Annotated in this window: 47 protein-coding genes (2 of these 47 cut by a window edge); 25 read left to right on the top strand and 22 right to left on the bottom strand. The window is 49.0% G+C overall.

What is annotated here, in order from left to right:
* The 3 genes from FPG75_RS05515 to FPG75_RS05525 form a co-directional block, all read left to right on the top strand.
* Positions 1-2,724: the 3' portion of an efflux RND transporter permease subunit gene (locus FPG75_RS05515; RefSeq protein ID WP_143305706.1), read on the top strand. Its footprint begins 552 nt before the window's first position; only the last 2,724 of its 3,276 coding nucleotides appear in the window; its start codon lies off the left edge, out of view; it ends in the stop codon at positions 2,722-2,724.
* Between the two features lie 43 nt (positions 2,725-2,767).
* A complete protein-coding gene (locus tag FPG75_RS05520) occupies positions 2,768-3,925 on the top strand; it encodes an efflux RND transporter periplasmic adaptor subunit (RefSeq protein WP_143305708.1) in 1,158 nt (385 codons plus the stop codon).
* Between the two features lie 87 nt (positions 3,926-4,012).
* Positions 4,013-4,537 (top strand): GNAT family N-acetyltransferase, encoded by a 525-nt coding sequence (locus FPG75_RS05525; RefSeq protein ID WP_143305709.1) that lies wholly within the window; start codon positions 4,013-4,015, stop codon positions 4,535-4,537.
* On the opposite strand, the gene FPG75_RS05530 is transcribed toward FPG75_RS05525, so the two are convergent.
* Positions 4,519-4,875, bottom strand: a complete 357-nt coding sequence (locus tag FPG75_RS05530) for a winged helix-turn-helix transcriptional regulator (RefSeq protein WP_143305711.1) — start codon at positions 4,873-4,875, stop codon at positions 4,519-4,521. The genes FPG75_RS05525 and FPG75_RS05530 overlap by 19 nt on opposite strands.
* A 111-nt stretch (positions 4,876-4,986) precedes the next feature.
* Between FPG75_RS05530 and FPG75_RS05535 the strand changes: the two genes are divergently transcribed.
* Positions 4,987-6,117: an MFS transporter gene (locus FPG75_RS05535; protein ID WP_201747887.1), complete on the top strand. Its 1,131-nt coding sequence runs from the start codon at positions 4,987-4,989 to the stop codon at positions 6,115-6,117.
* Positions 6,118-6,333: 216 nt separating this feature from the next.
* Here the strand turns inward: FPG75_RS05535 and FPG75_RS05540 are convergent, their stop codons facing one another.
* Both FPG75_RS05540 and FPG75_RS05545 read right to left on the bottom strand, forming a co-directional pair.
* Positions 6,334-7,992, bottom strand: coding sequence for a RagB/SusD family nutrient uptake outer membrane protein (locus tag FPG75_RS05540; protein ID WP_143305713.1), 1,659 nt, complete (start codon positions 7,990-7,992; stop codon positions 6,334-6,336).
* A gap of 11 nt (positions 7,993-8,003) precedes the next feature.
* Entirely contained in the window at positions 8,004-11,171 is a 3,168-nt protein-coding gene (locus FPG75_RS05545) for a SusC/RagA family TonB-linked outer membrane protein (RefSeq protein ID WP_143305715.1), read from the bottom strand.
* A gap of 274 nt (positions 11,172-11,445) precedes the next feature.
* Here FPG75_RS05545 and FPG75_RS05550 point away from each other — a divergent pair, with 274 nt between their 5' ends.
* From FPG75_RS05550 to FPG75_RS05565, 4 genes are all read left to right on the top strand, one after another.
* Positions 11,446-12,195 carry a DeoR/GlpR family DNA-binding transcription regulator gene (locus tag FPG75_RS05550; protein ID WP_143305716.1) on the top strand — a complete coding sequence of 250 codons (750 nt, stop codon included), beginning with the start codon at positions 11,446-11,448 and terminating at the stop codon, positions 12,193-12,195.
* Positions 12,196-12,228: 33 nt separating this feature from the next.
* Entirely contained in the window at positions 12,229-12,663 is a 435-nt protein-coding gene (locus tag FPG75_RS05555; RefSeq protein ID WP_143305718.1) for a nuclear transport factor 2 family protein, read from the top strand.
* A 210-nt stretch (positions 12,664-12,873) separates the two neighbouring features.
* Entirely contained in the window at positions 12,874-13,542 is a 669-nt protein-coding gene (locus tag FPG75_RS05560) for a flavin reductase family protein (RefSeq protein ID WP_143305720.1), read from the top strand.
* Between the two features lie 91 nt (positions 13,543-13,633).
* Complete coding sequence (locus tag FPG75_RS05565) at positions 13,634-14,419, top strand: GNAT family N-acetyltransferase (RefSeq protein ID WP_143305722.1); 786 nt, start codon at positions 13,634-13,636, stop codon at positions 14,417-14,419.
* Here FPG75_RS05565 and FPG75_RS05570 read toward each other — a convergent pair.
* Together FPG75_RS05570 and FPG75_RS05575 are read right to left on the bottom strand one after the other, a co-directional pair.
* Positions 14,408-15,640, bottom strand: a complete 1,233-nt coding sequence (locus FPG75_RS05570) for an RNA polymerase sigma factor (RefSeq protein ID WP_143305724.1) — start codon at positions 15,638-15,640, stop codon at positions 14,408-14,410. The genes FPG75_RS05565 and FPG75_RS05570 overlap by 12 nt on opposite strands.
* 51 nt (positions 15,641-15,691) lie before the next feature.
* Complete coding sequence (locus tag FPG75_RS05575; protein WP_143305725.1) at positions 15,692-16,045, bottom strand: YciI family protein; 354 nt, start codon at positions 16,043-16,045, stop codon at positions 15,692-15,694.
* A 244-nt stretch (positions 16,046-16,289) separates the two neighbouring features.
* Here FPG75_RS05575 and FPG75_RS05580 point away from each other — a divergent pair, with 244 nt between their 5' ends.
* The 3 genes from FPG75_RS05580 to FPG75_RS05590 are packed head-to-tail and all read left to right on the top strand — an operon-like array spanning position 16,290 to position 24,678.
* On the top strand, positions 16,290-19,778 hold the full coding sequence (locus FPG75_RS05580) for a DUF5977 domain-containing protein (protein ID WP_143305727.1): 3,489 nt from the start codon (positions 16,290-16,292) through the stop codon (positions 19,776-19,778).
* A 17-nt stretch (positions 19,779-19,795) separates the two neighbouring features.
* Positions 19,796-24,262 carry a DUF6443 domain-containing protein gene (locus tag FPG75_RS05585; protein ID WP_201747888.1) on the top strand — a complete coding sequence of 1,489 codons (4,467 nt, stop codon included), beginning with the start codon at positions 19,796-19,798 and terminating at the stop codon, positions 24,260-24,262.
* Positions 24,244-24,678 carry a hypothetical protein gene (locus tag FPG75_RS05590; RefSeq protein WP_143305729.1) on the top strand — a complete coding sequence of 145 codons (435 nt, stop codon included), beginning with the start codon at positions 24,244-24,246 and terminating at the stop codon, positions 24,676-24,678. The genes FPG75_RS05585 and FPG75_RS05590 overlap by 19 nt, the downstream gene beginning before the upstream one ends.
* Positions 24,679-24,966: 288 nt before the next feature.
* Here FPG75_RS05590 and FPG75_RS05595 read toward each other — a convergent pair whose 3' ends face one another.
* Together FPG75_RS05595 and FPG75_RS05600 are read right to left on the bottom strand one after the other, a co-directional pair.
* Complete coding sequence (locus tag FPG75_RS05595; RefSeq protein WP_143305730.1) at positions 24,967-26,019, bottom strand: IS481 family transposase; 1,053 nt, start codon at positions 26,017-26,019, stop codon at positions 24,967-24,969.
* A gap of 259 nt (positions 26,020-26,278) precedes the next feature.
* The gene (locus FPG75_RS05600; protein WP_143305732.1) at positions 26,279-27,223 is read right to left on the bottom strand and encodes a DUF6268 family outer membrane beta-barrel protein; all 945 of its coding nucleotides are present in this window, start codon (positions 27,221-27,223) and stop codon (positions 26,279-26,281) included.
* 86 nt (positions 27,224-27,309) lie between these two features.
* Between FPG75_RS05600 and FPG75_RS05605 the strand changes: the two genes are divergently transcribed.
* On the top strand, positions 27,310-27,684 hold the full coding sequence (locus FPG75_RS05605) for a VOC family protein (RefSeq protein WP_143305733.1): 375 nt from the start codon (positions 27,310-27,312) through the stop codon (positions 27,682-27,684).
* 1 nt (position 27,685) lies between these two features.
* Positions 27,686-28,060: a winged helix-turn-helix transcriptional regulator gene (locus tag FPG75_RS05610; protein ID WP_143305735.1), complete on the top strand. Its 375-nt coding sequence runs from the start codon at positions 27,686-27,688 to the stop codon at positions 28,058-28,060.
* On the opposite strand, the gene FPG75_RS05615 is transcribed toward FPG75_RS05610, so the two are convergent.
* From FPG75_RS05615 to FPG75_RS05625, 3 genes are read right to left on the bottom strand one after another with little or no spacing between them, the layout of a single operon-like run.
* Positions 28,055-28,777, bottom strand: coding sequence for a DUF92 domain-containing protein (locus FPG75_RS05615; RefSeq protein ID WP_143305737.1), 723 nt, complete (start codon positions 28,775-28,777; stop codon positions 28,055-28,057). The two genes, FPG75_RS05610 and FPG75_RS05615, sit on opposite strands and share 6 nt — an antisense overlap.
* A gap of 34 nt (positions 28,778-28,811) precedes the next feature.
* On the bottom strand, positions 28,812-29,288 hold the full coding sequence (locus FPG75_RS05620) for an SRPBCC family protein (RefSeq protein ID WP_143305739.1): 477 nt from the start codon (positions 29,286-29,288) through the stop codon (positions 28,812-28,814).
* Positions 29,263-29,610: an ArsR/SmtB family transcription factor gene (locus FPG75_RS05625; RefSeq protein WP_143305741.1), complete on the bottom strand. Its 348-nt coding sequence runs from the start codon at positions 29,608-29,610 to the stop codon at positions 29,263-29,265. Before FPG75_RS05625 ends, FPG75_RS05620 begins: the two co-directional genes overlap by 26 nt.
* Positions 29,611-29,748: 138 nt before the next feature.
* Between FPG75_RS05625 and FPG75_RS05630 the strand changes: the two genes are divergently transcribed.
* Entirely contained in the window at positions 29,749-30,579 is an 831-nt protein-coding gene (locus tag FPG75_RS05630) for an AraC family transcriptional regulator (RefSeq protein WP_143305743.1), read from the top strand.
* 147 nt (positions 30,580-30,726) lie between these two features.
* On the opposite strand, the gene FPG75_RS05635 is transcribed toward FPG75_RS05630, so the two are convergent.
* Entirely contained in the window at positions 30,727-31,086 is a 360-nt protein-coding gene (locus FPG75_RS05635) for a DoxX family protein (protein ID WP_143305745.1), read from the bottom strand.
* 85 nt (positions 31,087-31,171) lie between these two features.
* A complete protein-coding gene (locus FPG75_RS05640) occupies positions 31,172-31,630 on the bottom strand; it encodes a nuclear transport factor 2 family protein (RefSeq protein WP_143305746.1) in 459 nt (152 codons plus the stop codon).
* 147 nt (positions 31,631-31,777) lie between these two features.
* On the opposite strand from FPG75_RS05640, the gene FPG75_RS05645 reads away from it, so the two are divergent.
* From FPG75_RS05645 to FPG75_RS05680, 8 genes are all read left to right on the top strand, one after another.
* Positions 31,778-32,449 carry a hypothetical protein gene (locus tag FPG75_RS05645; protein ID WP_143305748.1) on the top strand — a complete coding sequence of 224 codons (672 nt, stop codon included), beginning with the start codon at positions 31,778-31,780 and terminating at the stop codon, positions 32,447-32,449.
* Positions 32,450-32,655: 206 nt separating this feature from the next.
* Positions 32,656-33,162 (top strand): hypothetical protein, encoded by a 507-nt coding sequence (locus FPG75_RS05650; protein WP_144695835.1) that lies wholly within the window; start codon positions 32,656-32,658, stop codon positions 33,160-33,162.
* A gap of 41 nt (positions 33,163-33,203) precedes the next feature.
* Positions 33,204-37,475: a discoidin domain-containing protein gene (locus tag FPG75_RS05655; protein ID WP_143305752.1), complete on the top strand. Its 4,272-nt coding sequence runs from the start codon at positions 33,204-33,206 to the stop codon at positions 37,473-37,475.
* A gap of 72 nt (positions 37,476-37,547) precedes the next feature.
* The gene (locus FPG75_RS05660) at positions 37,548-38,351 is read left to right on the top strand and encodes an alpha/beta hydrolase (protein ID WP_143305754.1); all 804 of its coding nucleotides are present in this window, start codon (positions 37,548-37,550) and stop codon (positions 38,349-38,351) included.
* 911 nt (positions 38,352-39,262) lie between these two features.
* Complete coding sequence (locus tag FPG75_RS05665; protein ID WP_143305756.1) at positions 39,263-40,540, top strand: hypothetical protein; 1,278 nt, start codon at positions 39,263-39,265, stop codon at positions 40,538-40,540.
* Positions 40,541-40,570: 30 nt separating this feature from the next.
* Entirely contained in the window at positions 40,571-41,224 is a 654-nt protein-coding gene (locus tag FPG75_RS05670; protein WP_143305758.1) for a hypothetical protein, read from the top strand.
* Between the two features lie 20 nt (positions 41,225-41,244).
* Positions 41,245-42,504 carry a 6-bladed beta-propeller gene (locus FPG75_RS05675; RefSeq protein WP_161596679.1) on the top strand — a complete coding sequence of 420 codons (1,260 nt, stop codon included), beginning with the start codon at positions 41,245-41,247 and terminating at the stop codon, positions 42,502-42,504.
* A 3-nt stretch (positions 42,505-42,507) separates the two neighbouring features.
* The gene (locus FPG75_RS05680) at positions 42,508-45,366 is read left to right on the top strand and encodes a TonB-dependent receptor (RefSeq protein ID WP_143305762.1); all 2,859 of its coding nucleotides are present in this window, start codon (positions 42,508-42,510) and stop codon (positions 45,364-45,366) included.
* A gap of 92 nt (positions 45,367-45,458) precedes the next feature.
* Here the strand turns inward: FPG75_RS05680 and FPG75_RS05685 are convergent, their stop codons facing one another.
* From FPG75_RS05685 to FPG75_RS05715, 7 genes are all read right to left on the bottom strand, one after another.
* Positions 45,459-47,672 carry a multicopper oxidase domain-containing protein gene (locus FPG75_RS05685; RefSeq protein ID WP_143305764.1) on the bottom strand — a complete coding sequence of 738 codons (2,214 nt, stop codon included), beginning with the start codon at positions 47,670-47,672 and terminating at the stop codon, positions 45,459-45,461.
* A 3-nt stretch (positions 47,673-47,675) separates the two neighbouring features.
* A complete protein-coding gene (locus FPG75_RS05690) occupies positions 47,676-48,170 on the bottom strand; it encodes a DUF3347 domain-containing protein (RefSeq protein WP_143305766.1) in 495 nt (164 codons plus the stop codon).
* Positions 48,171-48,188: 18 nt separating this feature from the next.
* A complete protein-coding gene (locus FPG75_RS05695) occupies positions 48,189-48,398 on the bottom strand; it encodes a heavy-metal-associated domain-containing protein (RefSeq protein ID WP_143305768.1) in 210 nt (69 codons plus the stop codon).
* 82 nt (positions 48,399-48,480) lie between these two features.
* On the bottom strand, positions 48,481-49,482 hold the full coding sequence (locus FPG75_RS05700) for a 2Fe-2S iron-sulfur cluster-binding protein (RefSeq protein ID WP_143305770.1): 1,002 nt from the start codon (positions 49,480-49,482) through the stop codon (positions 48,481-48,483).
* Between the two features lie 5 nt (positions 49,483-49,487).
* Positions 49,488-51,707: a heavy metal translocating P-type ATPase gene (locus tag FPG75_RS05705; RefSeq protein WP_143305772.1), complete on the bottom strand. Its 2,220-nt coding sequence runs from the start codon at positions 51,705-51,707 to the stop codon at positions 49,488-49,490.
* Between the two features lie 76 nt (positions 51,708-51,783).
* Positions 51,784-52,359, bottom strand: a complete 576-nt coding sequence (locus FPG75_RS05710) for a helix-turn-helix domain-containing protein (RefSeq protein ID WP_143305774.1) — start codon at positions 52,357-52,359, stop codon at positions 51,784-51,786.
* A gap of 91 nt (positions 52,360-52,450) precedes the next feature.
* Entirely contained in the window at positions 52,451-52,912 is a 462-nt protein-coding gene (locus FPG75_RS05715) for a GNAT family N-acetyltransferase (RefSeq protein WP_143305776.1), read from the bottom strand.
* A 100-nt stretch (positions 52,913-53,012) separates the two neighbouring features.
* On the opposite strand from FPG75_RS05715, the gene FPG75_RS05720 reads away from it, so the two are divergent.
* Complete coding sequence (locus FPG75_RS05720; protein WP_143305778.1) at positions 53,013-53,513, top strand: DinB family protein; 501 nt, start codon at positions 53,013-53,015, stop codon at positions 53,511-53,513.
* Between the two features lie 68 nt (positions 53,514-53,581).
* Here the strand turns inward: FPG75_RS05720 and FPG75_RS26125 are convergent, their stop codons facing one another.
* From FPG75_RS26125 to FPG75_RS05735, 3 genes are all read right to left on the bottom strand, one after another.
* On the bottom strand, positions 53,582-54,145 hold the full coding sequence (locus tag FPG75_RS26125) for a hypothetical protein (RefSeq protein ID WP_201747889.1): 564 nt from the start codon (positions 54,143-54,145) through the stop codon (positions 53,582-53,584).
* A gap of 6 nt (positions 54,146-54,151) precedes the next feature.
* Positions 54,152-54,622: a hypothetical protein gene (locus tag FPG75_RS05730; protein ID WP_143305779.1), complete on the bottom strand. Its 471-nt coding sequence runs from the start codon at positions 54,620-54,622 to the stop codon at positions 54,152-54,154.
* Positions 54,623-54,778: 156 nt separating this feature from the next.
* Entirely contained in the window at positions 54,779-55,783 is a 1,005-nt protein-coding gene (locus tag FPG75_RS05735; protein ID WP_143305781.1) for a LacI family DNA-binding transcriptional regulator, read from the bottom strand.
* Positions 55,784-55,913: 130 nt separating this feature from the next.
* Between FPG75_RS05735 and FPG75_RS05740 the strand changes: the two genes are divergently transcribed.
* A complete protein-coding gene (locus FPG75_RS05740) occupies positions 55,914-56,795 on the top strand; it encodes an inositol oxygenase family protein (protein ID WP_143305783.1) in 882 nt (293 codons plus the stop codon).
* Positions 56,796-56,856: 61 nt separating this feature from the next.
* Positions 56,857-57,671, top strand: partial view of a sodium:solute symporter family transporter gene (locus FPG75_RS05745; protein ID WP_143305785.1) — the 5' end (the start) only. It continues 877 nt past the right edge of the window; 815 of the gene's 1,692 nt are visible here — the first part of the coding sequence; its start codon is at positions 56,857-56,859; its stop codon lies off the right edge, out of view.

The raw sequence follows: 57,671 nt of genomic DNA on the forward strand, positions 1-57,671 counted from the left end.
GTGATCAAAGCCGACCCCGAACTATTACGCTCGCACAACATGACGCCCGATCAGCTGGTAGAAGCGCTGCGCCTCAACAACCAGACAGCGCCCTCCGGTAACGTGCGTATCGGCGACAAAAACTACATCACGCCGGCCAATACAACGATCAAGACTATACGCGATTTTGAAAATATACCGCTGTTTAAAAACGGCGTGCAAAACCTCTACCTGCGCGATGTTGCCAGTGTGGAAGATGGCGCCGACGTGAGCACCAGCTATGCCCTCATCAACGGCCGCCGCTCCGTATACATCGATATCGCGAAAGCTGCCGACGCCTCCACCTGGGAAGTAGTGCAGAACCTGAAAAAAGCAATGCCCAAAATACAGGCGCAATTGCCGGAAGATGTGAAGCTGAGCTACGAATTTGACCAATCTACTTATGTGATCAATTCCGTGAAAAGCCTGCTGAGTGAAGGCGCCATCGGCGCCTTGCTGACGGGCCTCATGGTGGTATTGTTCCTGGGCGACCTCCGCGGCGCGCTCATCGTTATCCTCACCATCCCCACGTCGATCATCTCCGGGGTACTCTTCCTCAGTCTCTTCGGACAAACGATCAATATCATGACGCTCAGCGGCCTGGCCCTGGCCATCGGTATCCTCGTGGATGAGAGTACGGTAACGATAGAAAATATACACCAGCACCTGGATCTCGGGAAACCCAAGACCCTGGCCATCTGGGACGCCTGTAAGGAAATCGCTTTCCCGAAATTGCTGATCCTCTTCTGTATCCTCGCGGTATTTGCGCCGGCCTTCACCATGGGCGGCATCCCGGGATCTTTGTTCCTGCCGCTCGCATTGGCCATCGGTTTCAGCATGATCGTTTCCTATTTCCTTGCACAAACTTTTGTGCCGGTAATGGCTAACTGGATCATGAAAGCCAAACATCACAAGAAAGCCGACGGCAGCAACATGAGCGATGCGGAAGAATTTGCCGCCGCCGGCCTGAATACAGGCGGAGAGGGCGATACCTGGGAACAGAAGAAAGCGCTGGTAGAAAGAAAAGACAGCAACCGCGATGGAAAAGTGAGCCGCTTTGAACGTATGCGCGCCCGCTACCTCCGCTTCATCAACCGTATGATGCCTTACCGCAAAGTGATCGTGAGCGCCTATCTCGTGCTCGTATGCATATTTGTATACTTTATGATCAACGGTATTGGCCGCGACGTACTGCCGAAAGTGAATAGCGGCCAGTTCCAGCTCAGGATGCGCGCACCCGATGGTACGCGTATCGAAGAAACAGAAAAGAAAACGATACAATTGATCGATGCGGTGAATGATATCGTGGGGAAAGACAATGTATCCATCACCTCCGCATTCGTAGGTCTTCACCCGCAACTGTTTTCTACTGCGCCCATCTTCCTCTGGATGGCAGGTCCGCACGAATCCGTGTTGCAGGTGGCCCTGAAAGAAGATTATAAAACCAACCTCGATGAGCTGAAAGACAAGATCAGGGACCGTGCGAGGAAAATCGATACGTCGCTGCAATTGTCTTTCGAGCCCATCGAACTCACCGATAAGATCCTCAGCCAGGGCTCGCCCACGCCAATAGAGATCCGTTTCTCCGGCAGGAATAAAAAGGTGAATGAACAATATGCGCAACGCATCATCGATAAACTGAAACAGATACCTTACCTCCGCGATGTGCAGTTAGGTCAATCTATCAAATATCCTGCGCTCAACATCAATATCGACCGTGTGCGCGCCGCCCAGCTGGGCGTGGATGTAGGCGATATCTCCCGCTCTCTCATCGCCAGTACTTCTTCTTCCCGTTTAACAGAGAAGAATATATGGGTAGATGAAAAAGCAGGATTGAGCTATAACGTACAGGTGCAGGTGCCGGAGAATATGATCCGTACGCAGAATGATATTGGCGAGATACCTTTGCTGAAGAATGCAGCGCGGCCTATCCTCAACGATGTGGCTACCATCACACCGGATGTGACCTATGGCGAAAATGACAACGTAGGTTCGCTGCCGATGCTAACGGTAACGGCTAACCTGAATAAGAAAGACCTGGGCGCTGCTTCCAAAGATGTGCAGGCAGCCATCTCCTCTCTGGGCGAGCTGCCCCGCGGTCTCAACGTAGAGTTGATTGGCCTCAGCAGCACGCTGATCGATACGCTGAGCAGTTTGCAAAGCGGATTGTTGGTGGCGGTAGTGGTGATCTTCCTCATGCTGGCGGCCAATTTCCAGTCGTTCCGCGTATCCGCGATCGTGCTGGCTACTGTGCCGGCAGTATTGTTAGGCTCACTGGCCCTGCTGCTGATGTGCGGTTCTACGCTTAACTTGCAGTCGTACATGGGTATGATCATGTCGGTGGGCGTGTCCATCTCCAATGCGGTGCTGCTGATCACGAATGCGGAGCAGTTGCGCAAGCATAACGGCAATGCGCTGATGGCTGCGCAAGAGGCGGCAGCGCTGCGTTTGCGCCCGATCGTGATGACTGCACTCGCGATGGTGGTAGGTATGATACCAATGGCCAGCGGGCTGGGAGAGGCCGGCGACCAGTCGTCGCCACTGGGCCGCGCCGTAATCGGCGGACTGGTCGCCTCTACGATCGCTGCCCTGTTCATCCTGCCGCTGGCATTTGCCTGGGGCCAGGGTAAGGCCAGCACTCAGAGCGTATCACTGGATCCGGAAGATGAAGAAAGCATACACTATATTCCTATCAAGAAGCATTAAATCAGCGATATTGACAGTATTATCAGATAATAAAAAACATTTTATGAAACCAGCATCAAACTTTATCGCTATACTTTTGCCGATAATGGCATCGGCGGTGATCTTGCAGGGCTGCGGCGCTACAGAGGCCAAAGATGAAAAGAAGAAAGAAGAGACCACTGCCGCACCTGCCGGCATAGACGCCTTCACCCTCAAGAAGAACGACCTTACCTCCGCGATCACCATTCCCGGCGAACTGGTGGCTTTCCAACGGGTAGACCTATACGCTAAAGTGAGCAGCTTTGTAAGAAAGCTGTATGTAGATGTAGGCAGCGAGGTAACGCAGGGCCAGCTGCTCGTGACCATGGAAGCGCCCGAGCTCAGCTCGCAGCTGGCTGGCGCCGAGTCCAGGCTGAAATCGCAGGAGGCGTTATATCTTTCCAGCAAGGCTACCTACGACCGCCTGCTGCAAACGAGCAAAACGCCAGGTACCGTTTCACAGAACGATCTCGATATCGCCTTCGCCAAACAAAAGTCTGACCTCGCACAGCTCGATGCCGCCAAAGCATCTTACCGCGAGATCGGCGACACCCGCAACTACCTCGAGATCCGCGCGCCCTTCAGCGGTGTGATCAGCAGGAGGAACGTGAGCCCCGGCGCCTATGTAGGCCCTGCAGGCAAAGGTTCCGACCTGCCCATCTTCACCTTGCAGGAACAGAAGAAACTACGTTTAGTCGTGAGCGTGCCCGAAGCATACACCAGCTACCTCAGTAATGGCAGCGAAGTGAACTTTACCGTTAAGTCATCTCCCGATCAAACCTTCAAAGCCAAAGTGACCCGCCTGTCGGGCGCACTGGATGAGCGTTTGCGCTCACAGAGCATCGAGATGGATGTAACCAATACCGACAAGCGCCTCTTGCCCGGCATGGTAGCGGAAGTATCTATCCCGCTGAGCGGCAGCAATACCAATGCTTTTGTGGTGCCTGCCAAAGCGGTGCTCAACTCTACCCGCGGCGTATATGTGATCCGCGTGGTGAACAACAAAGCCAACTGGACACCTGTAAAAACCGGTCGCAGGGTAGATGATAAAACAGAAGTATTTGGTCCGCTCAAGCCGGATGATGTGATCATCAAAGTAGCGAATGAAGAGATCAGGGATAGTTCAGAGATCAAACAAATACATATTACAGAGAATAAACCGGCAGGATCAGCACAACAGTAGAATTTTCAATGGTTAGATACAATAGAGAGTGATGCAGCCGCAGGTATATACCTGCGGCTTTTATTTTTAATTGGGTATTTTTACATCATGATCCATACTACGCGGCTTTTGCTCAGGCCTCCCGCAGCAACCGATCTGCCATGGCTATACGAAATATACAGCGATCCTGCCACCAATGTGTATAATCCCGCTGGCCCTTATACCAGCATGGAGAAAGTGGAATTCCTTTTACAGACCTGGCTGCAACATTGGAAACATCATGGTTTTGGAATGTGGGCAATCGAAGAAAAAGACCATCCTGGTGTGGTGATCGGCTTCGGCGGCCTCACCTGGAAAATGTATGGCGATACCGAACGCCTCAACATCGGTTACCGTTTTGCGCCCGGCGCCTGGGGGAAGGGTTACGCTACGGAGCTTTGCCACAGCGGCCTCGCCTACGCCTTTCACGAATTACAGCAGCCCGTGGTATACGGCCTGGTACGGCCACAGAACAAAGCATCTGTGCGGGTATTGGAAAAATCAGGCATGCTGCGCTACAGCACTCTTAACGATGTGCCAGGGCAGGAGGAGAGCTTCGTATACCGCTTGCTGGCTCAGGATTTCGGCGGGTAATCGATACCACTTTCTATCACCAGCTCATAACCATATTTGATGATGGTTTCTATCACGGGGATGGCTTTCAGGCCTTTCTCCGTGATGGTGTATTCCACTCTGGGTGGCACTTCTGCATAGGTTTTCCGGGATATCATACCTTTCTCTTCCAGCTCGCGCAGCTGGGAGGTAAGCATCTTGTGCGTGATGTGCGGGATATCTTTTTTCAGTTCTCCATACCGCATGGTATTTTTCTGTAAACGCCACAGGATGGGCATCTTCCAGGTGCCTCCAATATGCTCCAGCGCAAATTCGATGGGGGTATAATATAGTTTGCGGTCATGAAAAAACTCGGGCATCGTTCAAAATGTTTATGGTGGCATTACTCACGTAAAAGTAAGTATCGCACATAAAAGTGCCTGTCTTCTTTTCGTTATTGCCACACTGCAAATTTGCCGAAAATTATAGTAATGAAAAAAGTGCTTTACGTTTTGGCATTAGGAATTTTCGGCATTACCACAACAGAATTTGGCGTGATCGGTATATTGCCGCAGATAGCGGCGAGCTTCGGGATTAGCATCGACAGGGCTGGCTGGTTGCTGGGCGCTTTCGCTTTGATCATCGCATTGTTTGCACCGCTCATGTCTTTGCTCTTTGCCCGCATGAACCGCAAATGGGCTATGGTGCTGGTATTGGCGGTATTTGCCTTGTCCAACATCATCTCGGCGGAAGCGAGCACTTTTCCTATGTTGCTCATCGCGCGGATGTTGCCGGCCTTTCTGCATCCGGTGTATTGGTCGATAGCGCTGGGAACGGCCACCAGCACTGCTGCACCGGGCAAGGCGCCACAAGCCGCGGGATTGGTATTTGGCGGCTTTACGATCGCCAGCGTGCTGGGCGTGCCACTCGCCACCTGGATGGCGGCCCTTTTCAACTGGCAGGCATCCTTTGTGATGTGTGCTGTCTTCAATGGTATAGCGGGCATCTGTCTCTTATGCATGTTACCTTCGATGCCGGCAGATAAAACCATTTCCAGCCGCGATCATCTCAGCATCTTCCGCAGCCCGCTCCTGTGGCTGCACCTGGCGTTGGCCTGTTTGATGATCGCCGCCATGTATTCCACCTACGGTTATCTGGCGGCCTACCTGGGGCAGGTAACGAAAATGAATGGCGGCGCTGTTAGCCTGATGTTGCTGTTATTCGGTATTGCCGGCATCGGCGGCAACTGGCTTGCCGGAAAGTTATTGAGCCGCAACATACGGCAAACCACTATCGCCTTCATCGCGTTGCTGGCGGCGGCGCATGTACTGATATTCCTGGCCGGTCATTATTTCATCCCGATGATCATTGTAATCATGATCTGGGGATTCATCCACACCGGCGGCTTCCTGATCAGCAATGTGAACGTTACTACAGCGGCTTCGGGTTCTCCTGAATTCATCAACAGCGTCTTCACCTCCTGCGGCAACCTGGCCGTAACACTCGGCTCCCTCATTGGCGGCTTCGCCATCGCGCACATCGGCATCCACCAGGTGGTATGGACAAGCGTTGTATTGTTGATAGGCGCGGCGATTGTCTTGCTCAGGATTATAAAGATTTAAAGGATTAGCAGGATTTTTTTACAGGATTTATAAAGATTAAAAAAGATTGATGGGAAGATATTAGCGATGGTAGCCCTTGAAGCGCTTTGAGCGCTTCAAGGGCTGGAACCTCGTTGATCTTCTCGTCAATCTTTTTTTAATCTTTATAAATCCTGTAAAAAAATCCTGCTAATCCTTTAAATCTTTATAATCCTGAGCAAGACAACCTTCGCGGCATTACCAGCCGGGGTTTTGCGACAAGTTACCGCCGGGGTACAGCGCGATCTGGCCACTGGGGATGGGTTGCAGGTAGTTCTTGGGATCGATGAAGGTGCGTTGCGCGGTGGCGGCGGTGTAAGGAGTGATATAGCCCTGGGCATCACGCAATACTTTGCCATTGTCCGGCACTTTGGCGCCGCGCCAGATGTCTTTGTTGCTGGTGTTCATGTAGCTGCCTTTGGCCCAGCGCATCAGGTCATAGAAGCGGAAGCCGTCGAGCATCAGCTCTGTTCTGCGCTCTCTTCTGATTTCCCAGATGAGGGAAGGAACATCGGCATCTTTAGCGGGATCCGTATAGGCGACACCGTTAGCCGCTACCTGTTGGCCGCCCTGGTATTGCAGGGGAGGCAGCGCGGCGCGTACGCGCAGCAGGTTGATGGACTTGTCGAGGTCGGCCTGGGAGAAAGCGTACTGTCCGAGATCATCCAGTTCTGCGGCGGCTTCGGCATAGTTAACGAGTACTTCGGCGAGCCAGAAGATAGGTGCATCGGTATCGTTATATGGCGCCAGGATATTGGCCACGGCGGGTTGCAGGAATTTGGCCGGACGGTAGCCGGTGCTGCTGCTGCGGCCAGCTACCAGGTTACCATTGTAGCACAGTACCGTATCGATGGACTGCTGCAGGCGTTTGTCGCGGTTGCTGCGGGTGTTCTGGATATTGTCATCTCCTTTATATAGCGGCGATAATTTGATCGGCAGTCCGTCGGAGCAGAGGAACGCATCGATCGCCGATTTCGTAAGGCCCGCCATGGGCGTGCTGCTCGTGAGATAGCCGATCAACGAATGGGTCAGGTATCCCGGCAGGTATTTTTTATAGAGCAATACTTCTTTGTTGCCGCCGAGGTCGATGGAATTATAGGTGGTGGTATAATCGGCATTCAGTACGTAGCCGGCGCCCATCACTTTTTCTGCGGCGTCTTTGGCGGCGGCGAGGAATTTGGCCGCATCCGGTAATGCGGGCACTTTGTGGTATTTGCGCCAGGTGCCTTCAAAGAGGCATACCCTGGCTTTCAGCGCCAATGCGATGTTGCGGTTGATGGTATTGTCCTGGTCTTTCACGCGGATATTATCTACGGCGAAGTTGAGATCGGCCAATACGCTATCCATCACCAGGGTGCGCGGATCGCGGGATTTATAAATATAAGCGGTATCGCTGATATCCATGGAGTGACCGAGCCAGGGCACATCGCCATAATCTTTTACTCGGTTGAAATAGGTGAGGGCGCGGAAGAAGCGGGCCACGCCTTTCCAGTGGTTCTTCGCCTCGGCGGACATTGGCACACGGTCAACGCGCTCCAGCATGATATTGGCTTTGCGCACGTAGCTGAAATCCCAGCTGCCAGCGCTGGCAGGTACGTTCTGCGTGAATTTGGCAAAAGAAGTACCTGCCTGGTCATCGCTGAAGGAGGTGAAATAGAAATCGCCGAAGCTATTGCCATTGCCATATCCGGCAAACATCTCGTAGAATGGCCAGGCGTAGAGGCGCACATTGTCTTCCGAGCGCCAGAAGCTGTTGTCGTCAAACTGATCGGGCAGGCCTTTCTCCACATATTTTTTACAGCCGGTGGCTGCGATCAGGCAGGTTAATATAACGGGTAAGAATATACGCTTTTTCATCTGTTAATAATTTAAAGGGTGACCTGTAATCCGAATGACCATGTTTTCTGGAAAGGCCATGTTCTGCCGAAGATGTTGCCTTCGCCGGTGGTGATCTCCGGGTCCACGGGTACGCCTACATTAGAGATGGTGGCGATGTTCTGGGCGCTGCCGTATATGCGTAACCGTTGTAAGTGGATCTGTTTGGTCAGGCTTTGTGGCAGTGTGTATCCCAGCGTAATATTTTTCAGGCGGAGATAGGCGAGGTTGAGCAGATATTTTGACTGTGGGTAGAAGTTGTTACCGCCGCTCAGCAGGCCGGCGATCTTGCCATTGGCATTGCCGGGATAAGGCCGCGGATAGCGGGCGTTGGTATTGGTTTCTGTCCAGTAGTCGAGCTGGTGCTGGTACATGATATCACCTGCGCGGTAGAGCGGCAGGGTGAGATCGCCGAGGCCCCAGTAGTTCATCTTGCCTACGCCCTGGAAGAGCACATCGATATCGAAGTTGTTCCAGCTGCTGCCCAGGCGGAAACTGTATTGGTAGCGGGGCATGGAGTTGCCGATCACTTTCAGGTCGCCGTGGTCATTGAGCGTAACCTTGCCGGCATCGATCACGCCGTCGCCATTCAGGTCTTTGTATTTCACGTCGCCAGGACCATAAGTGAAGTTGCCATCTGCGAGTTTGGACTGACTGGGCAGCTTGCTCATATCATCGTCTTTGGTGAAATAGCGGTCTGTTTCAAAGCCCCATATTTCTCCCAGCACTTTCCCTTTGTAGTTCTGTGAAAGCAGCATGGACGGGTTGTTCCAGGAGGTGATCACAGTTTTGTTGTCCCAGAAAGCCACGGAGCCGTAGAAGTTCCAGTCTTTCGTGATGTTGTAGTTCACATCCACGCCGATCTCGTAGCCGCGTGTGCGCAGGGCGCCATTATTCACGCGGGGAGCGTCGGTGCCGAAGGAGGCGGGCACGGCCTGGTTGGTGAGCATGTTATCGGTATTGCGTTCATACCAGTCAACGGTAACGCCTATATGATTATTCAGCAGGCTGATATCGGTACCGATATCGAGGGTGCGCACCCGTTCCCAGGTGAGGGATTGCGCTACGGCGCGGGGCGCCGACACGCCGGAAGCATAGTTGCCGCCCACCATCCAGTTAAGTTGTGTAGAGGTAGGCATGGCAGGCACGTACCATTTGCCGCCCATATCCTGGTTGCCGAGCGTGCCATAGGAGGCGCGCAGCTTCATATCAGAGAGCCATTTGCGGATAGGGTCCATGAATTTTTCTTCCGTGATGCGATAGCCCACAGAGGCAGAGGGGAAGAAGGCCCAGCGATCTGCTGGCGGGAAGGCGGAGGCGCCATCGTAACGGCCATTCAGTTCCAGCAGCCATTTGTTTTTGTAGCCATAGTTGATCCTGCCGAAGAAGCCGGCATAGGCATTGGCGAGGTGACTGCCATCTACCAGCTGGTCGCCGCTGGCGAGCGATAATTCAGCTTTGGAAGGATCGAGCGGTGTGCGGCGGTAAGCGCCGAAGTTGATGGTATCTTCATCTTCCGCATTCACACCGGCGATCACTTTCAGCTGATGATCGCGTCCCAGCTTTTTATCATAGGTCGCATACAGGTTGAAGGTATTTACTTTGTAACTGCCGTTGCGATAGCCTACTACATCCTGTGATGCGGTGGCGATATTGTTGAAAGGCAATCCTGCCGCCCAGAAGTCCCATGCCATTACCTTTCCGCCGATCTCATGCCGAACGAGGTTGTCGCGGCCGATGGTATAATCGCCACGGATGCTCAGCTCTTTGGTGAGCTTGAGGGTAGCGCCGAGGTTCACGCGGGAGTAGTTGTCGGTGAGGGTGTTGGTATTGGCATTGGCGAGATAGCCGGGCGTGTGATGGAAATATTTACCCTGGTAAGTACCGAAGGGGAAGTAAGCGCCCCAGCGCCACATGTATTGAAAGTAGTTCTGATATTGATAAGGGTAATCGTATTCAAAGTTGCGGTACATCATGCGAAGGTCGAGGTCGAGCCATTTGGTAACGCTGGCGGCCACGCTTCCAGTGATGTTATATTTCTTTACGTTGTCGGGGTTCATCTTCATGATACCGCCGGTGTTGCTGTATCCGCCGGACATATAATAAGAGACCTTCTCGCTGCCGCCTTGCACGCTGATGTTCTGTATCTGTTGTGGCGTCCATTTTTTGAGCATCATATCTTTCACGTCCCATACGCGGTAGAAGTAGGTAGGTCCGCCGTTAGGGTCTATCTCGAAATCCTCGCCAGGCACCATTTCTATGCCTTTGCGGTTATTTGCGTATTTCTGTTGCCAGTTCTTGATGCCGTCGCGGAGTTTCAGCAATTGCATGCCGAAGAGTTCGGGCGAGGTGGTGCCGGCGCGCACGTTGGCGTCATAGAGGCCGGTGAGTTCTTTTACAGGGTCGGCGAAATCGGGCAGGGAAGTGGGCGTGCTCCATGCGAAGTTGTTGGAATAGGTAACGCGGGTGGGCATGTTGCGCACGCCGGATTTTGTTTTGATAAGCACTACGCCGAAAGCCGCGCGGGCGCCATAGATGGAGGTGGAGGCGGCGTCTTTCAATACGGAGATGCTTTCAATATCATCCGGGTTGATCATGGTGAGGTCGGGTGTTTCCACATTGTCGACCAGTATCAGCGGACGGCTGCTGCCGTTGGTGGAGCCGATGCCGCGGATATTGATGGCAGGGCCTTGTGTGAGGCCGCCGTTGGAATAGGAGATGTTGAGGCCCGGAACGATGCCCTGCAAGGCTTTGGACGGATCGGTGACGGGGCGGCTCTGCATGGTTTTGGCTACGTCTACGGTGGTGACGGCGCCGGTGAGATTGGCTTTTTTCTGCGTGCCGTAACCTACTACCACCAGTTGTTCCAGCGAGTGTTCATCAGGACTGAGCAAGATGCTGTAGCTGGTACCATTCACCGGTACGGTTTCCGTTTTATAACCGATGAAGGTGACCTGGAAGGAGGCTGCGCCTGGCGGCAGCTGCAGGGCGAACTTTCCGCTGCCATCGGTAACGGTGCCATGTTTGCCCACGATAATGGTGGCGCCTATCACTGGTTCCTGGGTGTTCTTGTCCTTGACAGTGCCGGATATGCGGGTCTGCGCCCAGGTACCGGTGTAAAGCAACAATAAGAGGAAAGTGATGAGTAACTTTTCTTTCATGTCGGGAGATTTAGAGTTGGTTGTATTAATTCAGGTATTTATCTGGCTTTCACTAACGATTCATGCGGTATACAGGTTGATATCAGTTTTACATGCTTCCACAGTACCTTTGCAGGTTTGTGCGTTTTCGTGCATGAATATAGGGTGTAATTTTCGTAAATCATATTATTTATGCGTGAATTAGCGTTTTTATAAAATAGTAAACCAGCTAAAACACGCATAATCAATTTGGATTAGTTTTTTTTAAATTTGTGCAGCTATAAATTTTCCGGGAATGTTGAAAGAAGAACGCCAGGCTTTTATTATGAAGCAGATCAACCTGCACAACAAGGTGTTATCAACAGACATCAGCAACATGCTGAATATCTCGGAAGATACCGTACGGCGCGACCTCAAAGAGATGGCCGAAGACGGGAAAGTGGTGAAGGTACATGGCGGCGCGATCGGCAAATCATTTCACTATCCCTTCAATGCCAGCAATACGGTATATGCGCAATCGGCCAAGCAACAGATCGCACAGAAAACATTACGCCTGTTGAAAAATGATATGGTGGTGCTCACTGGTGGCGGCACTACGATGATTGAACTGGCCAAGAGCATCCCCGACAGCCTGCGCGCTACTTTTTTTACTATCAGTCCGCTGGTGGCGCTCGAATTGGTGGAACACCGTAATCTTACAGTGATCAGCATTGGCGGCCAGTTATCCCGCAGTTCGCATGTTCATATAGGCGCCAGCGTTATAAACCAGCTGGCGGATATTAAAGTGGATATTTGCCTGATGGGCGCCAATGGCTGCTCGATCCAGGATGGCATGACGGATTCCGACTGGGAGGTGGTGCAGGTGAAAAGGGCCATGATACGGGCTTCGCAGAAACTGGCTATCCTCAGCATCGCGGAAAAACTTAATTCTTCCCAACGCATGAAAGTGTGCGACCTGAACCTCATCAGTTACCTCATCACAGAGCTGGAACCGGATAATCATTTCCTCCGGCCCTACCAGCAACTGGATCTTGAGTTGTTCTAGTTATCTTTATATCATTCACCTCAAAACTGCAATATGAAAAACCTCCTGATCGTATTACTGCTCTCCGGCTATGCGACTGTGGCCAGCGCCCAGTCTGATGATGTGGCCGCACTCAAAAAGCTGAATGAAGAATGGATACATGCCTATCCGAAAAAAGATACGGCCACCCTTAACCGGATACTGGCCGATGATCTCACCATGATCACTTCCAGCGGTAACCGTTTGAGCAAGGGTGATATTATCCGCAATGCCGCTAACCCGGCTACACCGCTCACTTCATCGCGGGTGGATTCGGTAGATGTGCGGGTGCTCGGCCAGGTAGCGATCGTGATGGCGAAGGCCAGTTTTGTATCAAAGATGGGCAAGCAACAGGCGAGCGGGCAAACCAGTTACATGGATATTTATGAGAAACGGAATGGCAAATGGGTGGCAGTAGCAGCGCATGTGACCTCCTTGCCCCGTAAGTGATGTAAAGGTTTTGTTAAGTGAATACAATCTATTGATTGCCAATTTATTGATAAAAAAATATAATTTCTTCGGCCTATATATTATTAATCTCCCTATTGTAGATTGATTATCAGTCTATTGTGAGTAAAATATTAAACCTGTACTTTCGCAAGTATCGGGTTGTCACCTTCGGCAGCGCATCGCAACTTTGTGGGTAGAAAAACATTTTTTATGCATCAAGTGAGCGAACCTGCGATCCTTTATTTTGGTACCCCGGTAGTATTGATCAGCACTTTGAATGAAGATGGTGATCCTAACCTTGCACCGATTTCATCGGCGTTCTGGTTGGGCTGGCGTTGCAGCATAGGCATTGGCGCCAGTTCCAAAACAGCTGCGAACCTGTTGCGCACCCGGCAATGCGTGCTCAATCTTCCCTCCGTAAATGAAGTGAGCGCCGTAGACCGTCTGGCCCTCACCACCGGCGCCAACCCGGTGCCGGAAATCAAGCAGCGTCGCGGTTACCGCTATGAGCCGCGCAAATTTGAAACGGCCGGCTTCACGCCGCAAGCCTCCCAGATGGTAGCGCCACCCCGCGTGCTCGAATGCCCCGTACAGCTGGAAGCCAAAGTGGTGGCTGTTCATCCGCTGGCGGAGGACGATCCCGCACAACAAGGCCGGCTGCTCACCATGGAGCTGACCATATTACGTGTATACGTAGACGATAGTATCCGGATGGATGGGCACCCTGACCGTATCGATCCGGATAAATGGCGGCCGCTGATCATGAGTTTCCAGCAGTTCTATGGCCTGGGCGCGCAGGTGCATCCCTCGGCTTTGTCGCAGATACCTGAGCAGCTGTACGCTACCCCCGACCGTGAAAGGGCCAGGCTCGTATCCTGAACATGCTGGCCTATCGGCTTTCTGTTATCTGGACTATAAAGCATCTTTCCCGCACAAATAATTTTGTGGTATCAACAAAAGATGAAAAGATATGGAAACATTAGCCAGTAACAAGATGATGAGCAGTGAAGAGTTACACATGATCGCGAACCTCTACGATTTCTGGACCTTTGTAGGGAAGCATTCCCGTAAGATATTGACCACGCCTGACTTTCACGCCATTCAGCCCGGTGATTCCGATTGGCCGAAGCGGGTTTTCGATCCCGCCCATCAGATAGATCCCGGCAGCGCCGTATTCAAAAGGATCGCTGATGCGATGGCGGAACAGGAGCTGCCCAAGATGCTGGCGCTTTCGGAATCGGTGGCCACTCGTTACAAGAATAGCATACAGGAGGCGGGTTTTGTTCCGCAGCTGCGCCAGCTGGGTATGATCATCCATCTGCCCGCAGCTGCGCTGCCAGCGGCTCCGGAGGCCATCAGCTTCCGGCTCGCACAAAGTGAAGCAGATGCCATAACCTATGCCGCTATTGCTTCCGAAGCTTTCGATTACCGCGTGGACCCCGCCATGCTGGCCTGTTTGCTGCCGCACACGGAGCATATCCGTTTATTTATTGCTTATTATCATGGCGAAGCCGCAGCCTGTGGCCTCGTATATTTTGACCAGCACGGCTATGCCGGTTTACATATGATCGGCACGCTGCCAGCCTTCCGGGGCAAGGGCCTCGCGGCGGCCGTCACCATCCACCTGATGCAGGCGGCTATTGATGCCGGTAAAACCTGGTGTGTGCTGCATGCTTCCGCTGCCGGCGAGAAAGTATATACGAAGCTGGGCTTTACGCCGGTGAAAGAAGTGAATACCTTCCTGTTATCCTTGTAAGCGTTCCAGTTTTTTTTGAAGGACCTGTTTGTCGGCATTCGTTTTGGCCAGGGCCAGCGCCCGTTCCAGGTGTTGCGTTGCCAGCTGATTATTGATGCCGGCATACAATTCTCCCAGCAAGGCAAAATAGAAATGATTGTTGGTGAGCTGTAGCTTCTCTGCTTCCGCGATGGCCGCGCTTTTGCCATTGGCGCGCGACAGGGCATAGGTCCTGTTCAGCGCTGCCACCGGCGTGTAGGCGATCTGCAGCAGCTGATTATAGAGTTGGAGGATGTGTTCCCATTTATCCTGCGTATCTTCTTTGCGGGTGTACCACCAGGCGATGGCGGCTTCGAGGTGATAGGTAGATAATTGCCGGCCGGTGCTGGCGCAATGAAGGAAGTAGCTGCCCTGGCTGATCAGGTCTGCATTCCAGCGGCTGGTATCTTGCTCGTGATAGAGTATCAGTTCGCCGTTTTCGCCGATACGGGCGTCGAAGCGGGAAGCGTGGAAGCACATCAGCGACAGCAGCGCATTCACTGGCGGTCGGTTGGTGGCCGGACTTTCAACCAGCATATTACAGAGGCGCATGGCTTCGAAGCATAGCTCACGGCGCAGGGTGGTATCCTGGCTGACAGAATAATAGCCTTCGTTGAACAGCAGGTAGATGGTGGTGAGCACGGCGGCCAGGCGTTTGTCGATCTCCGTTTGCCCGGGTAGCGCGATGGGCAATTGCAGCTCGCGGAGTTTTTCTTTGGCGCGGAACAGGCGTTTGTTGATCGTGTCTTTGCTGGTGAGGAAAGCATCTGATATCTCTTCAATGCCGAAGCCACAGAGGATACGCAGGGAGAGGCCGACCTGTGCTTCGGGTGGAATCGCGGGATGGCAGATGGCAAACATCATTTGCAGCTGGCTGTCGTGGATGTTTTGTGGCGAGAGGTCGATATCGGCTTCCGTGGCCTCCTGGCTATCGTGTTGCAATGCCGGCGCGATCTGCTGATTGAAATGTTGCGTTCTCCGCAGGTAATTGACGGCTTTATTTTTAGCTACGCTGTGCAGCCATGCGGCGGGGTTGGGTGGAATGCTGCCCAGCGCCCAGGATTGCGCCGCCGTCAGGAAAGTATCGCTGGCGATATCTTCCGCTGTTTCGATTGCTGCTATCCCGAAACGTTTACACAACACCGCTACTATCTTCCGGTATTCTGTACGGAAAAGATGTGGTATTAATTCCTGCTGTTGCATAAAAATAAAGGCCCCGGTAAAGATAGGCAAAGAACCGGGGCTTTACCTGTGTTAACGTATGTCTTCACCTTTGATGATCTTCCGCACCTCTACGCTGTTGCCGTCGCCTTGTAAGATGGGGCAGTCTTTGGCAAAGGCCACGGCTTCATCTACCGATGCTGCTTTGACGGTGATATAGCCGCCGATGGTTTCTTTGATATCGCCGAAAGGCCCGTCGGTGACCACTTTGTTATGCCATACTACTTTGGCGCCGTCGAATGGGAGGCCGGTGCCGCCCACATATTTATTTTGCGCTGCAATGCCGCCGATCCAGTCCATGGTTTGTTTCATCCATATTTCGATCTGCTCGGGGGAGGCGATCTTGTTACCGTCTTCGTGTCTGAAGATAAGCATGAACTCGTCCATGATAAATGGTTTTAAGTGTGAATTTATGCTTTATATCAAACGGGGAAGGAGAAATTGGACAGGAGAGAGAAAACTTTGTATCACATGGAAGTGGTATTTCATGAGCTTGTATTTATTGACATCTTTGTACGGATAACTACCTGTACCTGTTGTTTTAACCACCAGTATCAATAGTGATCAATAAAGAAGACCAAATCTGAATGTTAACTGTATAACTGTCGGCCGTCACCAAGATTTTAATTACATGAAAGTAACTCGATTAATTGCCAGCGCCATCGTGTGCCTGCTGGCTGTGGATGTGAATGCGCAAGTGCATACCATGTCTGCTCCTAACCCCACCGCCATGGTCGGTTTGCCCCAATTGATACCGGCTTCTCCCGAGCCGTCGGCATTTGTGAAATCGGGGGTAGCGAATGTGAATATGTCTACAGGAGCGCTATCAGCGTCTATTCCTTTATATGATATCAAGATAAAGGATTTTACATTTCCGATTGCGCTCTCTTATTCTACACAGGGTTTAAAGGTAGATGAAGCCAGTTCTAGAACAGGATATGGGTGGATATTGAATGCCACCGGTATGATTACCCGTACCGTAAAGGGCCAGCCGGATGAGTTGACGACGAGGATGACTATTCCGGCAGATTTCAATACAGGAACTGATGCGGTTTACAACTACTGTGTAAATGCGAGCGCTCCGGATAACCCGAGTTGGGATTCCCAGGCAGACGAATTTATGTTCAACGTGAACGGCTATACGGGAAAATTTGTATTGGATTCCAATAAAATCGCGAGGGTTACGGCCCAGCATAATATCAAAGTAGATGTATCTGTTGGCAGTGGAGCTATTGGTTCGATTGTCATGACCACGCCAGATGGTATAAAATATAAATTTGGAACCGCTTTCGAAGTAACCACCACACACAATGTGCAGCAATCTACGGTTTTCAAAAACCGGACGGTGACGGCCTTCTTCCTTGATCGTGTGGATTTGCCAACGGGAGAGTATATCCTGTTCAGCTATAGTCCTATTCATACCTATCACTCAGCCGGTATTTCGCAGACCTTGCAACAGAGCACTGGTGGCACTTCTACTGGTCCTTGTCCGACCTGTGCTTCCATGGGAACGCAATATGTAACCCAAACGAACACTATTGAATACAATACACAATATCTGAGCGGTATCACTACCTCCACAGGACTTAACATCAGCCTGGGTTATGAGCCACGTAAGGATTCAAGTCATGATAACCGGTTAAACAGCCTGGTGGTTGGCGGATTGAAAAACTATTCTTTTTCTTATTATGATCTTCCTTCTGGTTATAGCGCTACGGGAAGATTCTTTCTTACCAAGGTAAAGGAACTCGGAACAGACGGCACCGCTGATTCCGCGCATAACTACGTTTTTACTTATGATCATATGGAAGAAACGCCGGTGCCAATGAGCTTTTCACAGGACTATCTCGGATTTTTCAACGGAAAGCAGAACAGTGCATTGATCCCCGCCGCATTCAACGGCCCCAATAATACTATGGATTTCAGTTATCGTAATCCTGACTGGACCTATGCCAGAAAAGGAACGCTGATAGCCATACAATACCCCACCGGTGGAAGAGAGGAATATACTTATGAGGCCAATACCGTTGGCGCATCTCAAACAATTGTACCAGGTGTAAGGATCAAACAAATCAGATACACTGACCCTATTACTTTCTCCACACATAGCAAGTATTATACTTATGCTGCGCTGAGTAATCTGAATGTATCTACAGGCAGCTGTCTCCAACCGGTGTTCAAGTCTGCATCGCAAACAAAAACTTATTGTAATCTCCCTTCGGCGGATGCCTCTTTTTGCGATCAGAATATCTATTCTTCCAATACCACGCAGGATGTATATAATTATGCCGGTAGCGGCAGCTGGATGTATTATGATGCTGTTATTGAAAGTGATGATCCCAATTTTAAAAATGGCGGCATTGAATACGCCTATTTCAGCAATGATGGCGGCAGCAACTACCTGCTCTTGTGGGGCAGTGATGTACCTTACCTTTCTGCGGGACAGTTTCCTACCCTGTCGGGGGTAGTGAGCAGCATTCGCCACTTCGATAGCAATAAACAGGTAGTGAGAGAAGAAGGTGATGTTTATGAAATGCTCATTGATATGGCCAACACGGTGCCTTCGGTATATGTACGCAGGAAATATGCCTCCGTGGTTAGCGATCCAGACCGCATGAGCGCATTTGATGTATTAAAGAGTTTTTATAACAGCACATGGATAAGGTTGAAGACCAAAACGGTAAAGACCTATGACGGCACGAATGCGCTAACGGAGCAAACCAACTATACCTATGGATCATCTGCCAATATTTTACCGGCAACGGTTATTACGACAGATAGTAAGAACAACACGCTTAAAACAGACAAAAAATATCCGACGGATTTTCCCACTGATCCCAATTATAGCAAGTTGGTAGCTAAAAACATGATCACAGATGTGGTGCAGGAATCCTATTATGTCAATGATTCACTCTTCCAGCAACGTAAAACCTCGTATAGGGACTGGTTTGGGGATAGCCGGATCGTGAAGCCGGAGATCGTGCAGGTAAAGGAATCGCCCTCCGACGTATTGCACGACAGGCTGGTGTTCAGTCAGTATGATAATACAGGTAACCCTCTGCAGTTGAAAAAGGCAGATGATATGTCCATCTCATATGTATGGGACTCCGTACATGCGTTGCCGGTAGCCGAGGTCAAGAATGCTACCGTTGATCAGATCGCATTCACTAACTTCAAATCACCGGTAAATTATGGCAGCTGGCAGCTTGGCGCTGGCGGTGTGAGCGACACCACAGGATTGTTCACCGGCACGCTTACCAAAAATATAAGCACGGCGGGCGTTTACAGCGTGAATGCCTGGGCAACGGGCGGCGTAACAGTGAATGGAGCAGGAGGTACGCTGGTAAAGACTTCCATGGGAACGAACTACTATGAATGGACGCTTACCAACCCCTCCACTGTTACTGTTCAGGGAACCAATTTATCTGAGCTGCGTCTTTGTCCGCAGAACGCGATGATGAGTACCTATACCTATCAACCATTCGTGGGCGTAACCAGTGTTAGTGACGAGAAAGGGAAAACTGCCTATTATTTCTACGATGGATATAGCAGGTTATACCTGGTAAAGGATCAGGATTACAATGTGCTCAAAAGCATCAGTTACCTATATGCAGGGTCTATTCCGCCAGTATACTTCAACGCGGCAGCATCACGTCTTTTTACCAGGAATTGCAGCGGTGGAATGATGGGCAGCAGCGTACTGTATACCGTTCCGGCTAACAAATATGGTTCTGTTATCAGTCAGGCAGATGCCGACCAGCAGGCGCAAAATGATATTGCAGCCAACGGTCAGAACTATGCTGATGCCAATGGTATTTGCGCCGCTCCGGTAAGCATCACTTGTAGTAACATGACGGGACAAAATGATTTTTATGTACAATATACCAATACGGCGACGAATGCGCAGGCCTTATTTTCCATTTCGTCTGCCACAGGTACGCAGGCCTTGGGCACCTTACCGGCAGGAACCTATAATGTGGTGGTAAGCAAACAGAATACTGCAATAGCCTACTCCATCAGCGTATGCGCTACCGGTGCGGTAGTGGCGCCTACCGCCACATTTACCGGTGTGACGGTGAGCCCGACTGCTTGTAATAATATTACTCTTGATCTGCCTTAATCTTACCTATGAAGCAAATGATAAGAATATATATATGCCTGGCAGTAATGTGCTTTACACTTGCAGCAAGCGCCCAGAATGTACCTGTGAGCAATGCGCCGCAGCCTGCAACCGCTGTTGCACCTCCGGCGGCTTATGCCAATGCGGGTGTAGTGAATTACATCCGTACACTGGAACCGAGCATGCCCTCCACAGATCCGGCAGTGATCAATGATCCTGCCCGTTCTCTCAAAGAAGTAAAACAGACCACGCAGTATTTTGATGGATTGGGAAGACATATACAAACCGTCGCCAAAAATATGAGCGACAGTGGAAAGGATATTGTGACGCCCGCCGTTTATGATATATACAACAGGGAAATATATCAATATCTGCCTTACGTGCCGAAGGCCGGCAATACAAGAGATGGTAATCTCAAAACCAATCCCTTTGCGGATCAGCAAGCCTTTTACCAGGATGCTGTGCTCAATCCCGGTGTAACAGCTGAAAATATCTACTATAAGCAAACAGATTATGAAAGTTCGTCCCTTGGCAGGGTACTGGGTACTTACGCAGCCGGTAACAGCTGGGCCAAAGGGAACGGGCATGGCGTGATGGCACAATATCAATTGAATACTGCCAGCGATTCCGTGCGACTTTGGAATATGCCTTTGAGTGGCGGCTTACCCGCTACCACGGGTATTTATGCTGCCGGTCAGCTGTATAAACAAGTCACAACAGATGAGAACAGGGGGCTGGTGGTTGAATATAAGGACAAGGAAGAGCGGGTTGTGCTGAAGAAAGTGCAACTGTCGGGAACCAATGGCGCCGGCCATATCGGATGGCTTTGCACCTACTACATCTACGATGATGCGGGTAATCTTCGATTTGTGATCCCGCCGCTGGCGGTTGAGAAGATCACCGCCAACTGGGATGTAACGCCGGTGGCAGCCGAATTGTGCTTCCAATATCGCTATGATATGCGGAACAGGATGATTGTAAAGAAAGTGCCCGGCGCAGATTCTGTAGAGATGGTATATGATGTGCGCGACAGACAGGTTTTTATGAGAGATGGAAACCTGAGCAGGAATGGCCAGTGGCTTGTTACTTTCTATGATGCGCTCAATCGCCCCCTGGAAACGGCTTTGTACAATTCCACCTCTTCGCGCGATGCCTTGCAAACCGCTATGAATGCCGTATCCGGTACTACTGCTACAAGCACCTACAGCGTACCCCGTGTTACGGACCTGGTAGTTGCTACCAATGACCGGAGTCTGTATGAAGCAAGTATCAGTGTTTCGCTGGAGAATGGTTTTGACACCGGCAGTGGCGCCGAGCTGGAAGCACGTATCAATACCTCTCCCAGCACAGATATCATAAGCGTCACTGCTAACAATCCGCTGCCTGGTATTCCCGACGCTTCTCTGACGCCGCTGACGTATACATTTTATGACAACTATGCTTTTCCAGGTAGTAAGGCTGCATTGACAGCCGATCTGAGCCTGCCCGCCGCTACCGGTGATTATTACGAAGCAGTAACTACCAGTAATGCCGTTAAAGGAATGGTAACGGGAACGCGCATACGTATTTTAGGTACTGATACCTGGCTTACAACCACCAACTATTACAATGACAAAGGTCGCTTGTCGCAAACGATCAGCGATAATATTGCTGGCGGACAGGATGCTGTTACCACGCGTTATGACTTCAGCGGAAAAGTACTGAGCACCTGCCTGCGGCACAGGAACCCACGTAGCGGTAACACGCCGCAGGTGACGGTACTGACTACGATGACGTACAATGACGCAGGCCGCCTTGTTAGTGTCAGGAAAAAGTTGAACGACCAGGACAGCCTTGATAGAACCATCGCCCTTAATAGCTACGATGAGCTCGGCCGCCTGAAAAAGAAACAGTTGGGTATTAAAGGTACCGGCGCTCCCATCGAGCAATTGTCATATGAATACAACATCCGTGGATGGCTCAGGAGCATCAGTAAAGATTATCTCAATGCTGGCGCCGCTACCTCTCACTTCGGACAGGAGTTAAGCTATGACTACGGTTTCAGGGATACTACTTTCAATGGCAATATCTCCGGGATCAGGTGGAAAGGCTGGAATGACCAGCTGCCCAGGGCCTACGGCTATAACTATGATAGCGCCGGCCGTCTGATACGCGCAGCCTTCAGTCAACAGAATACCACAGGAGCCGCCTGGACAAAAGACAAGATGGACTTTTCTGTAGACAGATTAGCATATGACGCCAACGGTAATATAGGGAAGATGATGCAATTCGGCATGGACGGCGTTACACCCACCCGGATAGATAGTCTGAATTATACATATCGCGCTAACAGCAACAAACTCGCTGCCGTTTACGACAGCAGCGCATTTGTGACACCGCTGGGCGATTTCAAAAACGGTACCAACGCAGGCGACGACTATGACTACGATCCGATGGGAAACCTCACCAAAGATCTGAATAAGGGCATTACCGCCATCACTTATAATCATCTGAATCTTCCCGTTGATATTACCATTCCTGGCAAAGGCGTGATCAGCTATCAATATGATGCCAGCGGCAATAAACTAAAAAAGACGGTAACAGATAATACAAGCGGCGCCTCGAGAGTTATTACTATCACGTATATCGGCGGGTTTGTGTACCAGAATGATACTTTGCAATTCGCATCGCATGATGAAGGACGTGTAAGGTTGGTATATCGCAGCGGTCAGGCTCCTGCTTATGTATACGATTACTTTGTAAAAGATCATCTGGGTAACACGCGCCTGGTACTTACTGAACAAACAGATCTTACGGTATATGCCGCCACCATGGAAACGGCTGCTGCGCCTATGGAAACGGCCTTGTTCAGTAATATAGATAATACCAGAACAGCCAAGCCGGTGGGGTATCCTGCTGATGAAAGCGCCGGGAAGAATGAGTCTGTATCCATGCTTAATGCTACAGGTAATGGTAAGAAGATCGGGCCTTCCATCGTATTACGTGTCATGGCCGGAGATACTATCCAGATTGGCGCAAAAGCATTTTACAAATCTGCCGGCCCGAACAAGAAAGCCGACAGCAATCCCGAAAACATGCTGGCCGATCTGATAAGCGCCTTCGGCGGCAATGCCGCCAAGGATGCCGGTCATGGCGCTGCAGCCGGGCAGTCTACGCCCTTTAATTCCAACTTCTATAACAATGACTACCGCCGTCTGAAAGAAAAAGACCCGGACCAAAACAGGAACGACAAACCGAAGGCATATCTGAATTTTGTTTTGTTTGATGATCAGTTTAACTTGGTGGAGGAGAACAGCGGTGTGAAACAGGTGCAGGGTGCGCCAGACCAGCTGCAAACGCTGGCCCGGGACAAGATGCCGATCAAGAAGAGCGGCTTTCTGTATGTTTATACCAGCAACGAAAGTCCGCAGCCTGTGTACTTTGATAACCTGGTGGTAACGCAGGCCAGTGGTCCTGTGTTGGAAGAAACGCATTATTATCCATTTGGGTTGACGATGGCGGGGATTAGTTCGAATGCGTTGAAGGGGACAAGTTATGTGGAGAACAGAGTGAAGTATAACGGAAAGGAGTTGCAGAATAAAGAGTTTGGAGATGGGAGTGGACTAGAGTGGTATGACTATGGAGCAAGAATGTACGATCAGCAGATCGGAAGGTGGCATGTGGTGGATCCTCAGAATGAAAGTGGCCGGAGGTGGAGCCCTTATGGGTATGCTTTTGACAACCCTGTTAGATTTATTGACCCCGATGGCATGTGGCCCGACTGGCCCACTTGGAATGATGTAAAGAAAGCAGGTAAGGCTGTTGTTGGGGCCGTTGGAGGGGCGGTAGTAGGTGCATTAGATAATATAGGCGGACAATCATTTCGAAGTGCGGTGGCGCCTACTATTTCTGATCCATCCATTGCGACAGGATGGAATGCAGGGCTCGACGTGGCCGATGTTGGTAGTATGTTGGGGGGCGCTTCCGAATCAAATACCGGTGCAGGTATTGCGATGGGGGCTGTTGCGATTACAGCTGGATCAGGTGGTGTTGCCGTTGAGGTGTCGGGACCAGCCTTGTTAGGGGGGACTGCGTTGGCGTTACATGGGGCCGCAGTGGTGAAAAATGGTGCGGTTAATTTGATGTCTCAGAATGGTAGGGTTAATATAGGAGAGTACAGTCATGAGCAATCCCAACGTGAATTACCGCGAGACTCTCGGACTGGAGAGCCTGTTCCTGATCCACAAGCAACCGGTCCACACACGCAATTAGGGTCGAAGGAGGGAAGAAAGGGTACCTACAATCAGGCTCGCGAATTTGATCAGAATGGCAAGCCGGTTAAGGACATTGACTTTACGGATCATGGACGACCTGGCAATCATGTTAATCCTCACGAGCATCCATATGTTCAGAATCCAACTGGCGGAACTCCAATGCGTAGTAAACAGACGCAACCTTTAAATACAGATTATCAAAAATATTTACCATGGCTAAAACAAAAGTAATTATACAAGGTTCATCCTCTGAAATCTTAGATGTACAACTATCAGATATATTGAATTGCATTGAAAATGGAGATCGCTTTTTGTGGTCATTACAGTGGATTACAGCCGTAGGTAAGCCTGAGGATGAAGATGTTTTATCCTTTGAAAAATCAGTAAATAAATCTTCCAATGGGCTTTTGTATAGTTGGAGTGAATTACTTGATTTATCAAATCGCTTTTATCAAATGATAGAGCTACTTGTTTGTGGCGATCAGAATGAAGCATCTCTGAGGAGATATGAAATAGATGAGGAAATGGTCTTAAGCTGTAGTTATGTGTTTGAGTTGGTAGACTCTTCTTATTGGCTTGTTAGTAGTGGTGATAAGGATGCTATATTGCGTATGCAGCGTGAACTACCAGGAGTAACAGTATGTTAAAAAATAATAAATTAGATAGAGCCGTATGCTAATGCTTAGATATAAGATAGTGTCCACTGATCTAACTCAGCGCCAATAGTATCTTAACTAAATAGATAAAGCCGGTTTCAAGCCGGTTTCAAGCCAGGATAAAGTATGGTTTGTCATGTCGTAAAAAGCGGTAAAATAATATCAGCAGCAGCTGCCGTGGCAGAGAGATACCTGAAGATACATAAATTATAGAAAAGAATACCGAACTCATTTGTAATAACCACTACTTGATCTGACAGTACAGGGATTTTTGTAGGATCAAGTAGTGGTTAAATATAGCTCATTTATTTGTTTGTCCTTAGCAATATGCTTACTAGCAAGAAAAGTTTCCATCGGCGTCTTACCAAAACAGTATTTGCCGCTATGTGGTCTTTGATTATTGTAGTATTCGATCCACTTGTCCAGATCTTGCTGTAGCTGCTCCATGGAGGTATAAAGTTTTTTACGGAATGCAACGGTGTAAAACTCTTCCTTGATGGTCCTGTTCAGCCTTTCGCAAATGCCATTTGATTGAGGGCTCCGTACTTGGGTTTTGGTGTGTTCTATTTCCTCAATGGTCAAGTACAGCTCATAATCATGATGCTCATATTTACCTTTGAACTCAGAACCGCGGTCTGTTAAAATACGTAACATAGGCACCTGGTGCTCTTCAAAGAATGGCAGTACCCGGTCATTGAGTATGTCAGCTGCAGTAATCGCATTTTTCCGATCATAGACTTTGGCAAAAGCAACACGGGAATAAGTGTCAATAAAGGTTTGCTGATAAATCCGTCCAACGCCTTTGATATTACCTACATAATAGGTATCCTGCGCTCCCAGATAACCAGGATGTTCTGTTTCTATCTCCCCCAGGGCTTCCCTTTTTTCTCTTTTTGATTCCAGCGCTATCAGCTGGGCATCTGTAAGAATGATAGCCTCTTGGGCTACTTTGGCTTCCAGGGCCTTTAAGCGCTTCTCAAATATCTCCAAATCATGTCTTTGCCAAACACTACGCACACCGCCTGAAGAGATAGAAATTCCCTGTTTCCTCAACTCATTGCTCACCCTCATCTGACCAAAAGCTGGATAATCAAATGCAAATTGAACCACTGCTGCTTCAACCTGAGCCTCAACGCGGTTTTTGATAAGAGGCTTGCTTCGGCTGATCTCTTGCAAGCCAGCTTCTCCGCCAACATCATAAAGTTCTTTAATCCGATAGAAGCTATCACGACTGTATCCCATTACCTTACAGGCTTCAGATACATTGCCTAATTTTTCTGCCAATTTGAGCAGACCTAACTTGGTTTTGATTAACTTGTCGTTACTTTTCATTTCTGACAGTTTAAAGGGGATTAATTAATAAGTGTGGTTACTTAAAGTTAATCCCTTACTGTCAGATTAAGTCGTGACTATTACAACTCATTTTCGTACCCCCATCCCCGTTACTCATATCTCTTTCATAAAGATCCGCGAAGATCATTTCGAATTGATCTCCGCAAATCTTGTTTTAATCCTGACAAAAAAATCCTGCTAAATCCTTTTAATCCTTCAATCCTGAGCCAAATTTCACGCGAGCGAAGCGAGCACCCTACTAGAACTTCCAGCGGAAACCTGTGCTCACAAAGAGATTGGTGGCCAGGCGATGCCTGGGTTTCTCTGCAAACATCTCCGAGAGCTTCCTTTCTTTGAAGGTGATATCGTTGAAGAGGATACTACCGCCGGCTACTACAAAATCGAAGTGTTTGTTGAGGTGCCAGGTATTTTCGAGGCCGGCGCTCAATTCTGCATAGCCCATCAGGCGCTGGTTGCCCGGATGTTTCTCTACATCGTAAGAGGCGCCGCGCATGCGCAGGGCCAGTCCCAGGTCGGTGTAGGAACTGAGGGCGGTAGTGATGCTTAGCTTCTCCGGGAAATTAATATCTATCCTGAATTTATTGTCTGTCTGCCATCTTACCATGAATGCCGGTAAGATCATGGGTGTGCCGAAAGTATTGCTGAGCACAGCGCCCAGGCCATAGGAGAAGCGACGGCTATGTTGTTTGATGAATAATAAGCCGCCGGTAACAAAAATATCCTGCTGATCTACCTGCTTCATATCTGTGAAAAGCCCTACGGATACGATGCCTGCGAGGCCCCACTTCGGATTGCGCAGACTGCGGTAATGCAGTAGGGTCACCTGTGCATCCAGCAGTTCATCCGGAAATACCTGGTGTGCGGCATCATAATCTTTGTTGGTGAGTTTGGTGTAACTGCCGCCTGCGTTGAGGGTCCAGGTCCTTACTTTTTTGGTGGCGGTATCGATGTGCTGGCCCAGCAGGAAGGAGGCGCCAAAATTATACCGTTGTTGTGCCGTAGTAGATGTTGTTTTAACGCTGTCTTCCGGCCTGATATAACGCGAGGCGGGAAGATAATCCACGCTCAGGCCGAGGCCGGGGCCATTGAGAGATGCGGCGCCGAGCTGCGCCCATAGCTGTTTTGCGGGCATGAGGGTGATGAGCAGGCATATCGCCGCCTGCCACTTTTTTGTTCCTGGCATAAATAATTGTTGATTCGCATTACCGACACGATGCGCAGCATATACCCCTATGCGGCGATAAAAATTATATCTTTAACTTTAATATTATGATCAGAACAGAACCTATCATCGGTGTGAAAAATGTGGCCCTGAGTGCGGCCTGGTATGTCGCTTTGCTCGACTGTGTACCACAGCATGGCGGTAACGTTTTTGAAATACTGGCGGATAAAGACGGTACGGTGATCCTGTGCCTGCATCATTGGGGAGATCATGATCATCCTACTTTGTCGGACCCACGCATCACAGCGGGCAATGGCCTGATCCTGTACATCCGGGTGGACGACCTGGGCGCCTGCTGGAAAAATGCCCTTCGGCTGAAAGCCAATGTGGAAGCGGCGCCGCATCTGAACGAAAATTCGGGTTTGCAGGAGTTTGCTCTTCGTGATCCCGATGGATATTATTTGATCATCACAACTTTTTAATATGAGTATAAGCCTTGACCAACCTGAAAACAGTGTTACCTGCAAGCAAGCCTTGCATTGGGTAGATGATGCCATGTATGTGATCAGCGGCAAGTGGAAACTGCGCATCATTGTGGCTATGCTGGATGGTCACAAACGTTTTAATGAACTGCAACGCAAGGTGGAAGGCATTTCCGCGCGCGTGCTGTCGAACGAGTTGAAGGAACTGGAGATGAATGATATTGTGAGAAAGATCGTTTATGCGGAGTCTTCGCCGGTGATGGTATCTTACGAGCTGACGGAATATGCAGATACCCTGCAGCCGTTGCTGCGTACATTGGCAGACTGGGGAGCGGCGCACCGCAACAAGATTATCAAAGGACAGGCGGTTTTATAAGAGATATAGCGCGCCGGCCACCAGTGCGGCAAACAGCGTATTGAGCAAATTGACGGTATTGTTGCCGATCACCTGTTTACGCTCAAGAGATGCGCCCAGTATAGAATCTGCGAGATTACCCAATATGCCTGCTGCTGCGATATATAATATGCAGATGTTTGCGCCAAAACAGGCAGCATATAACAGCGCGATGATCAGCGCGCCTGCGGCGCCCAGCAGGGTGCCTTCCATGCTCACCACCCCGTCGGGGCCGGGTTGCTCCTTTTTAAAACTGAGGATATTGTAATGGCGGCGGCCATATATGACGCCTAGTTCCGACGATAAAGTATCGGCGGTGGCGGATGCCAGGCTGGCGGCCATCATCAGCGTGTAGGCGTTGGCGTGAGAAGTGTCGAGCCAGGCGAGCAAGCTCGCGATGGCCGCTACGCCGCCATTGGCCAGTACCTGTCCGGGTGTTCTGCGTTCAGGATGCGTGGAGGCGCCTGCCAGCTGTGCCTTTCGCGCTTTCTGGTGGGAGGTGGCGGCAACGCCCATGATAAAAAAGGCGCCCAGCAACAGCAGCCCGCCATAGCCTGCACCCAGGTATACGAGCAAGCCCACCGCCCCGGCCGTGAGTGAGGCCGCAGCCGTGAGCTTACGGGTGAGGGTACAAAGGATCATCACGATGATCAGTACCAGTAATACAATACAAAATGATACGAGAGATATTGAATGCATATGATCGGCAAAACTATGCAAATATAGCGTCCGTTCATGATGCTTGTGTGGCCAGTGCGATCAGTTTGTCGAGGCCCTGGCTCCAGCCTTCGCGCATACCGATTTCGAAAGAAGCGCCGGCTTCGCTGGTGATTAGCGCTACTGCATGCAAAGTGAGCACGGTTTTGTTATGGACGCTGGCGAGGGTAACGGTATTACGCATTTCCATGCCGGTATCGCCCTGGCTGTCTTTCATGATGGTGGTGAATACAATGCGTTCCGGCGGCACTACTTCATGTACCTTGCCGCTGCAATTGACGATGGCGCCATCGGGCCGTAACATCTGAATGCGTATATCGCCGTCGGGCCTGGGATCAATGAAACATTCCGGCGCGCTGAAGCCATGAGGCCCCCACCATTGCGCGAGCAGTGCGGGCTCGGTCCATAAACGGAATACCAGCTCGCGCGGTGCGTCAAATTCGCGCACGATGGTTACTTCGTGCTGATTAGTTTTTGCGTTTGTTGCTGCCATGTTTTTTATCTTTTGATTGTAATTGTTTCAAAACGGCTTCCATGGCATCGAAGCGCTGATGCCAGTACTGGCGGTATTGTTCCAGCCATTCGTATACTTCTCCCAGTTTCTCCATCCGGGCTTCGCAATAGCGTTCGCGTCCCTGTTGTTTGATCACTACCAGCCCGCATTCCACCAGTATTTTCATGTGCTGTGATACAGCGGAGCGGGTGATATCGAATTGCTCCGCCACAGCGTTGAGGTGCAGCGGCTGCCGGGCTACCAGCCCCAGTATGGCCCGCCTGTTCGGATCGGCGATGGCCTGGAATACGTCTCGTCTCATCTGAATAAATATGTAAGTAATCGCTTACAAATATATGCGTAAGTGATTGCTTACGCAAATTTTTTTTCAGATGACATCCGGAAACATTAAATTGGAGGAGTACTGTCAATTTATCAAAGAGGAAAAATAGCGGAACCTATGCGAATGAAGTCCTATATTCCGCATCCATTGTTGAGAGATTTTATCAGCGCGATCACATTGTATGCGGAAGATTTCACAAAGCCCGATGCAGGCATCTCCAACATCTACCGGTTTGTACCCACCTACCAGCGGTATATTATGTTCTATATAGAAGACCCGATCAAAGTATTGCGGGTATACAACAACGACTTCCAGTTGAAGTCGGCCTCCCTGACCGTAGGCCCGCTGGAGCAGGCCGTTACACTCGATCTCGGCAGCCATCACCTGGCGCTGGGCGTGGCTTTCAGACCGGGAGGCCTGTTTCGCCTGCTCAATATACACATGACGGAAATGCGCGAACAGGACTTCGACACACAGCTGCTGATGGGCGGTGACATCCGGGAGATCAACGAGCGTTTGAAAGAACATACGCATGACTGGGACGAGATGGTGCGCATCGTAGAAAGTTATTTACTGAAAAGGGTGGCCCGCCTGAAACCCTCGCTGCCAGTGGATATTGTGATGGATCAGCTGGTACATTACCATGGCAACCTGTCTATCGAACAGATGGCGGCCGATGCCTGTATGAGCCTGCGGCAGTTTGAACGCAAGTGCGTGGAACGTACGGGCATGTCGCCCAAACGCTATGCCCGCCTGATCCGCTTCTGCAAAGCTTATCATCTCAAAGAACTGAATCCCGCTGCTACCTGGACCAGCATCGCACACGCGAGTGGCTATTATGATCAGATGCATTTTATCCGCGACTTCAAAGAGTTCGCGGGCATTACGCCTTCCTTCCTCAGTGAAGAGGAACTGCGCGCCACCATCCGTTTGCATAGCATCATGTAAAAGATGTCGCATTTGTACTATGCGCCAGTTTACAAACAAGATAATTTTGTAGCTGGCAGTATACATGTGCTGCTGCATTTCCTTCCGCCATACTGGAAATTTATGACATGAAGGCCCTCTCGCCAACTGGCAGGAGGGCCGTCCTATTTAGCGCGCCATCCGCGCCCTTGTAAAGTAGGATACCGCCAGCACCCCTAAAAATATCAATGGCATCAGGCGGTTGGCAATAGGGTCGCCCGCGCTGCTATGCGCCACAAATGCGGCGATGAAGGTGAACGTAAACCCGGCATAGGCCCACTCCCTGAGCTTGGCCGGCGCCGGCGCCAACAGCAATACCACGCCAACGATCTTGGCAATCGCCAGCTCTATCCTGAAATGATCCGGATAACCCAGATGCTGAAATCCTTGCTTTACCATATCGCTGGTAAGATAAACAGATGCCGAATACAGCATCATCAATGCTATCAGTGTGGTGGCAATCCAATACGTGATCTTTGTTGCTTTCATGTGTGATTTTTTTGAGGCAACAAAACTATCTACATCTTACAGTGCCAGCGTCAAGCTATACTTGTGGTTAGCGCTAACCTTTTAGTTAGCGCGCCACGCAGCCATCTTTCCGACGCGTATCGATCACATACTGGATCTTCCATCCTGTATTGGTTCGCAGGAGCTGGAATGAATTGGCGCCGCAATGATGCAGCCGCCCCTGGTAGTAGAATTGATAAGGTGTCCAGGCGCTGGCCAAGGGGCCATCGATCCTGATCATATCAAAGGTGATCCGCTCATCAGCAGCGCCTTTCGGCAAGGAGCCGATCCGCGCGGCGAAATCGCTCACCGGCGAGGATTTCACAGCGGTGTTACCATCTTTGTCTGTCACAATGGTTTGCATCACGGCATCGGGTGTGAAGCTGGCGTACAGGGCTACGGTATCGCCTGTACGCATAGCCGTGAAAAGTTTGTCCACCGCCAGTTTCACGGAGTCGGTGGCTGTTTGCGCCTGCGCTGCTGCGCAGCAGCATAATAAAAACAGGGTGTAGCAAAAGGATCGCATTTTTTTATACTAAAGTAAAAGCATTTTATTTGATTTGATGGAAGATTTAAGTGGCGGCAATAACCATCTTCCAGATAATCTCCGCTAATCTTTTTAATCCCGATCAAAATCCCCTTATCCTGTGCTATCTTCGCGGAAATTTTAACCATGCCCAAACTATCTATCTACGCGCTTTTGATTACATGCCTGTTCACTGCCTGTAGCAAACACGAAACAACGAGTGATGCCGACGGTCCACCAAACGTGTTCACAGCAACGATTTCGGGAGATGTGAATACAAGGATCACCAGAACAGGGAAGGATGTGAGCATCGGGTATGTTACTTTCAACAAAACAGCGATTGCCAACTTTGCACTGGGCGCCGACCTGGATTCTGCCGGCAAGAAATATTCCGTTACCGCGGGCTCTTTATCGATCAAACTGGTGACAGGAGAGCAGGTGCTGGATGGAACGCTCAACACCGGCGGACTTACCAGCATAGAAACCAATGGCAACAGGCGGGATTACAGTGGCAGCATGTATTTCCTGTATTACGACACCGATATCAACCGCGCCAACAGCAAGGTACATTTCACTTTAACGGATATCACCGACACCGGCAAGTACCTGCGCCTTACCGGTAATTTTCATTACAATGCCGCTTATGCCAGTGCAGATCTGAGCCAGCCCTGTATCCAGGAAATGCTGAACCACCCGGGCCGCCAGCCGGCTTATAACCCGCAGGTATGCGGCGCCGCCGCAATCAAAGTGAATGCCTCTTTTACCGTTTATATCAATAAGACCGACAAATATTTAGATTTCTCTGATTTAATGATTTAAATATTTAAGGCCCCCGCAGTACTGCGGGGGCCTTAAATATTTAAATCATTAAATCAGGAAATTCCTAAATATTTATTATATTTATCTAGCAGTAAGCCCTATTTTTTGTCGAGCACAGTTTTGTGACTGCCCACTTCGAAGCGCAACCAATATCTAGTATCCACTTATAATTCACAACCAGTACAATGAAAAAGCTACCCTTTTACATGTTCTTATGGTGTGGCGTGTTGTTGACAGGCCTGTTGTTTTCAGGCGTCCGTTCATCAGCACAGGAGCACGCACGCCAAAGTAATAAAGACCCTGAATGGATCAAAATGATGGATGATCCTAATGTCAATTTTTTTGTGATCGAAAAATCTTTCAACGACTTCTGGAAAGGCAAGGAACTGCCGGTAGAAGAAGACGAGATGCTGGACACAAAGAATAATTCCGAGCGCAAACGCACGTTCCTGGGGCTTTTCCGCCGCAAAGACAAAGAAGCCGAAGAAAAACGGGAGACACAACAATACGCCTTCGCCTACAAAAAATACCAATGGTGGCGCAGGCAGGTATTGCCCTATGTACAACCCGACGGTACGATCCTCAACCAAAATCAACAGATACAGATCTGGCAACAACAGAAACAGTTGAAGCACAACATCCACGAAAAACAGGAACAGGACCGTCAGAACAAAGAGAAGAAAGATAGCGGCCAGTCGCAGCAATCCTATTGATTGATCCATCATTTTATCCTCACCCTTTACTACTCACTGAAATGTATATACGTAAATACCTTTCCCTGATACTCGCATGCCTGCTGCTGCCTGCCGCTGTGCTTGCGCAGAATTATGGCAATTGGCGGAATATTGGCCCGGTGCTGTTTCCCGTCAATTCCTCCGGCCAGATCAACGGTATCGGCCGCGTTACCCAAATGAAATTTCACCCGAGCAGCGCTTCCACCATTTATGCCACCAGCGTTTGGGGCCTCTGGAAAAGCACCGATACTTCCAATACCTGGCAGCTCATGGGCACAGACGATCTGCCCAAAGCCACCTGCGCTTCGGTATGTATCGATTATACCAACGATAACATTCTTTATCTCGGCACCGGTGATCCTAACTATTACGGCACCTCGCTCGGTGTATACAAATCCACCGACGGCGGCCAAACCTGGCTGCCTGCCAACAATTCCATCGGCACCCGCATGGCTGTGGAACTGTTGATGTCGCCCACCGACCATAACACCCTTATCGCCGCTACGAATGATGGTATCTGGAAGACAAAAAATGGCGGCACCTCCTGGAGCCAGCAACTCGTGGGCGGCCAGTTCACCGATATGGTGTTCAAGGCGCGCACCAATACCACTACGATCTTTGCCGTTACCATGGCAGGCGCCTATTATTATTCCAATGATATGGGAGATACCTGGACGGCCGTTACCTTACCTTCCATGCCCGCCAGCGCCAACGGTACGCGCCTGGCCGTAAGCCCGGCGGATTCCAACCGGGTGTACATCGGCATGGTAGGCTCCAACAGCGGCGCCAATGGCGGCGTGATCTATCAATCCACCGATGGCGGCCTTAGCTTCACGCAAATGAAAGGAGATGTGTCGCCTAACCTCAACGGCTATACGAGCACTTCCTCCGGCCAGGGTAACTACAACTGGGCACTCGGCGCCGATCCCACCAATGCCAATACCGTATACGCAGTAGGGCACCTGGTATGGAAAAGCACCAACAGCGGCAGCTCCTGGACACAGATGGAATCCAGCTGGGCCGTGATGATCCATACTGACATGCATGGCATCAAAGTAGACCCTTACAATACTTCCAAACTCTTCGACTATAACGATGGCGGCGTATGGCTCAGCACCGACGGCGGCACCACCTGGGTGCCGAAAAGCAACGGGCTGGCCGGCACAGAAGTATATCATGCTTCGAATAGCCCCATCCGGCGCGATATGATCAGCATCGGTACACAAGACAATGGCGAGCTGTATTATAAGTATGCTGTCAACCCCTGGTTTACCAACAGGGGCGGCGACTGGGGCTCAAAATCCAATTTCGATTACAACACCAATAACCAGGTGTATTATTATAATGGCAAACGCAGAACGGTAACCGGTTCCGATGCCTCTTACAACCTGCCTTTCACCGGTTCCAATAATGCCGTGTTAGAGTTCACTCCTAATAATGTGAACATCTGCTTCGCCGGAGATACAGGCCTGTGGCGCAGTTCCAACATCACCGCCGCTTCGCCCTCCTGGACGAAAGTGGTGAACAATACCGAAAAGATCAACGCCTTGCAGATCAGCAATGCCAATGCGAATGTGCTATTCTATGTTACCACCAACCAGAAGGTATATAGCACGCGCAATGCTACTGCCGCCACGCCCACCTTCACCAGCGTAGCCGCTCCAGCCGCTACCAGCGTGGCTGCCAGCGTTACCACCATCTCCAGCGATTCCAATATTGTGTATCTCGCCTGTGGCAGCCGGGTGTACCGCTCGGCCGACAAAGGCGCTACCTATACGGATATCAGCGGTTCATTGCCGCTGGTAAACGTGATCAGGTTGCTGGAAGACCGCTACGCCACCAATGAATCAGTGTACCTGGCCACCGCACGCGGCGTGTACTATCGTAACAAGAATATGAGCGATTGGTCGCTATACTCGATAGGACTCCCCACTGTGGCGGATATCACCGACCTCTTTGCTTATAACAATGGCGTGGCCGATAGCAGCGAACTACGTGTAAGCTTCTACGGTAGAGGCGTGTTCGGTACCAAATTCAATAACCCGGTCACGCCGCTGGTAGCCTTCGATGCCACCTCCATGAATACCACAGCGGCGGGCGCCAATATATCCGGCTGCCGACCTTATACCGATTATACGTTGAATGTGACGGTAAGTCCGGCCCCCACTGGCAATGCCAATGTGCAGCTCACCGTAGGGGCAACGTCGTCGGCTATACGTGGAGTGGACTACGACCTCACCACCAATGGCAACTTTGCCGCGCCGCAAGACACGCTGGTACTGGCTTCCGGCTCATCGGCCCCGAGGCCGGTCACCATCCGGGTATACGGCAGCAGAACAGATCCTGCGAGCAAGTCGATCCTGCTCACTTTCACGGTGAGCGGCGCTACCAATGCGATGGCCAACCCGTCTGCACAAACAGCCCGCATCAATATTACTTATCCGGATGCTTCACCAGTAGGAGATACCGCGCTGGTAAACCTGCCTTTCGGCAATGGTACTACCGGCGGCAGCGCTTCCAGTCCGTTCAATGGAACGCAGTCCGACAAGAAAGCACAAACCATCTATCCTGCTGACGAGCTGCGGGCGGCAGGCTTCCAGAAAGGGTATATCTATTCACTGTCCTATCACGTGATATCCAGGACAGTGACCACTGCCAGCACTTTCTCCAATTTCAATATGGCGCTCGGCGGTACTACGCAAACGTCTTTCACCAATACCGCGTTTGATAATAGTCCGCTCACCACTGTGTACAGCGGCACTTACACCGTGCCGGATACCGGATGGGTGACCATACCGTTCTCTACGCCGTACTATTGGGATGGATATTCCAACCTGCTCGTACAAAGTTGTTATGATAACGCAGATGGAACGAACCAGGGAGATAATCTCGTAGCGTCGATCTCTGTGAGTGGCGCTAACCCCACCGCATTCCAGCGCCAGACGAGCGGCTCCGGCTGTACGTTCAATGCGCCGGGATACGGTTCTACCAAACCTAACCTGATCATCAATACACGGCCATCGGTGACACCGGTAGGCAGTACGCTGAACCTCAGCACCACGCAGTATTTCGGGCCGAATGCCACTATTTATTTTGCAGATACCAGCGGGCAGATCATCGCGAAGATCAAGAATCTCTCCGGCTTTGATTATGGTTGTACGACGGTGAAGATAGACCGTGCCGGCTCCAGCGCCTCACCCTTCTGGGACAGCACCGCCGCACATTATGTGGCATCGAAAACGGTGAAGGTGATACCAACAAATAACAATGCCGGCCAGATCAGCGTAACGCTTTATTACACCGCCGCCGAAAAAGCCGGATGGGAAGCCGCTACCGGCCTGATATGGGACACCGTGAAAATGGTGCGCGTGCTGAGCAACATCAGCAACGTAACGCCAGCCAATCCTTATCCTGACGGTGCAGGCACCATCGATATTGCGCGCGACAGCAGCGGTAAAAAAGGCAGCACGATCTATTATGTATCCGCTACCTTCAGCACCGGCCCTGGCGACTTTGGCGTAGGCATACCAGGCACGCCACCTGCAGCTCCTGCCTGCAATACCCCGATACCACGTACGCAGCTGCGCGTATCCAGCTTCGACAGCCAGGAAACCGTGGGCGAAAACGCACCGGCCACCAACGCCATCGACGGTAATACCGCTACCTACTGGCATACGCAATGGTACAATACTACCGCACCCATGCCGCATTATATCTCCATCTACCTGGGTGGTGCATATAATCTCAGCAAGCTGACTTACACACCGCGGCAGAGCGGCGTGAATGGCCGCATCAACGCCTACCAGGTGCAGGTGAGCGCCGACAGCATCAACTGGACACAGGTAGCTACCGGCAATTTCGTGAACAGCACCACGCCACAGGATGTAGTGTTCAGCCCCACCGTGAAAGCGAAATATGTGAAACTGATCGCTACTTCCGAAGTGAATGGTAACCCGTGGACCTCCGTAGCGGAACTGTCGTTCACCGGCTGTCCCGACAGTACAGCGCCTTCAGCGCCTGCGAAACCATTATTGAGCAGCACGATCAGCGTATATCCGACAGCGTTACATCCCGGCGCCGCCATCAATGTGAGGAGCAACAAGCCAGTTACCATGCTGTTACGCCTCTATGATGCCAAAGGCAAGCAGGTGAAAGCAGAACAGATCAACAGTATTGGCAGTGTGAATACCAGTGGCCTCCCGGCAGGTATCTACTTCTATCATCTCTTTAACACTAAATCTGTTAACGGCAAACCGTTGCAAACCGGTAAGATTGTGCTCATCGGAGAATAAGATTCCATGTATATTAGCAAAGCAAGGGCCCACCTCATGCAGGTGGGCCCTCGTTTTTATTAAATAATATTTATGAGATCACTATTTGTTTGTATGATGATGCTGGGCTGCCTGGCCGCATCTGCACAGCGTTCCAGCGATTTTGTACTGGGTAAGACCGATCGTATATCTTCTGTTCAGTTGAAAGAAGACCGGGTATTGAATATCTATCTTCCTGAAAATTATCACCAGGATTCCGCTACTGTTTTTCCGGTGATCTACCTGCTGGATGGCGCTGCCAATGAAGATTTTATTCATATAACGGGCGTGGTGCAATTTCTCACCATGATTCAGGCCATGCCGCCTTCTATCGTGGTGGGCATTGCCAATGTAGATCGCAAACGTGATTTCACTTTTCCTACCCGTAATAAGACCGATCGCGAGAAATACCCCAGCACCGGGCATTCTGCGGCTTTCATTGATTTTTTAGAGAGAGAATTACAGCCCTATGTGCAATCGCATTACCGGGTGGGGCGCCGTACGATCATCGGGCAATCGCTGGGTGGTTTGCTGGCAACAGAAGTATTGTTGAAGCGGCCCGCTTTGTTTGATGATTATGTGATCGTGAGCCCGAGCCTGTGGTGGGATGATGAATCGCTGCTGGCAGCGGCGCCGGAGCTGCTGAAAAAGGCTGCCACCTTGCCTTTGAAGATCTATCTGGCCATCGGTGAAGAGGGCGCGCAGATGAAAGATGATGCCGCGAAACTGGCGCAACTGATCGGCGCTGCGCCGGATAAGCAATACACATTACATTATGTACCTTACCCGGCGGAGAACCATCTTACTATTTTGCATCATGCGGTTTATGGGGCATTGACAGTCTTGTATAAGAAGTGATATGCATTATCCGTGGTCAGCATTTGTTACTGTGTTAAAGGAAAAATTACATAAATGAGGTATTGTTTTAGTTAACTTTAAAAGTTATATTAGCATTAGGTTTCAAAATCTGTAGAGATAAAAAGACACGAATCAACCAATTTACAACCAGAGTATAAAGAGATATGCGTTCGTAAGCATGAGGTTTTCCCAAATTAGACAAGTCTCTAGATTAGTTGATAATTCATTTAATCAAAAAAAATAACAATGAAAAAAAAGTTATTCAATTTTTTGCTCGTCGGCGCTATGGCAGTAATTTCTGCTTGCATGTTTTCGGGATTTGCAACAGGATCTGTTGATTTGGCAACTAACCCGACAGATACCAGCAAAGTGCCTAAGGTGCCACCTCAATGTTACAATGCGACATACATCCCTTGCTATGAGGGTGGCCTTGCTTGTACCTGTTCATTTACCGGTCTTTATGGCTCACCCTATTCTTGTACTTCGACTTATTGTGATGTTCCCACCTATTCAACTAGGACTTGTGTTCTTAAAAATTAGGCTGTGAGTTTTTTTAAGTTGATCTACCAGCACAATATGAATATATTGTGCTGGCATGTTTGTTATGCAAATTAATGAATGTGGAGTTTGCAGGCAGCTGGCCGCATTGCACCTGCTTTGCTGAAAACTATTTGTAGGAAATCTTTTCCGATTGTTAACTAAATATTGAATGAAATCCCTGGTTCTTTCAGATAGCGAAATCAGCTATTCATGCCTTGAATAAATTATTTATGCCCTGTATGAGCCTGCATTATATACACTGCATCAATATATAAGGTGTAGGGTATAAGAATAATTTTAACGGCAGTTTTATAAACTTTGTATTGCAAATCTTCCAATTCCCAAATCACTAACCAATACCTACACAATTCATGAAGCAAGAAATGATAGCATTTACCTTTAACAGATATGCAGAAAAAATGTATTCCTTTTTTGGATTATGGTTTATGATAGTTTTTTTATTTTCTTGTTCAAGCAATCAAAATCAGGAAATTACTGACAATTCTAAAGAGATACATATAAATAATAGCTCAATGCCCGATACGTTGGATATTTCACCACTTGTTGACACTGTTGAATTGCTGAAATTGGCCGACGCCCCCCATAAACAGATAGGATACATTGGTCAATTGTATGCTTTGGGAGATATCTATATCGTTAATGATCCTATAACTACCCAAAGGATAAATGCCTATTCGGCTGACGGCAATTACATAAAGACCATCATGGAAAATGGCGTGGCTGATTCCAATGCGCTAAATGTAACAGATTGCTATGTTAACGAGAAAAAAGAAGTTGTGGTTTATGACTATGCACAGATGAAACTAACCATTTTTGATTCAAGTTTAAATCGGAAAAAAGACATAAAAGGAGGAAAGTTATACCACTATAATCATATTGCATCAATACCTGGAAGTGATAATTTTGTAGGTTATGCGAGTTATAATAGCAATAATACCTATCTGCAAGATGGAGATCCATCTAATTTAGATTTATTAAGCGACACGTTGGGTATATTTAAACAATACCTGCGCTATTCGAAGAAATATGAAGATATTGCAACAGTTACATTGAATAAAGTTTTTGCCACGTTTAAAGATAGTTTACTTTTTTTTCGCGCTCATGATCCTTATGTCTATAGCATCAGTAAAAATGGTGTTCAACGACAATATAAGATAGTCTATTCTAAAGGAAACTTCCCAGCAGATTTTTTAGAGTCAATAATAAAACCACATTTAAGTGAAGCTAAGATAAGTGGGCATAGTACATCCTCTCTTAAGTCAATATACCAATATTGCAATGGTTATACAAGTCAAAAGAACTGGTTAGAGTCAGATAGCTTCATCTATTTGTCATCTATCAGTTTTAAGGAGCAAAGTACGGTTGGATTTGGATCGATAGTACCAAAAAAAGTTGAGACATCAGGAGTTTTAAGCGCCAAATATTTCGCAGAGACGAAAAGATTCAGGTTAATCTTTCCGGAATTTAATGAATATGACAGGAAGCGTAATCAGTTTATTGCCTTTTGTACTGGAAATGGTTTAAAAAAGCGGTTATACAAAGATAGCCCTTTAATAAAATTGATTGATATCATCGATGATTCTTTTTACCTGGTTAAAGTTAGATTTAACTCTAAGGGCAAGTTGTAAATTATGCACTGTAATATATCTGCAAGAAACATGAAGATCGATAAAGTAATTATGTATTTGTCTTTTTTTGGGGCTGTATTTTTTCTTTCACAGACATTAATCAATACTAAAAAGTTTGAAGCTGAGAAAAAAGCCAATGCCATCCTGAATGATAGCATACGATATGTGAATGGTGCAAACCGTTATTATTCAGATTTATTGGAATTTAAAATAAAGTACTCGAATTCCTTGATCAATAAAGTCGGAATAAAGGCGTATGATATTTCAGCAGATACTGCTAAACTACTACAGACAAACATTCATTCTCTGATAGTGCGAAGCAAGTGCAGCTTGTTTTTAAGGTACACTGAAATTGGCTGCAATGAATGTTCAAACTTAACAATTGAAAAATTGAAGGTGCTAAATCACGCTCACCCTGAACTTCCAATATACATATTGGTAGATTTTACCAATTATGATGCTTATCTTCAATGGAGAAAAGTTGCAGATGTAAACTTCCCTGTTTTTTTTGTTAAAAAAGGAGAAATTGCTTTTGATGAGGGTTGCAATAATTATTCTTATCTATTTTTGGCAGATAATAGAGAAACTGCTTATAATTTTTTCATTCCCAATAGCCGAATGCCTGATTTACTGGACTACTATTTGAAAAATGCATACAAACTAACTACTGAAAATTCTCTTTAATGGTGGATTTTAATCCTTTTATGAAAAGACTATTGTTATTTACCGTAATTGTTTTATTTCGAAACTTTCTGTTTGCGCAACAACAGCAAATGTCAGATACCAGTATTTTGAGAATAGATCCCAGTAGTGCAATGGGGGGCAATTGCAGTAAAATATTTGATAGTATAATCTATGTACCCTTAGAGAATAGTAAGCAATGTCTGATAGATGAAATTAGTAGATTGGAAGTAGTTGATAAATATTTTATTGTTCTTGACGGAGGTTTAGATCAAATCGTTATTTTCAACAGGGATGGCTCATTTCATGCAAAATGTGCTAATATTAAAGGCTTCCGGAAGAACCCCAATACGCGACGTAACATATTTCGCGACTTCTCCATTAATCAATATAAAGATCAAATAGTTGTAAGGAATGGCCTGGACCCTGAAAATTTATATTTATTCAACTATAATGGGGATGCTGTTGGAAGTATATCATTGAAGGATATTGGTAACTTTAAAGGATTAAATGGCCTGGCTTATTTGGATAGCAATACTTGTGTGTACGCCATTTCATCCATTTTCGCCAATCCCGATACCAGTAAATATAAGCCTTATGAGCTATTCATTGCAAATAAGAATTCATCAAGTATCATAGGTGTAATTCCTTACGATCCGAATGGGATCGCCAACGCAAAATGGATGGATATTCAAATAGTTCTTTCTGGTCCGCTGTATCAATCAGGAAGAAAGGGGGTATGTTTTTTCACAAGGGCCTACGATTATAATATTTATGAGATCAATAGTAGAGGTGTCTCTAATGTATTTAAAATAGTTCTTCCTATTGATTTTAGCCTTCCAGTAGATTTTTTAGTAAAGGAAGAAAAATATAGAGGTAAAAGGCTTGAATATTTAGCTAATAATAGAGAAAAGGTATTTGTAATAAGTAATGTTTATATGCTGGAAGATAACCTTTTGTTCACACTGAATAGTCGTCTCTATCCCAATACCAACAAAATATTTTTATATAATTTAAAAAGACATTCTCTTTTTAACCTGCTACGAATATCCCCCGACAGCTCATCCTTTTTTCTACCAATGATCAGCGATCAATATTCAATACAGGCCTGCGACGGGAAAAATATTTATTCTTCAGTATCATCGTTACAGATGTTTAACTACTTCGAAGCAACCAGGGATAAGCATCTTAATTTTCCGATCGATTTACAAAAATACCTTGTCACTCAAAATCGCGAGAGCAACCCAGTAATAATTCAACTAAAACTTAAGAATAAATTTTAGTAAATGAGTTTGTTATGTCGGCCAATATTCTTATTTCTATTACTTTTAAGTATTTGTGGCGCTGGCAGTGAGGGCTATTCGCAAGTAAAGAAAGATTCAATTGGGATAGGCAAAGTGTTCGGCATTGTCCGTGATTCGACACACGACTATGTGTTGCCGTTGGCTTCTGTTGCTGTGTACAATGCAGAGGATTCCAATCTCATTAGTTATCAACTCAGCAACAATTTTGGAGAGTTTAATTTTAAAGGAATGCCAATTGGCACTTTACTCAGAATTATTGTTAGCTATACTGGTTATAAAAGCATAGTAACAAAGTTTACTATTCCAAGAGGGAGTAAAGTTGTTGATTTGAAGAAACTCAATCTCGAAAGGAATGCCCATGAATTACAAGAGGTCATTGTAAAATATGTACCACCAGTGCGTATGAATGGAGATACACTCGAATTTAATGCAGATGCTTTTAATTTGAACAAAAACGCTGTAGGTGAGGATTTGTTGCGTAGATTACCAGGTGTAACGATATGGGGAGATGGCACCATCACTGTCAATGGCAGAGAAGTAAGCCAGGTATTGGTTGAAGGTAAACCTTTTTTGAGTGGGGACACCCGTGTGGCAACACAAAACATTCCTAAAACGGCCATAGACAAAATACAAGTATACCAGCAGATCAGAAATCCACAAAGCCCATTAGATTCCATTACTCAAATAAACATCAAATTAAAGAAAGGAAAGACCTTGGGATATTTCGGTAAGATTTCGGCTGGATACGGCACAGCTGATCGCTACGAGAGCGACGCAAGTATCAATTTCTTCAATAAGAAAACACAGCTGGGGATTGTGGGGGCAAGCAATAATATAAACAAAATAGCAAATGACGTTAGTACATTGATGCGTAATAGTACCTACAAAGGTATTGGTGCCAACATAGAGTATCAACCCGATTTTAGGATGCAGGGCACTAACCGGCCCAGCTCCGGCGGAGTGATCTTTCAACATGATTTCATCGCCAATCCTGATTATTATGATAACAATCGTCTGTCGGGTAATTATTTTATTAAAAATAACGTCAATGCAATTGCCAACACTAGCCACGTAATTACCACTATTGATAAGGCGAATTCACAGACCCAAATGAATACCGGCCTTATTGAATCAAGCAATACAAGCCAGGTATTGAACACCCGCTACGACAAGCGTAAGGATAATTTTACCTTTTATACTTCTGCAACATTACTTGCCAGCAGTGGACATAATAAATCGGATAATCAAAGTCGTACTTACGGAACAATGGGTGCACTGGAAAGTACTAATAACATGGATAATGAAATCACATCCGATGGTAAAGACATGCTTGTTCAAATGGGGCTAAACAAACAAAAAAATGTCAGGAAAATGAATCGACTACCTGGTAACTTGGATGTAGTTTATACGCTTGATGTGGGGACTAATAACAGCCACCAGTCAAATATAACTTCCTTCACTTCTGTCATTGATCCTCTTAATAATAGAAAATTTGATCGCCTTTATAAGAAAAGCAGTGATGACGTGAAACAGCATTTGTCCTTGAGTTTGGGAGATATTTCCGGATTGCTTTTTGGTAATAGAGGATTTATGGGGATTTCAATGACCCTGCAAAATGCTTTGAAGGTAGATATACATAAAGAAAATAATCTTGTTAAAAACAGAGACACTATTACAGGTAACTACAAAATTGATGCGTACCTTTCTAATAGAAACAAACTTACGATCGTCAACGAAATGCCTACATTAGCCATTAGTAGAGTATTTACCAGAGGACTGGTTAACAGATATGAGAAGATTTTGTTTTTGGGCCTTGATGCGCGGGCGCAATTTTATCATCAACAAAACAGTTCTATACAACCTTTTCAGAATTTCATAAGAAGATATCAGCGCTTCATCCCGAGCGCTTCCATTAGTTATACAAATAGTCATTATGGGAATTATGAGGATAATTATCGCCTGAACTTTAGCACAGAAAATAAATACCCTACAGTGGAACAATTGTATCCATTAGTGGATAGTATTAACCAATATTATATTCAGCAAGGTAATTCTCGTTTAAAAGAAGCCACCGAAAGGAAGATAAGTTTTAGTATGCAACATAGTAGCCAGCAGAGAGAGAATACTTTTAAATATGACTTGAATATAGCAGTCGGAATAATCAATGATAACCTCTCCGACAGTAGTATAATAGATAACCTTGGACGTAGTGTACACTATACAATCAATGCAGGAGATAGCAGATATTTAAGTATTTCTGGTACTGTGAGTAAAGCATTCAAGTTTGAGAAGAATCAATTGCAGGTACAATTTTTACCTATGTTATCTCTGAATCGAAATCCCCAATATATCAATGGTCAACTCAACTTCTCCAATAGTTTCTCAAATAGCAATTCGCTGAACATCTATTATACGCTTAGCGATTGGTGGGCCATTAACCTACAAGAATTATTGCTATTATACCGCTCTAAACAGACTGGTGCAAGTAATAGCGAATTTAAAAATAGTACGCAGTCTACTGTTCTTAGTACAAGCGTAAATTTTACAAAAAGGTTAGGTATCGGTAGTAATATTTCGTACAACTATACTACTTCGAGTGGTTCGAAAGCAGCCACTTTTACAATTTGGAATGCAAACGGTACTTTTCGTCTGCTTCCTGGCAACATCCTGGAATTAAAAATAGCCGCGCTAGATTTACTTCACCAGAATACCAACATTATCAATACAGGGCTAAACAATACCCTTACACGGGGAACTACTAATGTGCTACAGCAATATTTTATGTTTACAGTATCTTATTTCCCAAGGCAATTTGGAAGAAGGGAAAAGCTAAAAGAATAAGAGGCCTAGAAGTATCTCTATCTTGTTTAAAGACGGAATAAAAAAGGGATGCCTCTTGTTTTGAGGCACCCTACTTGTTTTTTAAAATTATATCAATAGCTGAGCGTGATACCGGCGCCAAATCCCATGTCGCTATCGTAGTGGGTAGACAAGGCAAAGTTGCGGGTAACGATATACCGGAAGCCGGCCATATATTCCTTGTCGGTATTCACCATGAAATTAAAGCGCAGGCGTTTGGTGATGGGCACATCTTCCCTTGACAGCTGGAAGCGCACATTACCGGTATGGTCGATAGAGGCATCGGCTACGATGAGCATTGGCAGCGTGTATTCGACACCGATATGAAATACCTGGCGGAAGTCTTTGGTGTTTTCCTGTCCGAACAGGTTCTTTTCCGGCCCGTGCATACGGCGGTAGCGTACGTCCCATCCGACGTAGGGGAAGAGCCATTGCATCTTGCCGAAGTAACGTCCGAAGTGGCTTTCGGTTTCATAGCCATGTTCGGGTGTGAGGCCGGCGCGCCATTCTGCGGAGAGGCGGTAGCGGGTATTGGCGAGCATGATATCACCATCGCTGCCATTGCTTTCCAGGCCTATGCGGCCCATGAGGTGCAGCATGCGGTCGTCGCGTTTGAGCATGCGATAGGCCATCGCAGGATCCGGTACATCCGGGTTGGGAGCGCCGTCCTGGTAGCTGAACACGCGGCCCATGCCACTCATCATGTGATAGAGGATATGACAATGGAAGAACCAGTCGCCCCCGTTTTCTGTGGCGGCAAATTCGATGGTATCTTTTTCCATGGGCATGATATCCAGCACGGTTTTGAGCGGGGCCTTATCGCCTTGTCCGTTCAGCACGCGGAAGAAGTGGCCATGCAGGTGCATGGGGTGGCGCATCATGGTATTGTTGTACACGATGATGCGTATGTTCTCTCCTTTTTTGATAAGTATCTTGTCTGTTTCAGAAACGGTTTTATTGTTGACGGTCCACACGTAACGGTTCATGTTACCGGTAAGCTCGAAGTTGAGCGTTCTCAGGGGGCCGGCGGGCAGCGTTGTTGGCTGCGGCGCGCGGAGCATGCCGTAGTTGAGGGTAACGATATCACCTGCGCTGCTGTCCATATTCATATTCATGTTCATATGCTGGCTATGGTCCATGGGGGCGGCTTCGCCGCCGTTGATTTCAGGGTACATCACAGTGTTCATATCCATTGCCTGGTTGGCCATCTGCATGCCATTGCTGGTATCGAGGTTGCCGTCCATGCGCATCATATCATTCATCATCTTCATGCCCTCAAAATATTTCAGCTTGGGCAATGGTTTAGCAGGTATCTCCATACCATCGCCGAGCCAGAGGGAAGTGGTGCCGGTGCGGTCTTCTGCGGTGGCGAGGAACTGATAGCGTTTATTGTCGGGGATGGTCACCACTACATCGTATGTTTCAGAAACGCCTACGATGAGGCGGTCTACTTCCACCGGTTCCACATCTTTACCATCGTTGGCCACCACGGTGATCTTGCCGCCGGCCCAGGTGAGCCAGAAATAGGTGGAAGAGCTGCCGTTGATGACCCGCAGGCGTACTTTGTCGCCGGCTTTGTAGGCGGGCTGCACATCTTTGGGCTGGCCATTGGCGAGGAAGCGCTCGTAGTACACATCGCTCACATCCATGGCGTTCATGCGTTTCCATTCATTGGTGATCTTGGTGCTGAAATGTTTTTTCTTCACGGCTTCTGCATAGCTCTGGGTAGAGCCTTTTTTGATGGCGAACCAGTCGTTGGCATTGTGCAGGTAACGGTTCACGGTGTGCGGGTTCATGTTGGTCCAGTCGCTGAGCAGCAGCGTGTATTCCTTTTGTGGCGGGGCATTGCGCGGATGGATGATGAAGGCGCCATATAGGCCGCTTTGTTCCTGGAACATGGTATGGCTATGATACCAGTAGGTGCCGTTCTGCACAAGCGGGAAGCGGTAGAGATGTGTTTGCCCGGCTTTGATAGGTTTGGTGGTGAGATAAGGGACGCCGTCGTACTGGTTGGGCAGTATGAGCCCGTGCCAGTGAACGGAAGTTTCTTCTTTGAGGGTATTATGCACATAAATTTCGGCGGTATCGCCTTCCGTGAAATGCAGTGCCGGCCCGGGAAGCTGGCCATTCACGGCCAGCGCGTGGCGGGTTTTACCGGAGTAGTTAACGGTGGTGTCGCTGATGTAGAGGTCGTAGCGAACTGTTTTAGGAGCGGTACCTGCCGGCGATTGTGCGGCCAGTGAGCCGCACAATGCCAGAAGCAGGAGAGATATAATGGTCAGTTTCATGTCTTATTTGATCGTGTCGCTCACTTTGCCGCAAGAGAGCATCTGGTTGCCGAAGTAAGGGTTTTTGATCGTGGCGGAATTACTCAGCCAGTATGCCTTTTTCATGGGGCAGTATTCCTGGTACACCGGTGCAGCAGAGAGTTTCACGCCTTTGGCCAGCGTATAGAAATGATCAGAGAAAGTTTTGAAATATTCTCTTTGCTGCGCGATATCTTTGGCGGCGGCAATAGATTTTGCATCGGCGATCAGCTGTTGTTGCAGTGGCGCAAATGCTTTTTGTTCTTCCGGACTGAGTGTGCCGGCATCTATTGCGGCAGCGGTTTTGGCAAAGTCGGCCGCTTTAGTGGCGGCATTGTTAGCATTGCTGCCTACCAGCGCATCTTTCACATCCATGTACAAAGTGAGTGCAGGCGCGAGTTTGGACGTTCTGTCCTGTGCGATGCTGTTTTGTGCGAAGGCGCCGAAGATAAACGCCGCGGCTAAAAATATCTTTTTCATCTTATAACAACATTTAAATTACTGGATGGTTGCTTTGTAACCTGCTTTTTCGATGGCGGCTTTGATAGCGGCGGCATCTACGTTATCGGCAGATACGGTCAGTATTTTATCGGGCGATTGCAGGTCTACTTCCCAGTTATCTTCACCGGCAGTAGCATTTAAAGAAGGCGTAACGGTAGCGATACATCCGGAGCATTTGATATTTGTTTTGAATTGTATTGTTTCCATGGTGATGATATTTTTGTTTTGTTTGATAATGTAAAGGTACGATGATGATGGCGGGCGGCTGTTATACAATTGCCATAAGGTTTTATATAATTTCTATGGTCACGTTGCTATCCAGCGGATGGCTCTGGCAAAGCAGCACCATACCGGCTTCCAGGGCTTCTTTGCCGAGCGCGTATTGCTGTGCCATGTGCACATTCCCGCTTAATAATTTAGCGGCGCAGATGCCGCAGGTGCCCGCTTTGCAGGAGTAAGGCAGCGCTATTTTGTCTTCCAGCGCCGCCGCCATAATGGTCTGGCCGGGCTTCACTTCCAGCAGGTTGCTTTGTTCATAGAAATGCAGCAATACTTCCTGTGCGCTATCCGGGAGTGTAGGCGTTACCGTTAGCGGCTCCGGCTGGAACCATTCGGTAGTGATCTGCTGCGCCGGTATATTGAGCGCCTGCAAAACTTCCAGGTGCAGCTTCATCAGGCCGGAAGGGCCGCAGATGAAGTATTGCGCGCGTTCGGCCGGAATGGCTTTGATCAGTTTCTTCGCGATGATGCGGTTAATGCGTCCGCCGTTTTCGGAGAGCATATAGTGCACTTTCAGTTGCGGGTGCTGCTGTTGCAGTGCGTGCAGTGCGTTGCGGAAGATGATATTTTCTTCATTGTGGCTGGAATAGATGAGCGTAACATTTGTGCCGGGCGATTGCTGCAACACCTCATTGGCCAGTGAAAAGAGCGGCGTAATGCCGCTGCCGCCGCCGAGCAATACCAGTTCATCGCAGGGCTGATCCAGCGTAAAGGCGCCATGAGGGCCATTTACGCGCCACTCTTTGACATAGGCGGCATGATCATGGAGGTAGTTGCTCATGATGCCACCGGCCACTCTTTTGATGGTGATGGCCGGTGATGTTCCCGCGAGAGGAGCTGAACTGAAAGAATAGGAACGGGTGATAGTGCTGCCGTCGATATCCACGCTGAGGTTGATGAACTGGCCGGCTTTGTATGCGAAAGGCGCGCCGCCGGTATCAAAAACGATGGTGATGGTATCTTTTGTTTCTTGCAGGATGGCGGCAGTACGCCAGGTATGATTGGCTTGCATGTATATTAAATTTTAGCGGCCTTCAATCGCAAGCTGTTGCTGACCACGCTCACGGAACTCAGGGCCATGGCTGCTCCGGCGATCATCGGATCGAGCAGGAAACCGTTGAAGGGATAGAGGATGCCAGCTGCCACCGGTATACCGATGATGTTGTAGATGAAGGCCCAGAACAAGTTTTGTTTGATGGTGCGCACTGTTTTGCGGGAGAGCTTCAACGCTTTCGGAATGCTGTTGAGATCGGAAGTGATGAGCGTCATTTTAGCGACATCTATAGCGATGTCGGAGCCTTTGCCCATGGCGATGCTCACATCGGCCTGTGCGAGCGCGTGAGAGTCGTTGATGCCATCGCCTACCATGGCTACCACTTTGCCTTGCTGTTGCAATGTTTTTACGAAGTCGGCCTTGCCGGAAGGCATCATGCCGGCTTTGTAGTGGCGGATACCGGCTTTCTTCGCAATAGCGGCCGCAGTTTGTTCATTGTCGCCGGTGAGCATGTACACGTCGATGCCGCTTGCTTGCAATGACTGTACCGCTGCTGCGGAAGTAGATTTGATCTGGTCTGTGATAGCAATCACGGCGAGCGCTTTTTTATCGGCGGCAAAGTAGATCACCGTTTTGGCGGCGGCCTGTAGTTCTGCTGCCCGGGCGCTCAGTGCGGCATCGGGCACGATACCGTTGGCGCGCAGCAGTTCGATGTTGCCGGCAAACCAGCTGCGGCCATCGTATCGGGCGCTTACGCCCTGGCCGGTGATGCTGCGGAAGTCTGATAGCTGCACTGCCTTGCTGCCATTGGTTTTGAGCCAGGCGGCTACGGCTGCGGCCAGCGGGTGCTCAGATTGTTCCTCCAGGGCATAGAGCACCGCTCTTTCCTGCGTATAGTCGTTGGCGTTATCGGCCCATTGTTCGTCGCTCACCACCGGTTTACCTTCCGTGATGGTACCGGTTTTATCGAGGATGATGGCATCTACCTGATGCGCCAGCTCCAGGCTTTCGGCATCTTTGATGAGGATATTATTTTCGGCGCCTTTACCTACGCCTACCATGATAGCGGTAGGGGTGGCGAGGCCCAGCGCACAGGGACAAGCAATCACCAGCACGGTGACGGAAGTGAGCAGGGCATGCGTGAAGGCATTATCGCCGCCGAAGATCATCCAGCAGATAAAGGTGAGTATCGCGATGCCGATCACCACCGGCACAAAGATGCCTGCGATCTTGTCTACCAGCTGCTGCACGGGCGCCTTGCTGCCCTGGGCTTCCTGCACCATTCGGATGATCTGCGCCAGCAAAGTATCGGCGCCTACTTTCTCCGCTTTGAAACGGAAGCTGCCTTTCTGATTGATCGTACCTGCAAATACAGGCGCACCGGCGGTTTTGAGCACCGGCAGCGGTTCTCCTGTGATCATGCTTTCATCTACATAAGATGTTCCTGTGCTCACCTGTCCATCTACCGGTATCTTCTCTCCGGGCTTTACCAATATGATATCAGCCACTTTCACCTGCGAGATGGGAATTTCTTTCGTAGAGCCGTCACCGTTAACCAGCAACACGGTTTTGGGTTGCAGCCCGATCAGTTTTTTGATGGCGGAAGAAGTATTGGATTTGGCCTTTTCTTCCAGCAGCTTGCCCAGGGAGATAAATGCGATCACCACCGCGGCGGCTTCGAAGTACACATGGGCGTGTAAGCCGCGCTGGTGCCAGAACTCAGGGTAGAGGGTGTTGAAGGCGCTGAACAGCCAGGCGATACCGGTGCTGAGCGCTACCAGCGTGTCCATATTGGCTTTACCATGACGCGCCTGTTTGAAGGCGTTCACAAAAAAACTGCGGCCCAGAAAAAATACGACGGGCGTAGAGAGGGCCATCATGATCCAGTTGGCATAAGGCATATCCATGAAGAACATGCCGATGATCACCACGGGCACAGATAAAACAGATGCCCAGATGGTACGTTGCAGGATATGGCGATAATGCTTTTGTTGTGCGGCTTCTTTTACTTCGTCCTGGTTTTCTTTGTCGATCACGATATCGTAACCGATGGCACGAACGGCGTCGCGCAGTTTTTCCGGTGTAACGGCGTGTGCATGATAGGCGACCCAGGCGCTCTGGTTGGCGAAGTTGACGCCGGCATCTTGTACGCCGTCTACCGCTTTCAGCGTGGATTCTACGCTGATGGCGCAGGCGGCGCAGGTCATCTCTAATACAGGGAAAGATTCTTTTATAAGGGACATATCATTTAATTTTTTACAAAGCTATGCGCTGGTGAAAGGGCAGGCTTGCAATATTGGCGGAGAATTGTATATAATTTCAATCGTGATGGCGCAGGGCGTCTTTGGATGCCTTGATCTCCTTATAGTAAGATGGATTGAGGCCTGTCTGACTTTTGAACTGGCCCGACAAATGTTGTGCGCTGCTGTAATTGAGGCGGAAAGCAATGTCTGATAAAGAGGCATCACTATATACCAGCATTTCCTTGACCTTTTCAATGCGGAACGCGATGATATATTTTTCCAGGGTGATGCCTTCAACAGCAGAGAAGATGCTGCTGACACGCTTGTAATCCTGGTGCATTTTTTTCAGGACGAGATCGGAGAAGCGGAAGTCTTCGGGGAAATCGTAGTTGCCCGCATATACATCGGCCACAAGGGCTTTGACGCGGCGTACGAGCTGGATACGTTTATCTTCCAGCAGGCTGAAACCCAGGCGGCTAAGCTGTTCCTGCACTTGTTCCAGGTGTGCTGGCGTGAGGGTGGTAATGGTGGTAACGGCGCCGAGATGCACCTCGGTAACAGGGATATGCAGGTGGCTGAATACGTCGCGTACAGCGATGATGCAGCGGTCGCATACCATTCCTTTGATATATATTTTATAGCCGGTTTGCATAGTTCGGTTATTTTAGACAATGCAAAGTTGGCACAATACTATCGCCGGGGTGTTATACAATTATCTGAATGAATTATAGAATTATGAGGGCTCAGATGGGGCGGCGCATATTGAGCAGTAGTCCGCTGAAACCGGCCTTTTCATAAGCTTTCACGGCGGCGGTGTTCAGGTGGTACACATCGAGGCGCAGTTCTGTGACGCCCCTGCTGCGCGCCCAGTTGGCCAGTTCTTCGATGATGAGGCGGTTCACGCCTTTGCCGCGATGGTCGGGATGCGTGTACATAAAGCCCAGGTAAGCGTGCTGTGCATGTTTGAGATAGGGTTTCACATTTTCGATGCGGGCATATCCGGAGCCGATGAGCTGGCCATCGAGTTCGGCCACCAGCACGGCTATATGATCCGCCTGGATCATGGCGGTGATGTCGTAATAATGGATCTCGCCTTCCTTCAATGTAACGTCGTAGGGGCGCTCTGCTTCAATGATGCCGCGCTCGAAGCCCAGCAAGGTATCCAGTTCTGATAATTTTGCCTGCCTGATGATGATCTTTTCCATGCGTTTTTTTGAACAGCTAATTTATCGAAATTTTTGAAGGCTGCTGACATAGGGTTGTCACTTGCCACTTGTTGCTTTGTATCAACAAACAAAAAAAACTATGGCAAATACTATTACTGCAACACCTGTTGTGATTACGCCCGAAGCCTTGCTGAAGCACTGGCAGGGCCACCGCCAGCTAACCCGCCGGATGATCGAGGCTTTCCCGGAAAAGGAGCTGTTTAATTTCTCCATCGGCGGCATGCGCACATTTGCCGCGTTGGCGCAGGAGATAATGAGCATTACAGCTGCTGGCATCAGAGGTATTATCACGGGGCAATGGCCTACGTTCGCAGAGATGGGCGGCGAAGTGCTGCCCGCTAACCGCGAAGCGCTGCTGCATGCGTGGGACAAGATCACCGCTGAGCTCAACGTGCTATGGCCGCAGATACCTGGAGAACTTTTCCAGCAAACGATGAAATCTTTTGGCCAGCTGGAAGGGCCGGTATGGGGGATGATCTTTTATTATATCGATAATGAGATACACCACCGTGGGCAGGGATATGTATACCTGCGTGCGCTGGGCATTGAGCCGCCTGCATTTTGGGACAGGCCGCAATGAGGATAATACCTGAAGCATGCAAGCTCCTGAAGCGCTCCGCGCGCTTCAGGAGCTATTGCGCTTTTTTGCTAAAAAATAAAATCATCTTTCTTACAATAATATCGCGGAGATTCTTCACTCACCACGCAGCCGCCGAGCAGCAGCTTGCCTGCCTTGGCAAGTGCAAAGTCTTTAGGGCCGGGCAGTCCGTATTGAATGGGGATGATATGCTTGCCGGATGCGCACACCGGGCATTTCCGGGCTTTTTCAAATGGCGCGTAATAGGCGACATCCGGCAGTACAAAATCTATGATGCCGGTGAGTGCCGCATCTTGCGGCATGCGGTAGAGCCTTGTTTTCATGCTGCCCCAGGCGAAATAGAACAGCTGGCGCCCGGCCAGGTCGGCGTGAATAAGGCCGGTATCTTTGCGGGCTACAGAGTCGCGGGTGAGCGGATATACTACATAGCCCAGGTCTTCGGTTTTAGCGTGGGTATTGTCGGGGAAGAAGATCGTACGGCCCTCGATGCGGGCGGTATCCATCTTACCATTAAAGTTGAGCAGGATCACCGGCCTGCCGGTAATCTGGCCTTGCTGGCTGCTGGCGCGCAGGCCGCAGACAAGCATACTTAAGATCAGCAAACAATGTTTCATATCGGGTTATTTACAGGGCACTGACAAGAGCGGAACGCTATCGAATTTCAGCTGTGAGGGATCATCGCTGAAAACAGGCTGGCCGGTGGTATCTATTTCGTTGGCGAAGGCTTCAAACACTTGCTGGCCGCGTACTTTAAATACTGCGCGCCGGCTGCTCTGCACGCCTTCGCTCATATATTGATACGAGGCCCGCAGCAGGCTATCGCGCAGGATACCGCTGATGGCGCCGCTGTTCCGGTCTTTTTCAAAATAGTGATAAGTGAGATGGCCGGTTACGAGGCTGTCGTTCACATTCAGTTCCAACAACACAGTGTCTTTTCCGCTAACCCGTTGAAAGCAGCCACCAGCAAAGGCAGGCGAGGGGTTGTTAGCGGCGTTCACCAGTGAATCGGCCTGCTGATCATGGCGTGGCGCTTGCTGACAGGCCAGCGCCACAATAAGCAGGACTGCATACAGTAGAAGGGTTTGTTTCATATCCGAAATTAGGTATTTTAAATTTTTAATGCGATGATCAATTCGGTTCCAGCCCTTGAAGCGCTTCAAGGGCTTCTTCGCTCCAATCCGCCACCGTCAATCTCCGCGTTAAATCATGAAAATCTTATTAATCCGTTTAATCCTGGTTCAGACAATTTATACCGTCGAATGCCTGACAATCAACCGCGAGGGCAACACCATCGTTTCTACCTTCGGCAGCTGCTTGTGCTTCAATGCCCGGAATAAGGCCGTGGCAGCGGCTTTGCCCATATCGAAGGCGGGCTGTGTGATGGTGGTGAGCGATGGATTAAGGTAAGGCGCAGCAGAAAGATTAGAGAAGCCAAGCACCTTGATATCTTCCGGGATACGTTTTTGCAGTTCGGCACATACGCCATAAACGATGGTCGACAGGCGCTCCACGCTCGCGATCACGCCATCATAGCCGCCCTGTTGCAGGGCCTCCCGGATGAGCGCATAGTTGGCCGCTTCATTGTTGCAGCAATGCAGCACATCAGCTGCTTCAAAAGGTACATGATGTGCGGCCAGCGCCTGCTGGTAGCCTTCCCGCCGTTTGTTACTGATCCACAGGCTGTCGGACACTGATAGCAACGCGATCTTTTTGCAGCCGCATTGCAACAGGTGCGCCGTGGCCTTATAGGCGCTGTCGCGGTCGTCGGTCATGATACAGGTAGTATCTACCTCGTCCAGGATACGATCGAAAAGCACCACGGGGATGCCTTTCTCCTGTAATTCCCGTACATGCTGTGCACCGGGCGTTTCAGCGCTTACAGATAAAAGGATACCATCTACACGGCCGCCCTGGAAATCGCGCAGGATAAACTGTTCCTTTTCATAGCTTTCATGCGTGAGGTAGATGAGCACATGATATTTCTTTTCCTGTGCAATGGCTTCAATACCGTTGATGGCCTGCGCGAAGAAATTATCCGCTACTTCCGGGATCACCACGCCAATGGTATTGCTGATCTTTTTCCGCAAGCTGCCCGCATAGGGGTTGGGCACATAGTTGTATTCGGCGGCCAGCGCCAGCACGCGGCGGCGCGTATCTTCACTGATCTCGTGGCTGTTGTTCAGCGCCTTGGATACGGTGGCCGCAGAGAGTTGCAGTTTTTCTGCCAACATCCTGATCGTTACATTCCCCATATTGTAATAATAGGACTAATCGGTGAAAATTGCTACGAAAACGGTTAAGTAAATAAAATCAATGCTCTCGAAAAAAATTCGCAACTTGGGAAAACAGGCTCTGATTATTTCACGTTAAAAAAGTATCGCCATGAATACCAAACCCAATCAGGACAATCCGGCACCTTTAACATCATTGGATCAGTGGGAAGATGATCTGCTGGAACGTTACCCTGATCCCAGCAATATCGCCACAGCAAAGGATACCAGCGAATACCGCAATTATGAGGCTCCTCCCAGGGATACTGTTCGCGAATTTTATCGTCTCAACCATAAACATCAGTGTTATAATTTCGTATTGGAGAAAGAAAGAGAGTTTCTCTCTTTTAACAAGAGGGAGATGTCTGTTTGGGATGCCTTCGACTTCCTGAACCAGCTGGTAGATGATTCCGACCCGGATACCGATCTCGATCAGTTCCAGCATCTGCTGCAAACATCAGAGGCGATCCGCGCGGATGGCCATCCCGACTGGATGGTGCTCACCGGCCTTTTCCATGATATGGGCAAGGTGCTCTGCCTGTTCGGAGAGCCGCAATGGGCGGTGGTTGGCGATACCTTCCCCGTAGGATGCGCCTATTCCGACAAGATCGTGTTCTCAGAATTTTTCAAGGATAATCCTGATATCAACAACCCGGATTATAATACCAAATATGGCGTGTATGAGCCCAATTGCGGCTTGCGCAATGTGCATCTCAGCTGGGGGCATGATGAATACATCTATCAGATGATGAAAGACCATCTGCCCGAACCTGCGCTCTACATGCTGCGCTATCACTCTTTCTACCCGCAACACCGCGAACATGCCTACGATCACCTGATGGATGATCATGACAGGGAAATGTTCAAATGGGTGAATCTTTTCAACCCTTACGATCTTTATTCCAAAAGCCCTGTACCGCCCGACTGGAAAGTATTGCGCCCGTATTACGAGGACCTGGTGGCAAAATATCTTCCTGCTACGCTTAAATTCTAATAGTGTTATTTCATAGTCCAGCGGCCCGGCAGGGGCCACTGGACTGATTACTCCCACGTTTATGAACAAAGAGCTTGCATTTGGCGATTACCTCGTATTCGTTATCTATTTCATTATCATCAGCACCTACGGGTATTGGATCTACAAGAAGAAAAAGAAGGGTGGCAGCAGTGATACAAAGAATTTTTTCCTGGCAGAAGGATCGCTCACCTGGTGGGCGATCGGCGCTTCTATTATTGCCTCCAACATTTCAGCGGAACAGTTCATCGGCATGAGCGGCGACGGTTTCTTTGCCGGTATTGCCGTATCGGTGTACGAGTGGCTGGGCGCGGTGGCGCTGGTGATTGTCGCCATCTTCTTTATGCCCGTGTATATCAAAAACAAGATCTACACCATGCCGCAATTCCTCACCACCCGCTACAATGGCACGGTGGCGCTGATCATGTCGGTATTCTGGCTTTTTCTGTATGTATTTGTGAACCTCACAGCGATATTATATCTCGGCGCACTGGCCATCAACGGGCTATTGGGCGGCGAATACTTCCATCTCGTGATGGTGGCGCTGGCAGTATTTGCGGTGCTCATCACCCTCGGTGGCATGAAGGTGATCGGTTATACCGATGTGATACAGGTGGCGGTGCTCATCATCGGCGGACTGGCCACCACGTATATGGCGCTCACTTATGCCAGCGAGAAATTCGGGCTGGGCAGCAGCGCCATCGCGGGTTTCAAGGTATTGCTGCAACAGGCGCCGGACCATTTTCACCTGATGTTCAGCAAACCGGCAACAGGCGCAACGCAGGAGTATGTAAACAAATACCTGATATTGCCGGGCTTCGGTATGTACATTGCCGGCCAGTGGATCAGCAACCTGAA

The organism is Chitinophaga vietnamensis (genome assembly GCF_902167635.1).
Taxonomy (GTDB): domain Bacteria; phylum Bacteroidota; class Bacteroidia; order Chitinophagales; family Chitinophagaceae; genus Chitinophaga; species Chitinophaga vietnamensis.

Bases quoted from the DNA above. Each gene is read 5' to 3' on its own strand.
- FPG75_RS05520 (WP_143305708.1), top strand. From the start codon at position 2,768: ATGAAACCAGCATCAAACTTTATCGCTATACTTTTGCCGATAATGGCA.
- FPG75_RS05525 (WP_143305709.1), top strand. From the start codon at position 4,013: ATGATCCATACTACGCGGCTTTTGCTCAGGCCTCCCGCAGCAACCGAT.
- FPG75_RS05530 (WP_143305711.1), bottom strand. From the start codon at position 4,875: ATGCCCGAGTTTTTTCATGACCGCAAACTATATTATACCCCCATCGAA.
- FPG75_RS05535 (WP_201747887.1), top strand. From the start codon at position 4,987: ATGAAAAAAGTGCTTTACGTTTTGGCATTAGGAATTTTCGGCATTACC.
- FPG75_RS05540 (WP_143305713.1), bottom strand. From the start codon at position 7,992: ATGAAAAAGCGTATATTCTTACCCGTTATATTAACCTGCCTGATCGCA.
- FPG75_RS05545 (WP_143305715.1), bottom strand. From the start codon at position 11,171: ATGAAAGAAAAGTTACTCATCACTTTCCTCTTATTGTTGCTTTACACC.
- FPG75_RS05550 (WP_143305716.1), top strand. From the start codon at position 11,446: ATGTTGAAAGAAGAACGCCAGGCTTTTATTATGAAGCAGATCAACCTG.
- FPG75_RS05555 (WP_143305718.1), top strand. From the start codon at position 12,229: ATGAAAAACCTCCTGATCGTATTACTGCTCTCCGGCTATGCGACTGTG.
- FPG75_RS05560 (WP_143305720.1), top strand. From the start codon at position 12,874: ATGCATCAAGTGAGCGAACCTGCGATCCTTTATTTTGGTACCCCGGTA.
- FPG75_RS05565 (WP_143305722.1), top strand. From the start codon at position 13,634: ATGGAAACATTAGCCAGTAACAAGATGATGAGCAGTGAAGAGTTACAC.
- FPG75_RS05570 (WP_143305724.1), bottom strand. From the start codon at position 15,640: ATGCAACAGCAGGAATTAATACCACATCTTTTCCGTACAGAATACCGG.
- FPG75_RS05575 (WP_143305725.1), bottom strand. From the start codon at position 16,045: ATGGACGAGTTCATGCTTATCTTCAGACACGAAGACGGTAACAAGATC.
- FPG75_RS05580 (WP_143305727.1), top strand. From the start codon at position 16,290: ATGAAAGTAACTCGATTAATTGCCAGCGCCATCGTGTGCCTGCTGGCT.
- FPG75_RS05585 (WP_201747888.1), top strand. From the start codon at position 19,796: ATGATAAGAATATATATATGCCTGGCAGTAATGTGCTTTACACTTGCA.
- FPG75_RS05590 (WP_143305729.1), top strand. From the start codon at position 24,244: ATGGCTAAAACAAAAGTAATTATACAAGGTTCATCCTCTGAAATCTTA.
- FPG75_RS05595 (WP_143305730.1), bottom strand. From the start codon at position 26,019: ATGAAAAGTAACGACAAGTTAATCAAAACCAAGTTAGGTCTGCTCAAA.
- FPG75_RS05600 (WP_143305732.1), bottom strand. From the start codon at position 27,223: ATGCCAGGAACAAAAAAGTGGCAGGCGGCGATATGCCTGCTCATCACC.
- FPG75_RS05605 (WP_143305733.1), top strand. From the start codon at position 27,310: ATGATCAGAACAGAACCTATCATCGGTGTGAAAAATGTGGCCCTGAGT.
- FPG75_RS05610 (WP_143305735.1), top strand. From the start codon at position 27,686: ATGAGTATAAGCCTTGACCAACCTGAAAACAGTGTTACCTGCAAGCAA.
- FPG75_RS05615 (WP_143305737.1), bottom strand. From the start codon at position 28,777: ATGCATTCAATATCTCTCGTATCATTTTGTATTGTATTACTGGTACTG.
- FPG75_RS05620 (WP_143305739.1), bottom strand. From the start codon at position 29,288: ATGGCAGCAACAAACGCAAAAACTAATCAGCACGAAGTAACCATCGTG.
- FPG75_RS05625 (WP_143305741.1), bottom strand. From the start codon at position 29,610: ATGAGACGAGACGTATTCCAGGCCATCGCCGATCCGAACAGGCGGGCC.
- FPG75_RS05630 (WP_143305743.1), top strand. From the start codon at position 29,749: ATGCGAATGAAGTCCTATATTCCGCATCCATTGTTGAGAGATTTTATC.
- FPG75_RS05635 (WP_143305745.1), bottom strand. From the start codon at position 31,086: ATGAAAGCAACAAAGATCACGTATTGGATTGCCACCACACTGATAGCA.
- FPG75_RS05640 (WP_143305746.1), bottom strand. From the start codon at position 31,630: ATGCGATCCTTTTGCTACACCCTGTTTTTATTATGCTGCTGCGCAGCA.
- FPG75_RS05645 (WP_143305748.1), top strand. From the start codon at position 31,778: ATGCCCAAACTATCTATCTACGCGCTTTTGATTACATGCCTGTTCACT.
- FPG75_RS05650 (WP_144695835.1), top strand. From the start codon at position 32,656: ATGTTCTTATGGTGTGGCGTGTTGTTGACAGGCCTGTTGTTTTCAGGC.
- FPG75_RS05655 (WP_143305752.1), top strand. From the start codon at position 33,204: ATGTATATACGTAAATACCTTTCCCTGATACTCGCATGCCTGCTGCTG.
- FPG75_RS05660 (WP_143305754.1), top strand. From the start codon at position 37,548: ATGAGATCACTATTTGTTTGTATGATGATGCTGGGCTGCCTGGCCGCA.
- FPG75_RS05665 (WP_143305756.1), top strand. From the start codon at position 39,263: ATGAAGCAAGAAATGATAGCATTTACCTTTAACAGATATGCAGAAAAA.
- FPG75_RS05670 (WP_143305758.1), top strand. From the start codon at position 40,571: ATGAAGATCGATAAAGTAATTATGTATTTGTCTTTTTTTGGGGCTGTA.
- FPG75_RS05675 (WP_161596679.1), top strand. From the start codon at position 41,245: ATGAAAAGACTATTGTTATTTACCGTAATTGTTTTATTTCGAAACTTT.
- FPG75_RS05680 (WP_143305762.1), top strand. From the start codon at position 42,508: ATGAGTTTGTTATGTCGGCCAATATTCTTATTTCTATTACTTTTAAGT.
- FPG75_RS05685 (WP_143305764.1), bottom strand. From the start codon at position 47,672: ATGAAACTGACCATTATATCTCTCCTGCTTCTGGCATTGTGCGGCTCA.
- FPG75_RS05690 (WP_143305766.1), bottom strand. From the start codon at position 48,170: ATGAAAAAGATATTTTTAGCCGCGGCGTTTATCTTCGGCGCCTTCGCA.
- FPG75_RS05695 (WP_143305768.1), bottom strand. From the start codon at position 48,398: ATGGAAACAATACAATTCAAAACAAATATCAAATGCTCCGGATGTATC.
- FPG75_RS05700 (WP_143305770.1), bottom strand. From the start codon at position 49,482: ATGCAAGCCAATCATACCTGGCGTACTGCCGCCATCCTGCAAGAAACA.
- FPG75_RS05705 (WP_143305772.1), bottom strand. From the start codon at position 51,707: ATGTCCCTTATAAAAGAATCTTTCCCTGTATTAGAGATGACCTGCGCC.
- FPG75_RS05710 (WP_143305774.1), bottom strand. From the start codon at position 52,359: ATGCAAACCGGCTATAAAATATATATCAAAGGAATGGTATGCGACCGC.
- FPG75_RS05715 (WP_143305776.1), bottom strand. From the start codon at position 52,912: ATGGAAAAGATCATCATCAGGCAGGCAAAATTATCAGAACTGGATACC.
- FPG75_RS05720 (WP_143305778.1), top strand. From the start codon at position 53,013: ATGGCAAATACTATTACTGCAACACCTGTTGTGATTACGCCCGAAGCC.
- FPG75_RS26125 (WP_201747889.1), bottom strand. From the start codon at position 54,145: ATGAAACATTGTTTGCTGATCTTAAGTATGCTTGTCTGCGGCCTGCGC.
- FPG75_RS05730 (WP_143305779.1), bottom strand. From the start codon at position 54,622: ATGAAACAAACCCTTCTACTGTATGCAGTCCTGCTTATTGTGGCGCTG.
- FPG75_RS05735 (WP_143305781.1), bottom strand. From the start codon at position 55,783: ATGGGGAATGTAACGATCAGGATGTTGGCAGAAAAACTGCAACTCTCT.
- FPG75_RS05740 (WP_143305783.1), top strand. From the start codon at position 55,914: ATGAATACCAAACCCAATCAGGACAATCCGGCACCTTTAACATCATTG.